Here is a 57,671-nt window from a genome sequence, read left to right on the forward strand (position 1 = left end):
CATCGCAAGGGTCCTGGACGAGGGGGGGGGCGGGCAATCATGCCGCTGAAGACTGTTGTATGTGGGCAACATGTCCCCGGAATTTCGCGGGCATGTCCGCGACCACATCCGAATCCTGTTGCAATTTTCCTAATTCGCCAGCGCCGTCTCGCCCGGGCGGCGATAATGGACGATCGGTACGAACAGATAGCCGCCGTTGCGCACCGTGCGGATCAGCTCGTCGCGGGCATGCAGCGCGAGCTTGCGACGCAGGCGGCTGAGGTTGACGTCGATCGAGCGATCATGCGGATTGCCCCATTCGCGGCCATAGGCGCGCACCAGCTCCTCGCGGCTGTGCACCGTCTGCGGCGCGGTGACGAAGGTGGCGAGCATGCCGAATTCGCCGTTGGTCAGCGGCACCGGCTCGCCGGCGGGCGACACCAGCCGGCGCGACCGCACGTCGAACGCCCAGCCGGCGAAGCAGGCGACCTCGACCGGCGGCAGCGCGGTCGACGCGATCGGGCGGACGCCGTCGCGCGACAGCCGGTTGCGCCGCCGCAGCACCGCGCGCACCCGCGCCAGCATCTCGCGCGGGCTGATCGGCCGCGCGACGCAATCGTCGGCGCCCATTTCGAGCGCGACGATCCGGTCGACCTCGGTGGCGAGCCTGGTCATCACGATGATCGCCGGGCTGCGCTGTCCGTCGGTGAGCGAGCGCATCACCGACAGTCCGCCGTCGCCGCAGGCCGCCATGTCGAGGATGACGACGTCGCAGCGGTGCAGCCGGTGATGATCGAGCAGGGCATGCGTGCTCGCCACCGCCGTCGCGCCGATGCCGTTGTCGAGTAGCATCTCCGCCAGCGCGGCGGTCACGCCGGCGTCCTGGTCGACGATCACCACCGCCGGCGCGTCGGGCGGCACCGCGCCGGGCGGCGGGGTGGCGGCGCGGCCGAGCGGGGGCGTGTCATTCGTCATGGTTCATGTCCTGATCAGCGATGGCCCGGCCGGAGCCGTTACGTTGCGATGATCTGGCAAGCTGGCTTGTCAGCGAAATGTCAGGATGTTGCAGTGCCGCATCATCGCATCGGGGACGTGCCGATTCGTGACGCGCGACGGGTCGTTCCGCCTAGAACGACCCGCCGACGTTGAACGTCACCAGCTTGGTGTCGTCCCCCGGTGACTTGACCAGCGCCTTGGCGAGATCGATGCGCAATGGCCCGAACGGCGAGGTCCAGTTGACGCCGACGCCGAGCGACACACGCGGCCGCGCGGTATTGCCGCTATAGGTCTCACGATAGCTGCCGAGCGTATAGGTATAAGCGGTGCCGGTGTTGGTCGTCGTCGTCGCGCCGCTGCTGTCGAGATAGAGCAACTCGCCGGCGCTGTTGGTATATTGCCGCGTGCCCGCGACGCAGGCGGTCGCGGCGGCATTGGCGACCGCGCAGGTATCGACCAGCGTCGGCTTGGTCCCGCCGAACACAGCGCCGACATCGAGATAGATCGACGGCCGCAGGCCGAGCTCGCGCGCGCCGGCGCCGAGCGGCAGTTCGAGTTCGAACCGCGTCTGGTAATAAGCGGTGCCGCCGAGCGCGGTGCGTGTCGTCGTGCTGCTGTCGGTGACCGTCGCCGGCACCGTCGACGTATCGTAATAGCTGCGCGTCACGCTCGGCCCGACGCCGCGGATGTCGAAGCCACGCATCTGCGGATCGCCGAGGTAGAAACGGTCGGTCAGCCGCACGTCCTGCCCCAGCCCCTTGATATAGCCGCCCTCGGCATGGGCGGTGAAGACGAAGTTCGATCCCAGGTCGACATATTGGGAGGCGTTGGCGGTGGTGCGGATATAGCGCGTGTCGCCGCCCAGGCCGGCGAAATCCTGGCTGAAGGTGACGCGGCGGCCGCGGGTCGGGCGCAGCCGGCTGTTGGTGCTGTCGAAGAGCAAGGAATAACCGACCGACGAGGTCCAGCGGCTGCCGACCGCATCGCACAGATAGGTGCCGGCGATCGCCGTATCGCACACCCCGTTGGTATAATACGTGTCGGCGTCGAGCGTGACCTGATCGTAGGACAGGCCGTAGCGCGCCGACAGCGACCAATATTCGTTGAGCGGCATGCCGGCGCGGATCTGGAAGCCGGTGATCACCTGTTCATAGGCGGAGCTGCTCGAACTGGTCGACGTGCTGTACGAGCTGTAGTCGCGGCGGAAGATGTCGCCGCCGAGCGCGATGTTGGTGTCGAACAGATAGGGTTCGGTGAAGCCGGCATTGACCGACTTGGCATAGGAGGAGACGCTCGCGCTTAGCCGCAATTCCTGGCCCTTGCCGCGGAAATTGCGCTGCGTGACGCTCGCCTGGGCGATGAAGCTTTCCAGGCTGGAATAGCCGACCGACAATTGCAGCTCGCCGCTGCTCTTCTCCTCGACGTTGGTCTGGAGGACGACGCGATCGGCGGCGGAGCCGGGGACCTGTTTGATCTCCATCTTGTCCTGGAAGAAGCCGAGGCTGTTGATGCGATCCTGCGAGCGCTTGACCTGGAAGCTGTTGAACGCGTCGCCTTCCGCCAGGCGGATCTCGCGGCGGACCACCTTGTCCTGGGTCTGCGTGTTGCCGTTGATGTCGATCCGCTCGACATAGGTGCGCTGCGCCTGCGCGATGTGGAAGTTCATCCCCATCGTCAGCGTGTCGGGATCGCGCTGAAAATCGGGCGACACGTCGGTGAAGGCATAGCCGAACAGCCCGGCCGCCTCGCTCAGCTGGTCGACCGAATTTTCGACGAGCTTGGCATTGTACCAGTCGCCCTTCTTGATCGGCAGCGACGCGGCGAGTTTCGTGCTGTCGAAGTCGCGGATCTCGCTGTCGACGGTGACGTCGCCGAACGTGTAGCGCTTCCCTTCCTCGACCACGTAGGTGATGATGAAGTCGCGTTTGTCGGGGGTGAGTTCCGCCACCGCGCTGGTGACGCGGAAATCGGCATAGCCTTCGGTCAGGTAGAATTGGCGCAGCTTCTGCTGGTCGTAGTTGAGCCGGTCCTGATCGTAGCTGGTGTTCGACGACAGCAAGCGGAACCAGCGCGATTCCTTGGTCACCATGGCGCTGCGCAATTTGGCGTCGCTGAACACCGTATTGCCGATGATGTTGATCTGGCGGACCTTGGACTTGGGGCCCTCGGTGATCTCGAACACCACGTCGACGCGATTCTGGTCGAGGCTGACCATCTTCGGGCTGATCACCGCGGCGAAGCGGCCCTGGCGGCGGTAGAGTTCGATGATCCGCGACACATCCTGGCGGACCGCGGTGCGGGTGAAGATCTGCCGCGGGGCGAGCTTGATCTCCTTGGTGATCTTGTCGCTTTTCAGCGCTTTATTGCCCTCGATGATGACCCGGTTGATGATCGGGTTCTCGCGCACGCGCAGCACGATGTCGCCGGTTTCGACGCCGGCGATCGAGAAGTCGACGAACAGGTCGGAGGCCTGCAGGTCCTTGAGCGCCTGGTCGAGCGTCTCGGCGGTGTAGGGGATGCCGACGCGCAGCTTGGTGTAGGAGACCACCGTCTCCGGCTCGATGCGCTGCGCCCCTTCGACGCGCAACGTCTTGATCAGCCGTACCGGCGCGGGCACGACGGTCTGTGCGGCGGCAATCGTCGGGGTCATCAGCGCGCTCGCGCAGATCAGCGCGGCAAGGGTCGAATGTCGGATCGGCGGCATACACGGCTTTCGCAAGGAGCCGGAGCCTTTGACGGCCTGCCATGTCGCCAGAATGTCCCGTGAGGTCCGGGCGTTGCAGGATCGGACCGGGATATGTCCGATGCATCCGCGCTGAAGTGTTGCAGGAGGGAGCGCTGTACTTTGTAACAGCGGCGCTACATGGCCGCATCCTGTGCCGTCTTAATCGGGCAGCAGCGCTGCTCGCGTCGGCAGCATATCGTTTTCGCCGCGGGCTCGCTATGGGAGGGAGATGCCGATCGACGCTGTGCAGATCCTCGATGCCGCCGGATGGCGCCTGCCTCCGGTATGCCGGGTGCAGTCGTGATCCGCAGCCCCTTCGCCCTCGCCGGCGCGGCGCTGCTGGCCGCCTGTTCGCCGCTCGGGCTGTTCGATACTCTGGTGCCGAAGGACGGCGGCACGCGGCGGGTCGCGGCGGGCGTCGCTTATGGGGCGGCGGCGCGGCAGCGGCTCGATGTCTATGCGCCGCGGATCCGCGACGGCGCGCGCCGACCGGTCGTCGTCTTCTTCTACGGCGGCAGCTGGAACAGCGGCACGCGCAGCGGCTATGCCTTCGTCGGCAAGGCGCTGGCGGCGCAGGGGTTCGTCGTCGTCATCCCCGATTACCGGCTGGTGCCGCAGGTCCGCTATCCCGCCTTCGTCGAAGATGGCGCGGCGGCGGTGCGGTGGAGCGTCGCGCATGCCGCGGCCTATGGCGGCGATCCTGCGCGGATCGTCGTCATGGGACATTCGGCGGGCGCCTATATCGCGGCGATGCTCGCGGTCGACGCGCGCTGGCTGGGGGCGGAGCGCGGCGCGATCAAGGGGCTGGTCGGGCTCGCCGGTCCCTATGATTTCGCGCCGTTCGACGTCGAGGCGAGCCGTGCCGCGTTCGGCGACTGGCCGCGCCCGGCCGAGACACAGCCGGTGACATGGGCCGGGGCGGGCGATCCGCCCGCGCTGCTGCTCGTCGGCGACGACGATACGGTCGTGCGGCCGCGCAACAGCGAGGCGCTCGCCGCCAGGCTGCGCGCCGGCGGCGTGCCGGTCATGCTGCAGCGGTATGCCGGCATCGGCCATGTCGGCCTGCTGCTTGCCATCGCGCCGCCGCTGCGCGGACGCGCCGCGGTGCTGCGCGATGCCGCGGCGTTCATCCGGGCACGGTGAGCGACGCGGTCTTAACGCCATATTGGGTTTATCTAGGTTAGCACGTGCTCGCATATGGCGAGCGAGATGAACGACTTACAGCATTCCCACTTCAACGAGGACGGTGTCGAGGTGCTGCGCCGCGCCTTCGATCCGGAGGGCACGCTCGACGCCGAGCTGCGCGAGATCTGGCCGTTGATCCGCGCCGACATCGCCGACGACGTCACGCGCTTCTGGGCGCCGTTCGGCGGCGCGACGACGCCCTATCGGATCGGTGCGGAGCAACTGGCGACGCTGATCGCGCGCGACATCCGCTATACCGAGCGCAAGTTCACCGAGGGGCTCACCCCGGCGCTGATCGCCAAGATGATCCGGCGCGGGCGGGCGAGCAGCCAGGATCGCGCCACCGAGATCGCCTTCACCGCCGGGCTGCTGCGCAGCTATCACGCGCGGCACCATCGGCTGTGCCGGGCGCTGGCCGGTGATCCGATGCGGCTGGCGCGCCTGACCCATGCGCTCTACAGCCTGTACGCGCTGGAAAACTCCGTCCTGCTCAACGGCGCGGCGCTGGCCCGCGCCGATCGCGAGGTGGGTGACGGGATCGAGCATCGCGCCAAGCTCGAGGCGATCGACCGGTCGCAATGCTGGCTGGAGATGACGCCGGACGGGCTGATCACCGCCGCCAACGCCAATCTGCTCACCGTGATGGGCTATCCGCTCGCCGAGATCGTCGGGCGGCATCATTCGCTGTTCTGCTTCGACGAGGATCGCGACTCCGCCGCTTATGCCGCCTTCTGGGAAGCGTTGCGTTCGGGCAATTTCGCCCAGGAGGAATTCCGTCGCCGCACGCGCGACGGCCGCGCGGTCTATCTTCAGGCGACCTATAGTCCGATTCGCGACGCCGACGGGCGGATCGTCAAGATCATCAAGGCGGCGACCGACGTCACCGCGATGCGCGTCGCGGAACGCAGCGAGGCGGAGCGCGCGCAGCGCTTCCGCGTCGAGGCGGAGGCGCGTCGGGCCGCGCATGAAAGCACGCTCGCCGAGCTGTCGACGATCGTCGACGACATCAATGCGGTGACCAAGCAGACCTCGATGCTCGCGCTCAACGCGGCGATCGAGGCGGCGCGGGCCGGTAATCACGGCAATACGTTCGCGGTCGTCGCCAATGAGGTGAAATCGCTGTCCGGCCGGATCAAGGAAGCGACCGTCCATGCCGCGCAGGTGCTCAATTCCGGGCAGCGATCGGTGATCGGCTGACTATCGATTGACAGTCGCGCGGCGATGCGGAACCCATCGGCGACAGGCCGCGACGGGCGCGCCGTGACGAGGGGATGCAGATGCGCGGATGGGGGCTGATCGCAGCCGTGGCGGCGATGCTGACGACGGGCGCGACGCCGCCCCCCGCGCCGGCGCGTGCGCCGCAGATCGCGCTGACCTTCGACGATCTGCCCGCGCACGGACCGCTGCCGGTCGGCGGCGACCGGCTCGTCATCGCGCAGCGGATCATCGCCGCGCTCGCCGCGCAGCACGCCCCGGCGACCGGCTTCGTCAACGGCGGCTTCGGCGCGGGCGATGCGCAAGCGGGCAAGGTGATCGCGGCGTGGCGCCGGGCGGGGCTGCCGATCGGCAATCATACCTTCGGCCACGTCAATCTCGATCAGGTCGGCGCCCCCGCCTTCCTCGCCGACGCCGACCGCAACGAGGCAGGGATCAAGGCGGCGGCGGGGACGGGCGACTGGCATTGGTTCCGCTATCCCTTCCTCGCGGAGGGGCAGGCGGCGGCGACCCGCGATGCGGTGCGCAGCGGACTCAAGGCGCGCGGCTATCGCATCGCCGCGGTGACGATGAGCTTCGGCGATTATGCGTGGAACGATGCTTTCGCGCGCTGCACCGCCAAGCAGGACGCAGGCGCGGTGCAGGCGCTCGAGGCGAGCTATCTCGCTGCGGCGCGGGCACAGGCGCAACGCTCGCGCGATCTCGCCAAGGCGGCGATGGGACATGACATCCCCTACGTCCTGCTGCTCCACCTCGGCGCGTTCGATGCGCGGATGGCACCGCGGCTGCTCGCGCTCTATCGCAGCATGGGGTTCGGCTTCACCACGCTCGCCGCGGCGGAGGCGGACCCCTTCTACGCCGCCGCGGTCGATCCGGCGAAGCCGGGACCGACCGCGACGCTGGAGGCGGCGGCGCGCGCCGCGGGCAAGCCGGTGCCCGCCGACGCACCGCTGCCGCCCGCGACGCTGTGCACCTGATCAGCGGGGCGGGTGCCAGCCGGCGGGGAGGGTGCGCGCGGCGAGCGTCACCTGCACCGTCTGCGCCGGCGCGTCCGACGACCCGCCGAGCATCACCTGATAGCGACCGGCGGCGATCCGCCACTGGCGTGCGCCTTCGTCGAAGGTCGCGAACAGCCGCGGGTCGAGCGGCACGCTGAGCGTCGTCGCGGCGGCGGGGGCGAGCATGGCGATGGCGAAGCCGCCGAGCCGCTTCGGCGCTTCCCATCCCGCGCCGGCGACATAGACCTGCGCCACCGCCTTGCCGGCCCGCGCACCGGTGTTGCGGACCCTGAATCGTGCCGTCACGCCGGCGGCGTCGTTCGCCACGCTGAGCCCGTCATAGGCGAAGCTCGTGTAGGACAGGCCGTGGCCGAAGGCATAGGCGGGCGTCTGACGCTGGCGATCGAACCATTTGTAGCCGATCGCCGCGCCTTCCGAATAGGTGACGTCGCCGGCCTTGGGCTCGCCGGGCCGGGGCAGCTGGTCGAGCCGGTCGGGGAAGGTGATCGGCAGATGGCCCGAGGGATTGGTCCGCCCGAACAGGACGTCGGCGATCGCCGCGCCGCCCGCGGTGCCGGGATACCAGGCGGCGAGCAAGGCGCCGACCTGGTCACGCCACGGGGTGAGCACCGCGCCGCCGCTTTCGAGCACGACGACGGTCTTGGGATTGGCGGCGGCGACGCTGCGGATCAGCGCGTCCTGATTGTCCGGCAGGGTGAGCGACACGTCCATGCCTTCGCCCGCCCATTGCGTCGCGAAGACGATCGCGACATCGGCGCCGCGCGCCTGCTCCGCCGCGGCCTCGGCGTCGGTACCGTCGACGAAGGTGACGCGCGCGCCCGGCGCCTGCCGCCGGATCGCCTCCAGCGGGGACGACGGATAATACATCACCGGCCCCGGCCAGGCGGTCGGCGCGATCCCCGGGACCGCATTGCCGCCCTTGGGATAGACGAGCGACGAGCCGCCGCCGGCGAGCACGCCCTTGTCGGTATGGCCGCCGATGACGGCGATCGATCGCGTCGCCGGCGACAGCGGCAGGAGCGCCTGCTCATTGCGCAGCAGCACCATCGTCTGCGCCGCGGTGTCGGCGGTGACGCGGGCATGCGCGGCGAGCATCGCATCGGGCAGGTCGAGCGGCGCGGCGGTGATCGGATGATCGAACAGGCCGTGGTCGAACATCGCATAGAGGATATGCCCGACCATCCGGTCGAGCTGGCCTTCGTCGACCGAGCCGTCGGCGAGCGCCGCTTGCAGCTTCGCGCCGTAATACGGCGCATCGTCGAACGGATAGCCCGATTCCTGGTCGAGCCCCGCATCGACCGCCGGCTTGGTCGAATGCGTCGCGCCCCAGTCGGACATGACATAGCCCGGCCATTGCCAGTCGCGGCGCAGCACCTCGCCGAGCAGCCACGGATTCTCGCAGGCGAAGGGGCCGTTGACGCGGTTGTAGGCGCACATCACCGATCCCGGATTGGCGCGCTCGATCGCGAACTGGAAGGCGAGCAGGTCGGACATCCGCGCCGCGGCGCGGTCGATCACCGCATTGCCGGCGTTGCGGTCGGTCTCCTGATCGTTGACCGCATAATGTTTGATCGTCGAGACGATATGGTTGGACTGGATGCCGGCGATCTGGCCGGCGACGATCGATCCGGCGAGCAGCGGGTCCTCGCCGCCATATTCGAAGTTGCGGCCGTTGCGCGGCTCGCGGGTCAGGTTGACGCCGCCGGCGAGCAGCACGTTGAAGCCGGAGGCGCGCGCCTCCGCGCCGATCATCGCGCCGCCGGTGCGGGCGAGCGCAATGTCCCAGCTCGCCGCGATCGCGAGGTTGGAGGGCAGAGCGGTGCGTTCGCGCTTGCGCGGCGCGGCGCCCTGGCTGGCGACGCCGATCCCCGCATCGCTCTGCCATTGCGGCGGAATGCCGAGCCGCGGGATGCCGGGGACGTAGCCCGCCGAGCCGAGCCGCGCCTCGGCCGGCGCCTTGAACTGCTTGGGCGGGAAGTCGGTGGCGAAATAGCCGAAGACGAGCCGGAGTTTCTCGGCGCGCGTCATCTGCGGCAGCAGCAGCGCGACGCGTCGCGCCGGCGCGAGCGCGGCATCGCCCCACGGCTGCGCGGCGGGGGCCGCCGGGGCGGCGAGCGCAGGGGCGGTCAGCGTCGCCATCACGGCGAACGCGGTGCGGGTCATGGTCATCGCGGCATCCTCTCCAAGCCCGGTGACCATGCGGATATGACGGCCGGCGTCTACGGAAAAATCACGTCTTTCTGTCGATGTCAGAGGTAGCGCAGCCACCGGGCGGGATGCGCGCGCTTGTAGGCGGCAAAGGCGCGGGCGGCGAACCAGCACGGCAGCGCGACCGACGCGGCGACCAGCCAGATGCCGGCGACCGATCCGACGCTGACCGCCCCGGCGCTCCCCGTCAGCACGGCGGCGAGGCGATTGGCGCCATGCAGCAGATAGAGGTGGAGGATATAGACGAACAGCGGCACCGATCCGAAGCCGACCAGCACGCTGGCGACCCGCCGGGGCAGATGCTCGAACGCGGCGAGCAGTCCCGCGCCGAGGCCGAGCGTGAGCAACAGGAAATCGGCCGAGGGCGGATATTTGGTCACGTTGAGGATGCCGATCATCGTGGTGAGCGCATCCGGCTGGGTCTGCCACGCCGTCGGGTCGCCGTAGCGATTGACGAGCCGCAAGAGCAGAAAGGCGGCCAGTGCCGCGACGCCGATGCCGACGAGCAGGCGGCGACGGTCGCGCGGCGGCGTATCGCGTGCGAAGACGGGGCCGAGGGCATAGCCGAGCGCGATCACGCCGATCCACGGCAGCACCGGATACGAGGTGCGCGCCTGCCCGCCCCAGGGCAGGTCGATCATCCCGCGATCGTGCAGGATCGCCCACAGGCCATGCCCCGGCGCGCCCGGGGGAAAGCTGATCGGGTCGAGCAGATTGTGCCCGAGCGTGAGAGCGAGGCCGATGGCGAGCAGTGCGGCGCGCGGCAGATGGACGAGCGCGGCGAGCGCGAGCATCGCCAGGCCGATCGCCCAGATCACCTGCAGATAGACGAGCGACGGGGTCGGATCGAACGTCCAGGCGAAGTTGATCACCGTCCATTCGAGCGCGATCAGGAACAGGCCGCGCTTGGCGAGGAAGCCGGCGGCCGCGCGCGCGCCGCCGCGCGGCGCGGCGTAGAGCCAGGCAGCGACCCCGGTCAGCGCGACGAAGATCGGCGCGCACAGATGTGCGGCGAGCCGGGTGACGGCGAGCGCCGGCGGTACGGTGCGAAGATCGATCGGATCGCCGACCGGCACCTGCGCGAAGAAGAATTCGCGGCTGTGGTCGACCAGCATCAGCAGGATGACGAGGCCGCGCAGGGCATCGATCGAGGCGATGCGGGGAAGGCGCGCGGCGGTGGCGGCAGGTAGCGTCATCCGCGCGGTATGATATTATGTCACACGCAATGCAAGGCGGTCAGCCGGCGAACGTCTCGCGCATCCACGCCACCGCGGCGTCGTAATCGAGGAAGGTGCGGCAATTGGGGGCGCTGAGATAGCGTTCGGTCTGCAATTTGGCGAGGCTGGAGCCGACCACCGCGGCGATCGGCGCGCTGGTGAGCTTGAGCGCCTTGGGCATCATCGCGGCGAGCGCGTCGATCACCTGCGTCGGCTGGATCGCCGCCTGCCGCAGGTCGGCGAGCGTGCAGAAGCTGCCGTGGCGCAGCCGGAGCGCCGCGCCGCGCGCGAGCAGGTCGGCACTGAACATCGTGGTCACGGGCAGCGACCAGAAGCCGTTGGTGACGATATGCAGCGTGCGCGTCGGCGCATCGAAGGCGATGGTATAATGATCGCTGAGAGACATGACGGTCCTTTGCCGGTCGGCGTCAGGCGAGGGCGCGCAGCGCGGGGAGCAGGACGTGCCGTTCGCGCCGCAGCCGTTCGTCGAGGCGCGCCAGAAACCGTGCCGACGCCTCGCGATAGCCCTGCCAGTCGTCGCGAATCGCGGCGACCGACCAGCGCGCGATATGCGCGCTCATCGCCGATCGCAGGTGCGAGAGATCGCGATCGAGTTCGTCACGCAGCGCGGCGAGCGCGGGCGTTGCGGCGATCAGCCGCGGCAGGACGCTGGTCTGGATATAGCGCGAGCGGGTCAGGCTGGCGGCGATCAGCCCGTGGCGCGCGCGGCAGAGCGCGTCGATGTCCGGCACCGGCGCGGTGCACGCCTGCCGCAGCGTCGCCAGGCGCGCGCCGGTGGTGGTGAAATGGTCTTCGAGGGTATCGATCATCGGTCTGGACGCGCTGTTAGGAAAGGCACGCCCTAGCAAGCGATTGTCTAACAAAGGTTAAGTTCATCGTGGACGCGTCGGCGAAGCGGCGTGCCGGGTCGCTTGCCATTGATCCGGCCGCGCACCGGTGCGAGAGAGGCGGTCTATCCGGAGATGGGACATTCGATGCGTCTTTTTGCCGCCACTGCCACGTTGATGCTGCTGTCGAGCAGCGCGCTCGCGCAAACCGCGCCGGCTGCCGCCACCGCCAGGGCGACGCTGCCCGCGAGCAACCCGTTCGCCCAGCCGAGCAGCCTGCCGCTCCAGGCGCCGCCGTTCGACCGGATCAAGAGCAGCGACTATGCCCCGGCGCTGCTCGCCGGCATGGCGGCGCAGCGGGCCGAGATCACCGCGATCACCCGGGCGCGCAGCGCGCCGACATTCGAGAATACGATCGCCGCGCTGGAACGCTCGGGCCGGCTGCTCGAGCGCGCCAGCATGGCCTTCTACGGCGTCGTCGGCGCGAACACCGACGATACGTTGCAGAAGACGCAGGCCGACCTCGCCCCCGCCTTCGCCGCGCATCAGGATGCGATCAACCTCGACCCCGCCTTGTTCGCGCGGGTCAAGACGTTGTACGACGCGCGCAGCACGCTGGGCCTCGACCCCGAGCAATTGCAGGTGCTGACGCTGACCTATCAGAACATGGTCCGCGCCGGCGCGTTGCTGTCGCCCGCCGACAAGATCACGCTGAGCAAATACAACGCCGACCTGTCGACGCTGGAGACCGCCTTCCAGCAGAAGCTGCTCGCCGCGGCCAAGGCCGGCGCGCTGGTGATCGACGACAAGGCGAAGCTCGCCGGCCTGTCCGATGCCGAGATCGCCGCCGCCGCCGATGCCGCCAAGGCACGCGGTATGGCGGGCAAATACGTGCTGACGCTGCAGAACACGACGCAGCAGCCCGAACTGGCGACGCTCAAGGATCGCGCGACGCGGGAAGCCTTGTTCAACGCGAGCTGGACGCGCGCGGTGAAGGGCGACGCCAACGATACGCGCGACACGATCGCGCAGATCGCGCTGCTGCGCGCGCAGAAGGCGAAGCTGCTCGGCTTCGCGACCTGGGCCGACTACGTGCTCCAGGATCAGATGGCCAAGACGCCCAAGACCGCGCTCGGCTTCATGCAGCAGCTCGGCACGCCGGTGGCGGCGGAGCAGCGCCGCGAGGCGGCCGAACTCCAGGCGCAGATCAAGGCGACCGGCGGCAATTTCCAACTCAAGCCGTGGGACTGGGACTTCTATTCGGAACAGGTGCGCAAGAGCCGCTACGACCTCAACCAGGACGAGCTGAAGCCCTATTTCGAGATCAACAAGGTGCTGACCGACGGCGTCTTCTACGCCGCCAACCAGCTCTATGGCCTGACCTTCAAGCGGCGCACCGACCTGCCGGTCTATCAGCCCGACGTGATGGTCTATGAAGTCGACGAGGCGGACGGCACGCTCGTCGGGCTGATGTACTTCGACTATTGGAAGCGCGACAACAAGAACGGCGGCGCGTGGATGTCGAACTTCGTCAACCAGTCGAAGCTGCTCGGCACCAAGCCGGTGATCTACAACGTCGCCAATTTCACCAAGCCCGCCGCCGGCCAGCCCGCGCTGATCAGCTTCGACGACGTGACGACGATGTTCCACGAATTCGGCCATGCGCTGCACGGCCTGTTCGCCAACCAGACCTATCCGAGCGTGTCGGGCACCAATACGGCGCGCGACTTCGTCGAATTCCCGTCGCAGTTCAACGAACATTGGGCCTTGGACGCCAAGGTGCTGCCGCATTATGCGGTCAATTACCGCACCGGCGCGGTGATTCCGCAGGCCCTGGTCGACAAGATCAAGCGCGCCGGCACGTTCAACTCGGGCTATTCTTTCGGCGAGGCGCTCGCCGCCGCCGAGATGGACATGAGCTGGCATTCGCTCACCGCCGCGCAGGGCAAGCAGAATGCCGATGCGTTCGAGACGCAGGCGCTCGCCGCCACCGGGCTCGACGTCGCCGACGTGCCGCCGCGTTACCGGTCGAGCTATTTCCTGCACATCTGGGGCAACGGCTATTCGGCCGGCTATTATGCCTACAGCTGGACCAAGATGCTGAGCGCGAACGCGTTCAACTGGTTCGAACAGCATGGCGGCATGACCCGCGCCAACGGCCAGCGCTTCCGCGACATGATCCTGTCCAAGGGCCATACCGAGGATTACGCGCCGATGTTCCGCGCCTTCAACGGTGCCGATCCGCAGGTCGCGCCGCTGCTCAGCGACCTCGGCCTCAACGCCGACGGATCGCGCATCGCCCCCGCGGGCGGGGCGATGCCGGTCAGCGACGGCCCGGTGACGACCGCGCCGACGGCGAAGGCCGGCAAGACGGGGAAGTAAGGCTCAGGCCGCGATACCCTCGTCGACGTCGGCGTCCTCGTCGGCGTCGGCGCCGTCTTCGAGCCGCGCCTCGTCTTCGGCGAGCGCGTCGGCATCATCGACGGTGATGCCGAAGCGCGCGGCGACGTCGGGGGCGTAGCGCAGCAGGTCGGGGCGCAGCCGCAGCAGGCTGAGGTCCTTCGACTTGCCCTCCATCATCACGTCGAACACCAATCCTTCGGCCATGCGCATGAAGGTGGCGAATTCGAACGGGTTGGTGAAATCGGCATGGCCGGTCCAGATCGGCGGGCGCAGCACCGTCTTGATCCGCGCGGTCGCCTTGACCGGCGCCTTGAGCAATTCGCCCTTCTTCGCCGTGGCGCGGCCGGTCTTGGCTGCGGCGCGCTGCTTGGGCGTGATCTTCTGCTTGATCTCGCGCAGCTCGGTGCGCGGGCTGGAGAAATGGATCTTCGGCCGCACGCCGGCGGGCCAGGTCGCGAGGAACCGCTCCAGCGTCTCGCGCATGTCGAGCCGTTCGGGGTTGAGGCACCAGAAATGCTGATAGTCGAAGATCAGCCGCACGCCGGTGCGCTCGTGGATCCATAAGACGTCGGCGGCGGAGAAGCGGATGTCGTCATTCTCCAGCACCAGCCGGCGGCGGACATGCTCGGGGCATTGCTCCCAGCCGGCGATCCAGCGTTCGCGGCTGGCGTCATGATCGTCGTAGACGCCGCCGACATGGGTGATCATCACCGCCTCGTCGTCAAGCTCCATCCGGTCGAGCATCTCGGCTTGGCTCGACAGGTCCCAGATGCTCTTGGCGGTGAGATCGGGATTGGGCGCGTTGAGCAGGACATATTGCGACGGGTGGAAGGACAGGCGGATGTCATAGGCGCGCGCCTTGGCCCCGAAGGCGCGCAATTCCGCGTCGCTGTCGGCGACCATGGTGTGGAATTGCGGCATGTCGGGATGCGTCGCATAGGGCGCGATGTCCGACGACAAGCGGTACATGTCGAGCCGTTCCGACTTGAGATAGTCGAGCACGTCGTCGAGCAGTTCGAGCGAGCATTTGAGATGCGGGTTCTTCTGCCAGCGCCGCGTGTCCTGCGACTTGAGGCCGGGCCGCCCCATCACCTTGACCGGGAAGCCGAGGCGGAGCGGGCGTTCGGGGTCGGTCATGCGTCTACCTGTGCCTGGGGCAGGCCGAGGCCCGCGATGAACGTGTTCCACGCCGCGATCGGCAGCGCGCCGCCGGTCGCCTGCGCATGGCCGTTGCCGTAGCGGCCGTCCGCCTCGGGCGGGCGGTGTTCGGCGAGGAAGGCGATGAGATCGCGGCCGGTGGCGGAGCGCGCCGCGAAATGCACCCAGCCGGGCCGGTAGCCGCGGTTGGCGGCGATGACGATCTTGTCCTTGAGCCGCCCGCGCCATTGCTGCGCGATCAGCGGATGGATCTGGCAGGCGGTGTCGAGCCGGAGCAGCGCGACATCGCCGGCGACGAGCGGCGCGCTGCGCTTGGCGACGTCCATCGCCGCGCGCACCTCGGCCTTGGCGGCGTGCAGCGCGCGCGTGTCGTCGTCGTCGCCCTTGGTGATCGTCTTGGGGCCGTCGCCGCGCAGCAGCAGGCGCAGCGCCGGACCGGCATCGGCGGCGGCGGTGCGTCGCGGCGCGTTGATCAGCGCGGTGGCATCGCGCAGCGCGGTCTTGCCCCAGCGTGCCTGCGCCTCGGCCAGTTCGGGAAAGCCGGCGTCGTCCGCCATGTCGCCGATCAGCCCGATCGCGGCGAGCCAGAGCAGATCGCCCTGGTCACCGAGCGCGCCCGCCGCCCACCAGGCGAGCAGCGCGCTGGTCGGTTCGGGATCGAGGCCGTTGCCGCTGATCGTGACCGCATCCTGCGGCGTGCCGGTCGGGCGGTGATGATCGATGACCAGGGTCGGCGTGCCGGCGAGGACGGGGTCGGGACGCGTGCCGAGATCGGCGACGATCAGCAGCGCCGGGGCGAGCGCGGCGAGCCGCGCGGCGACCGCCTCGTCCCACGGGCTTTCGGTCTTGCCGATCACCAGCGGTTCGACGGTCCGGCCCCCCCGGCGCAGCGCGCGGACGAGGATCGCGACCGCGGTCAGGCCGTCCGCATCGAAATGGCCGAGCACGACGACCGGACCGTCGCCCCCGGCGCGATCGAGCGCCGTCGCCATCGCCGCCCGCGCCGCGGCGCGTGGGTCATCTGTTTGGAAAAGCTCGCCGATCATCGCTCGGGTAACGAAGCGGGGCGATGTCGGGTCCGCCGCGCCTCACCTATGTTGCCCGCCCCCGGCGAGGGCCATCTCTTATCGCAAATCACTGTAAGACCGATTGCATCATGATCGGCATGACAGCATGGTCCGGTACGGCATACCAATCGGGCGTCCGCAGGCCGTTTCGGCGTGATGCGACGATCAAGGGAGAGGATCGATGATCGACACCGCAGTCTCGCGGCGGACGTTACTGGCGGGAAGCGCGCTCGGCGCGCTCGCCGCGCTGCCCGTGCCAGCGGTCGCGCGGGTCCTCGCCGGCCAGACGGGGTCGCAGCCGGCCTTTCCGCTGATCGTCGCGGGCGCGCCGGCGACGGTGTTCGTCGATGCCGGCGCGGACAGCGCGGTGCGGCGCGTCGCGGCGAGCTTCGCCGAGGATCTCGGGCGGGTCGGCGGCACGCCCGCGCGGGTGGTCGATACGCCGGCGGCGCTGACCGGCACGGTGGTGATGATCGGCGTGCTCGGCGCCAGCCCGACGATCGACGCGCTGGTCGCGGCGGGCCGGTTCGACGTCGCCGACCTGCGCGGCAGCTGGGAAGCCTATCGCCGCGTCGTCGTCGATCATCCGATGCCCGGCGTCGCGCGCGCGCTGGTCATCGTCGGCGCCGACCGGCGCGGGGCGGTGTTCGGCACCTATGATCTGTCGGAGACGATCGGCGTATCGCCCTGGTATTGGTTCGCCGATGTCGCGGTGACGCGGCAGCGCAACGTGACGGTGCCGGCCGATCCGGTCGCCGACCGCCCCCGCGTCCGCTACCGCGGCTTCTTCATCAACGACGAGGATCCCTGCCTGTCGGGCTGGGCGAAGAAGCATTTCGGCGGGGTCAATGCGGCGATGTACGCGCATGTCTTCGAGTTGCTGCTGCGCATGAAGGGCAATTACCTGTGGCCCGCGATGTGGGGCAAGGCGTTCGCCGACGACGATCCGAACAGCATGGTGCTGGCGGATGCGATGGGCGTGGTGATGGGCAATTCGCATCACGAACCGATGCTGCGCGCGCAGGCGGAATGGCATCGCCACCACGACGAGGACCCGACGCGCGGCGGCGCCTGGGACTATAGCCGCAACCGCGACAATCTGCGCCGCTTCTGGCGCGGCGGAATCGAGCGGATGATGTCCAAGCCGGGCGGGCGCTATGAGTCGGTGGTCACCGTCGGCATGCGCGGCGACGGCGACGAGGCGATGGCGGAGGGCACCGCGACCGACCTGCTCGAGCGGATCGTCACCGATCAGCGCGCGATCATCGCCGACGTCACCCACCGTCCCGCCGCCGAGACGCCGCAGGTCTGGGCGCTCTACAAGGAGGTGCAGGATTATTACGACCACGGCATGAAGGTGCCCGACGACGTCACCTTGCTGTTCGCGGACGACAATTGGGGCGATATCCGGCGCCTGCCCGATCCGGCGGCGGCGCCGCGGCCGGGTGGCTACGGCATCTATTATCACTTCGATTACGTCGGCGTGCCGCGCAACTACAAATGGCTCAACACCAACCAGATCGAGAAGGTCTGGCAGCAGATGGACCTCGCCTATGCGCGCGGTGCGCGGGCGATGTGGATCGTCAACGTCGGCGACATCAAGCCGATGGAATATCCGCTGGGCTTCTTCCTCCAACAGGCGTGGAACCCGGAGGCGATGACGCCGGCGACGCTCGCCGCCTATCCGCGCGACTGGGCGGCGGCGACGTTCGGGCCCGCCCAGGCGGCGGCGATCGGCGAGATCGTCACCCTCTACAGCCGCTATGCCTCGCGCCGGAAGCCCGAGCTGATCGACGAGACCAGCTTCCCGCTCGGCGGCGTGACCGCGGACGGGCTCGACGGCGGCGTGTTCGGCGCGATGATCGTCGCCTGGGACGCGCTCGAGGCGAAGATGACCGCGGTGCGCGCGACGCTGCGGCCCGACCAGCTCGACGGCTGGTTCCAGCTGATCGAGTTTCCGATCCTCGCGGTGGCGAACCTCTACCGCATGTATTACGCCACCGCCTGGAACCGGCTGCTCGCGCGCAGCAACGACGCGCGCGCCAATTACTTCGCCGATGCGGTCGAGGCGGCCTATCGCCGCGACGGCGAGCTCACCCGCCAATATCACACGATCCACCACGGCAAGTGGGACGGGATGATGGCGCAGGTGCACATGAACTACGTCATCTGGAACGACCCGACTCAGCAGACCATGCCCTCGATCGTCCGGGTCGGCGGCGATACGCCGCGCGATCGCCAGCAGCCGCGGCCGCGCTTCGTCGCAAAGCCTGCGCCGGCGCGGGATCTGGTGGTGATCGCCGCGACCGACTTCGCCCGCACCGAGGATCGCGATGGGCTGCGCTGGACCAAGGTGGCGAACCTCGGCCATGGCGCCGGCACCGGCGCGATGGTCGCGCTGCCGCAGGGGCGGCCGTCGAGCGCGGCGGGCGAGGGCGCCTGGCTCGACTATGACGTCACGCTGCCGCGCGCCGGTGCGACGACGCTGACGCTCTACCTCGCGCCGACGCTCGACACGCTCAACCGGGGCGGGGTGCGGATCGGCGTGTCGGTCGACGGCGGCGCGATGCGGCCGGTGCAGGCGGCGTTGCAGGCGACCGGCGGATCGGCGGACAAGCCCGATCAGGCGCGCTGGGCGACGGCGGTCTGCGACAACACTGTCCGCCTCGCGCTCGATCTCGGCGCGCTTGCCGCGGGGCGGCACCGGCTGCGCCTGTCGCGGATCGACGACAATGTCGTGGTCGAGACTTTGGTGCTGAGCCAGGGCGCGGCGGCACCGGCCTATCTGGGCGCGTGAGCGATGCTGCTATAATCTAGCGGTCGTCCTCATGGCGGGAGATGCGGTGTGTCACGGATCGGGTTGCTGGCGTCTGCTCTCGTCGGGCTCGGCCTTGCCGGCGCGGCTGTGGCACAGTCCGGCAGCCTCGCGCCGTCGCCCGCCAGGATCGCCGTCCCCAAGGTCGAGCGGGCCGGCGTGTGGCAGCCGACGCCGGGCGGAACGCAGGTGCCGCTGTGGCCGGCGGGCGTCGCTTTGGCCAAGCCGGACAGCGGCGATCATCCCGAGGCGACCGGCAACGGGTCGCCGCTGGTCGGCGGGCGGATGTGGCATTGGGCGAGCTATGTCACCCGGCCGACGATGACGCTCTACAGGCCGAAGGGGCGGAATACCGGCGCGGCGATGATGGTCCTGCCGGGCGGCGGCTTTTACGCGGTCGCGACCGACCTCGAGGGCACCGAGATCTGCGACTGGGTGGTGCGGCAGGGCATGACCTGCGCGATGGTCAAATACCGGACGCCGCAGGTCTGGGAACGGGCGGCGGGACAGCCGCAGCAGCGGCCCAAGGTGCTGCTCGGGCTGGAGGATGCGCAGCGCGCGATGGGCCTGCTGCGGCAGCGCGCCGCCACCTACGGCATCGATCCGCACCGGATCGGCGTGATCGGCTTTTCCGCGGGCGCCTATCTGGTCGCCGACATGAGCAACACGGTCGAGCGCAGCTATCCGCTGACCGATGCTGCCGACCGCCAGTCGCCGCGGCCGGACTTCGCGATCCTCGCCTACGGGGCGCGGATGCTTGACGCCGGCAAGGGCCGCAACAGCCTCGACCTCAAGCCCTGGGTGAGGATCAGCCCGAAGGCGCCGCCGACGCTGATCCTCCACGCGATGAACGATCCGACCGACAATGTCCGCCAGGGCATGGCCTATGCGCTGGCGCTCACCGACGCCGGCGTGCCGGTCGACATGCGCCTGTATGCCAGGGGCGGCCACGCCTTCGGCCTCCGCCCCACCGCCGACCCGATCACCCGCGAATGGCCGGGGCAGGTGCGGCAGTGGTTGGAGGATCTGGGGGTGCTGCCGCGATGAGGGCGCTGCACGATAGACTTTGTCTTCCGCTTGGACGGGAGGGGGGACTCTGCGATGACGCTGACGCGAGTCCCCGCCCGAATTTTAGAAGTCGAAAGACAATTGTAGGCGTGCGCTCCGTGCATTCTGATATTGGGTCACGATGCGGTAGTAAGGCGACGCCTTGCCTTCGCCGTCGGTGCCAACCTCACTCAAGTTGAGCTTTGGCTGGCGATTGAAGAGGTTGAACACGGTAGCTCGCAGGGTCATCGCCGCCGAGCCGACGTCGAACTTATAGCTCACGTCGAAGTCGTTGACGATGAGCCAGTCACTCTTGAAGACGGAGCCACGGGGAATAAGCTGGACCGGGCGTGACACCGTCGGGTCTGTATTGATCGAGCCATCTGCATTCACCTGACAGAATAGCCCCGCCGCACCATAGGCCGCTGCATACGGATCGATGCTCTCGGGCACCCGGCCGATGCAGCCATAGCGGCGCGGCGAGAAGGCTTGCAGCTTCCCGCCGATATTCAGCCGGTCGAAGAGAAGATAGCTACCGGCCAACTTGATGACGTGGCGTTTGTCGTTAGGCGAATACCCATAGGTCCCTAGCGTCAGTCCCGGCTGATCGAAATCCGTGGTCAGGCCGGTGTCGCTCTGCCCATTGTCGGTCTTTACGCCGCCTTCGTAATTACCGATCGTCTTGGAATAGGTATAGGATGCATCAAGGCTCCATATGCCGTCAAATTCGCGATGCGCCTCAAAGGTCATGCCTTTGTAGGTACGCCGCGCCTTCGGATAACCTAGATCGGCGGCAGAAAAATCGACGGTGCGAAGCGCCGCTTCTCCATTGATCGGATTTGCCAGGGTAACTCGCGCCGTGCTGCCCGGGTTGATGAGCACGTATTGATGAAAGCCGTTCCAGATTGCGTTGCAGCCGCTGATCTTCTGTTTGCCGCAATAGGCGTTGACCGCCTGATCGATCGATGAATCTTCGAGGACGTCATTGAGTTTCGTGTAGGTGAAATATGCGCCGACCTTCCAGCGCGCGCCGAGCCGCTTTTCATAGCCGAGGATGTATTCGTCGGCGGATTGCGGTTTCAGTCCCTGGGCCACCGTGGTTTCCGCAGACTTCGGCGTGCCGTTGCCGGTGACGCTGCACGCCAGCGCGCCGTCATCAAGGCACGCGGCCGCATTGGTATAAAGGATCGGGCTGCCGAGGATCGGGATGTTGGCGTTGGTAAGTCCGTTGAACAGTGCTGTCCGAGTATAATAGGTCTCACCTCCGGTCAGACGGATGTTGGTATTGGAGGCAACGGGCACGAACAGACGACCGAAGCTGCCGTAGATCTTGTCGCGACGATTGCCCACCGGATCGAAGGTAAAGCCGAGGCGTGGGCCCCATTGGTTGCCGGACTTGTAGAAGGTCTGGCTGAGAGCATTGTTGTTTGTGAAGCGATCATTGCGGATGCCGAGGCTCAGGTTGAGCCGGTCGCCGAACATCGCCCAGCTATCCTGCAGATAATAGGCTTCATTGAGCGACGCGAACGTGCCTTCATTAAAGTAGGTCGTGCGGCGGACATAGTCTGTGCCAGCCGCAAGATTATAGGGGTTCCCTGCCTGAGCGGTGTAGATGGTGTAGGAAAGGCCATCGCCGCCACCGCTTGATGCGGTGGTGGACGTCAGTTCCTCACGATCATAGCCGCCCTTGACGTGGTGCGATCCGAGAAGCTTGAAATAGAGGTCGGCATCACCACGATAGAACTTGCGAATGTCATGATCGTCGCTGCGACCACCGCTCGATCGGGTCAGCGGGACGACGGCAAGCGGATTGCGTGCGTCGGTTACGGGCGGCACATTGCCGTTGGTGTCGTTGAAGGATTGCGACACATAGCTGTTCTCATTGCGGCCATAGGCAGCCGACAGGGTCAGCCACTTGCTAAACACGCCCGTGTACCGGCCGACGTAGTTTTCGCCGCCGTACGAGGCAAGCGTTCGGCCGGCGTAGCTTCCGTCTGTGTTGGTGAGATAGTTATAGCGTGTGTAGCCGCGGGCGGCGCTGCCGAAGGTGTTGAAGAACTGGTTGCCCTTGGTGCTCCAATAGGTGGCTTCGAGCCGCTGACCGCTGACAATCACCGCGTCGATCTTGCCGCCATAAAAAGGTGACGACGTGCCGAAATACGTGCGCGATGTGCCGAGATATTTGTTCGGATTGTCGATGTCCGCCGTGCGGGGATCGCCGAGGAACTGACGACCGGCGCTGACCGAGCTGTCATTGCGCGCTTGGTACAGGCCGTAGAAGAACAGGTGATCCTTGATGATCGGGCCGGAGAGCTGGAACGTGGTCGAGCGCGAGTCTGCACGGCTTCCGTCATTGTCTGAAAAGAAAGTATCGCGCGTGCGCGTCCGCAACTCGTGAGGATTCCACGAGAACAAGATGCCGCCATGAAATTCGTTGGATCCGGATTTGGTCGTCGCGCTGGTAAAGCCACCGGTTGAGCGGCCGAACTCTGCCGCATAGCCGCCGGATTTGACCTCGATGGTCTGGTAGAAATCAAACGGAACGCCCGCAGGGCTCAATCCTTTGCGGAAGTCGGTGATGTTAAGGCCGTTCACGAAGAATGCATTCTCCGAGACAGCGCCGCCGTTGACCGATGCGAGCCCGCCGAAGGCGCCCGAGCCGCTTGCCGTACCAGGCGCCAGCAGGAGAACCGAGGTCAGGTCCCGGGCCACGGGCAGGCGGGCCGCCACATCCGCGACGTTGATGACCTGGCCTGTCGTCGTCAGGTCGAAATCCGTAGTGGCAATACGTTTGCTGGTTACGACGATGTCCGTTCCGCCGGTTTCGCTACTGCCCGCTTTGGCAAGGCGAAATTGGTTCGATGCCGACCCCGGCGCAAGCGTCACGTCCGTTTCCACATAGGTGTCATAGCCGTCTGCGTCGACGGTGAATTGGTATCTGCCCTGCCGCAGCTCCGGAATGCTGTAGACGCCGCTTGTGTTGGTCGTGACGGTTCGGGTGAAACCCTGATCGATGGACCGGATAGTGACATGTGCATTGCTGATAGGGTGGCCGGCGGCATCGAGCACTGTTCCGCTCGCGCTGAAACTGGAGAAACCTTGCGCCTTTGCGGTCGGTATCATTGCGCTGCCAGCGATGGTGAGGGCCATGAGGCCCATCGCCACCGAAGCCAATAATTGGGACCGCAGTTTTTGATCTTGCTTTTCCATATGATCCACCTCTTATCCCTGTGCCTTTTTGTCCGGTTATCGTATCCGGTATACGAAGACTGACCATTGCGGACATGAACACAATGGCGTTTTCGGAGAGACGGGCAAAATCTCCCGACCTGTCGTAAATTTGTCACGATCGCGACCGGGCCTTGAGGGAGCTCCTCGGTCGAAGCCGCTACGGACGCAGCTCATCGATTCACCCCTTGATACAATATAACATGGCGCTATGGGGCGACGCCTTGGTTCAGGGGAAAGCGATCATGACCTCCTATCTCGTCGGCGTCAGCCTGTTGTCGATCCTCGCCGCGCCGGCGCTGGCGCAGACCGGGGCCGATCCTGCCGCGCCGCCCGCGGCCTCCACGCGCGCGGCCGCGTCGAACGACATCATCATCACCGCGCCGGTGCAGCAGAGCGAGCGCGACGTGCTCCAGGGAACGTCGGTGCTCGCCGGCGAGGCGCTGACGCGCAACCTGCGGCCGACGATCGGTGAGACGCTGGCGCGGTTGCCGGGCGTGTCGGCGACGTCGTTCGGGCCGTCGGCGTCACGGCCGATCCTGCGCGGCTTCCAGGGCGAGCGCATCCGCGTGCTCACCGACGGGATCGGCTCGATCGACGTGTCCAACACCAGCGTCGATCATGCGGTGATCATCGATCCGCTGCTCGCCGAGCGGATCGAGGTGCTGCGCGGCCCGTCGGCGCTGCTGTTCGGATCGTCGGCGGTCGGCGGCGTCGTCAACGTCATCGACACGCGCATCCCGCGCTCCGTGCCCGACAAGGGCTATCGCCTCGCCGGCATCGCCAATTACGGCAGCGCCGCCAGCGAGCGATCAATCGAGGGCGCGGGCGATGTCGCGGTCGGCCAGCATCTCGTGCTGCATGCCGACGGATCGTACCTCAAGTCCGACGATCTGCGCATCGGCGGCTATGCCTTGTCGCGCGCGGCGCGGGCGGCGGCGGCGAGCCAGATCGGCCTGCCGCAGGACAGCGAGGAGCCGATCGACTTCGCCGCCTCGACCCGCATCCGCGGCCGCCTGCCCAATTCGGCCGCGGAGACGTGGACCGCGGGCGTCGGTGCGGCGATCATCACCGACACCGGCAACCTCGGCGTGTCGTACAGCCATTACGACAGCCTCTACGGCGTGCCGATCCGCTATGCGACCGCGGTCGGGCAGGAGCAGGAGGCGCCGCGCCTCTCCGTGGTGCAGAACCGCTACGATCTGCGTGGCGAGGTGCAGACCGGCGGCGGCGTGCTCGATCGCATCCGCATCCGCCTCGGCCATGCCGATTACCGCCATTTCGAGCTGGAGGAGGACGGCAGCGTCGGCACCGCCTTCTACAACAACGGCACCGAAGGGCGGCTCGAACTGGTCCAGGCGAACCATGGCGGCTGGAGCGGCGCGTCGGGCGTGCAATATTTCAACCGGCTGTTCAACGTCGTCGGCGACGAGGCCTTTCTGCCGCGCAACGCCACCGACCAGACCGGGCTGTTCACGCTGCAACAATTCGCCAGCGGGCCGTTCCGCGCCGAAGGCGGGCTGCGCTACGAATGGAGCACGCTCGCCGCCCGCGCCGATCAGGACAATCGCTTCTTCAGCGGGCAGCGCAGCTTCCAGGCGCTGTCGGGGTCGCTCGGCGCCTCTTATGCGCTGAGCGATGCGGTGCGGATCGGCATCAACGGTTCGCGCACCGAACGCGCGCCCTCGGCGGAGGAGTTGTTCGCCAATGGCGGCCATGCGGGGACGCAGGCCTATGAGCTCGGCAGCCCCGACTTCCGGCTGGAAAAGTCATGGGGCCTCGAAGCGACGCTGCACGCGCATACCGCCGGGGTGAATTTCGACGCCTCGGCCTATTATAACTGGTTCAGCAACTATATCTCGGAGAACCAGGTCGATCCGTCGGTCTGCGTCGCCGCCGCCTCGCCGTCCGGCCGCGTCGTCGACCTGCCCTGCTTCCAGTATCAGCAGGCGGATGCGCGCTATTACGGGTTCGAGGCGGACGTGTCGGCGACGCTGTTCCGGCTGGGGCAGGTGCGCGTCAACGGCGACCTGCTCGGCGATTACGTCCATGCCTCGATCGTCGATCTGGGGCCGGTGCCGCGCATCCCGCCGGCGCGCGTGCTCGGCGGACTCGAGGCGCAGGGCGACCGCTTCACGCTGCGCGGCGAGGTCGAGCATCTGTTCGAGCAGAACCGCATCACCGCGTTCGAGACGCCGACGCAAAGCTATACGATCGCCAATGCGAGCCTCAGCCTGTCGCCGTTCGGGCGCGACAGCAAGACGACGCTGCTGCTCTCGGCGAACAATCTGTTCGACGTCAACGTCCGCCGCCACGCGAGCTTCCTCAAGGATTTCGCGCCGCTCGCCGGACGCGACCTGCGCGCCACATTGCGCTTCGCGCTATAGGCGCCGCCGCCGCGGCGTGCCGCTCAGCCCTTCGCGGGCGGCACGCTGCGCGTCGCATCGAGGAAGGCGGTGACCCAGACGAGCGGGGCGTTCCAGTTGATCGCCACCTCGTTCACCGTGAACGCCTGCCAGTCGTCGCGCCAGCAGGTCTGGCCGATACAGCCCTTGAGCTGCGCGTCGGCGGTGCCCGCGCCGTCATTGGGGCCGCCCGACAGCACGCCCGGCGGCGGCGCGGGGAAACGCGGATCGGCTGCCTGCGCCCAGAAGCGGTGGTGCGGATGGCGCATCGGCCGGCTGCCGAAGCCGGTGACGTAGGAGCGATCGAGCGCGTTGCGGCCGAAGACGTAGTCGGCGACGTCGATCATCGCGGCGCGATAGGCGGGGCGATGGCTGATCTGCCATGCGACGCCGAGCAGCATCGCGCGGTTGAGCAAGGTCGCGTTGGAGCCCCAGACGTATTTCCGGCCTGCCAGCGGCAATTGGTAGCCGCTGCGCGCGCGCTCGGCGAGCAGCCGGTCGGCGAGGCGCAGCAGCTGCGCGCGGATCGCGGCTTCGGTCGCCGCGGGCAGGCGGTTGGGCGTCGTCGCCAGCGTCATCATCCCGGCGAGCGCGGTGCTGCCCCAGCTGAGATCGACGCCGTCGTCGACCAGATAGGGCGAGGTGGTGATGACCTGGGCATAGGCCGGATCGCCGGTGGTGACGAACAATTGCGCCGCCGCCCAGAAGCGTTCGTCGCTCACCGTCCTGTCGCCATAGCCGCCGCTGCCGGTGAAGTCGGAGCTGGCATAGAGATCGGGCACGCGCGTGGCCGCCGCCCAGCCGCGTGTCGCGGCGGCGAGGGCGGCGGCGGCGAAGGCGGGGTCGCGCTCGCGCCAGATCCGCGCCGCCTGCGCCGCGACCGCGACCATGTTGAGCGTCGCCGCGGTGGTCGGCGGATAGAGGAAGCGCGGCATCGGATCGGCGGCGGGCGCGGTCGGCAGCGGCGTCCAGGCGACGTCGGCGACCTTGCTGTGGACGAGGCCGCCCGCATCGATGGTGCGGAAATCGCGCGCCGGCGCCCCGCGATCGGTGGTGAAGGCGACGGTGAGCGAGCGACCGGCGGGGATTTGCATCGCGAGCAGGAAGCGCACCTCGACCTTCGCCTCGTCGAGCAGATCGTCGGTGCCGTTGCCGTTCTCGGGCAAGGCGAGCCGTCCGTCGGCGAAGGCGTTCGCATCGCCGAGCGCGGCGAGCCGTTCGTGCAGATCGAGCAAGGTCCAGGCGGATAGGCCGCCGTTGACGACATATTTGCCCTGGTCGCCGGCATCATACCAGCCGCCGGTGGTGTCGAGCGTATAGTCGCAGCCCGGCCAGGTGACGCCGCGCTGGTCGCGGCCGTGGAAACAGGTGACGCGCTCGTGCGGATGACCGGCGGCGCGGGCGAGGTCGGGACGCGGCACATAGCGCGCGAGGATCGGTACGCCGCTGCGCTGCTGGTAGAAGAAGCTCATCGCCGCGGTGGCGGCATCGGCATAGGGGCGATCGAGGATCGCGAACGGCTGGCTGCGCGCGCTGCCGACGGCGAGCCGATAGCGGCCGGGGCGCGTCACGCTATCGAAGCGGATGCGCGCGACGCGCTCGCCCGAGCCGGGATCGACGCCGAACGGCTCGGTCGTGCCGTGCGCCACCGTGCGCCCGGCGGTGTCGAGCAATTGCCAGTCCTGCGGCGCCTCCGTCGGCGTGGCGAGGATCGCGGTCTTGGGGCCGTGCGTCTCGTAACCGATCTGGTCGACGCGGATCGGACTGGCCGCGGGTTCCGGCGCGGGCGCCGCGGCGGCGAGGATCAGCGCGAGCGGAATCGTCCACAGGCCTCGGTTGCGTCGCATCGCTCGTCTCCCCCCAATCAGCTGCGCCTTCATAGCGACTGAAAATGCAATTGAAGCAGCTATTTAGTCTATAACTCAGGGCAGGGCCGATCGTCTCGGCCGGTGCCGCTGCCGGGGAAGGTGACGGCGCCGGTGGTGGCGCCGTCACGATCGGTCAGAACGAATATTTCAGGCTGGCGAGCGCGGTCGTCCCCGAATTGACGATGTCGGAGATCGCCAGCGAGCGGCGGCCGATATGCGCCCAATAGGTATAGCTGTTGAACAGATTGGCGATCGAGACGTCGCCCTTCACGCCATGGCCGAAATCGGCACCGACGTGCAGGTCGACGCGCCGGATCGGCCGCACCCAGCGCTGATCCCAGCCGGTCGGCTGACCCAGATAGCTGTACGATTCGAGATAGGCGCCGGTGTAGCTGTAGAGGGCGTCGATCGAGAGTCCGTGCAGCGCATAGAAGACGCGGCCCTGTGCGATCACGTCGGGGGCGTTCTGGATCGGCGCTTCGTTGCCGCCACCGATATCGACCTTGGTCCACTGGCGGGTCAGGTTGGCGCCGATCCCGAAGCCGCGCAGCGCGCCGGGCAGCTCGACGAAGGTCTTCTGCGTCTGGAATTCGAGCCCGTAGATATTGCCGCCGCCGCCGTTGCGCGGCTGGTTGACGAAGGTCTGGTTGGTGCCGTCGCTGGTCGCGGTGTTGAGCAGCATCGTGCCGCTGTCGTACATGTAGTTGCGCAGCCGCTTGTAATAGCCGCCGAGCATCGCATAGCCCGAGGGCGCGAAATTCCATTCGACCGACGTGTCGACGTTGGTCGCACGGATCGCCTTGAGATCGGGATTGCCCTGCACGATCGTGGTCTTGCCGTCGTCGCCGGTCCGGCTCGTCGCGCTGCCACCCAATTGGAAGAAGGGCGGGCGCGTGTAGGATTGCCAGATGTCGCCGCGGGCGACGATGCCGGACGTCGGCCGCCAGTTGACGAACAGGCTGGGCAGCAGCGCGTCGTAATGCGAGCGATTGCCGGCGAAGGCGCCGGGCTGCTCGACCTTGCCGACGTAACGGATCTGCCAATAGGTGTTGCGGATGTCGGTATGTTCGAAGCGGATGCCGGGGATGATCTCCACGTCGCCCGTCTTCAGCGTCGTGGTCGCATAGCCGGCGCTGACCGTCTCGCTGCCCTTGAGCGTGCCGCAATTGCGGTTGTTGACGTACAGATCGCCGCAGGTGTCGAAGCTGTTGTACGGCGTCCCGTCGAAATTGGCGGCGAATTGATATTTGTTGAAGAGGTCGAACAGCGCCTGCTTGTCGAAGCGCGGCAGCGACCATTCGTACAGGCCGGGATAGGTGTGCGCATAACGGCCGCCGGTCAGGCCCAAGGCGGCCCAGGTCGCGGTCTTGCCAAGGTAATTGGCGACATAGTCGGTCGTCCAGTCGCGGCTGGTGACGGTGCGGCGGCTGGTCTGCACCTTGGCGCCGAACGCGACCGACTGCACGATCCCGGCCTGATCCGACAGATCGCGGCTGAAGTCGATCCGGCTGCCCCATTTGCGCTGGCCGCTGAACTGTTCGGTGAGCTGGCCGGCGCGGCGGGCGGGCAGCACATCGGCCGCATGGTCGAAGGCGTCGAAGATCGCCGGATTGAGCAGGGCGACCGGATATTCGTCGCGATAGCCGATCGACTGGCCGCCGAGCGGATATTTCGCGCCGTTAGTATATTTGTCCGACTGGTTGCTGCGCGCCGAGGCCTCGATATGATTGGGCCGGTTGTTGTGGCCTTCGCTGAAGAACAGTTCCGGGGCGATCTTCCAGCCGCCGAGCTGCGCCGCGCCGCCGAACGCCGCGGTGGCGAGGATCGACGTTTCGGGATTGGTCTCGAAATAATTGCGCACCGAAACCGCCGGCACGACGAGCTGGTAGCGATCCGTACCTGCCGTCTGCACCCATGACTTGGTGCCGCCGTTGAACTGCGCGAGGGTCGAATCCTGCGTCGTCATCGCCTTGGCATAGCTGCCGCGCAGATAGAGCTGCGTGCCGTCCGCGCCGCGCCAGTCGAGCGAGCCGTTGCCGCCGAAGCGGTTGGTCGCGCCGCTCGACACGCCCGCGTCGAAGCCGGTCAGCGCCGCGTTGCGTTCGGGATCGAGGCCGGGATAGGCGTGGCCCTTGGCATCGGCGGCATTGGCATAGCCCCAGCTGCCGTCGTCATGCGCCGATTGCGCGCCGCGGATCTCGCTGTTGGTATAGGTGCGCCGCTCGAAATAGCCGCTGACGTAGACGCCCATCTGATGATCGGGGCCGAAACGCGTCGACAGCGCCGCCGCGGCGCCGCCGCCCAGCCCGTCGTCGTGATATTTGCGCGCGCGCGTCTCGATCCGGCCGAGCGCGGTCAGGCTGCCGTGCGGCGCGTCGCCATAGTCGAAGGCGGTCGGCGTGCGGAAATCGACGGTGCCGCCGATCGCATCGCCGTCCATGTCGGCGCGCGACGCCTTGTTGAGCACGATCGTGTTGAGGCCGGTCGGCGGCAGCAGGCTGAGCTGCACGCCGCGGCTGTACGGCTGGCCCTGCGCGACGTTGACGCCGTTGATTAGGTTGACGTTATATTCGGAATTGAGACCGCGGATCGCGACATACATACCCTCGCCGCGCGACGCGCCGTCGACTCCGCCGATGAACGACGAGCCGGTGTTGACGACGTTGACGCCGGGCAGCAGGCCGAGCGCCTCGGCGACGTTGTGCACGGCGGTGTGGCGCAGATCCTCCTCGGAGAGCACGGCGATCGGCTGCGCCGCGGCGAACTGGATGGCGGCGGCCTGTTTGCGCGTGCCGATGACGACGATGTCGCCGGCGCGATCGTCCCGGCCCGAGGCGCCGGCAGCCGTGGCGTCCGCGGCGGCGGCCTGCGCCGGCTCCTGCTGCGCGAGCGCCGGTGCGGCGCAGATGGTCATCGTGCCGGCCAGCAGCACGCTCTTGAATGGCAATCGCAACATGTCAGTCCCCCAAAATGAGTCCACCCGCCCTTCGCGGACGAAGGACGGGTGCAGCCGGAAGGACGCAGCGCCGGTGGAGATTCCCCATCGGCAAAAAGGATCGTTTTGGTCATATCCCTGTCACCGATCGGCCCTAACGTGTCGCGAGGCGATGATTGCAAGGACGGGTGGAGTGACGCTGGCGCCAATCGACGCTGCCGAAATCAACGCGCTGCGCCAGTATCTTCGCCGCCGGCTGCGCGATCCCGCCGATGTCGACGACCTGATGCAGGACGTCTATCTGCGGCTGCTCACCACTCAGGCGTCAGCGGTCGACCATGCCGCGGGCTATCTCCGGCGGATCGCCGCCAATCTGATGATCGACCGGCATCGCCGGCAGGTGACGCGGTTGTTTGACCGGCATCTGCCGCTTGACGACAGCATCGCCGCCGCCGGCGCGCTCGGTCCGGATCGCGCCGTCGCGGCGCGCCAGCAGCTGCGCCGCCTCGACGCCGCGCTCGATGCGCTGCAACCGATCGCGCGTGACACGTTCCTGCTCGTGCGCGTCGAGGGGCTGAGCCACAAGGAGGCGGCGCGGCGGATCGGCGTCACCCCCAAAGCGGTGTCGCATCACGTCGAGCGGACGCTGGCGCGGCTCGCCGACCGGTTGGAGATGGTCGAGTGAGCGGCCGGCGCTCCCGCGCGCTGCGGCTGTTCGCCGCCGCGACGATCGGGCTCGGCCTCGTCGGCGCGGCACCGGCGGCGCGTCCCGACCTGCGCGTGATGACCTTCAACGTCCGCTATCCCAATCCGGACGACGGCGCCAATCGCTGGGCCGACCGGCGCGCGCTGTTCGTCGCCACCGTCCGCGCGGCGGATCCGGACGTGATCGGCACGCAGGAGCTGTTCCAGGCGCAGGGCGACGACATCGTGCGGGCGCTGCCGCGCTTCCGCTGGTTCGGGTGCGACCGGTTCGGCGGCCATGCCGACGAGCATATGGGGATCGTCTATCGGCGCGACCGGCTGCGGCTGCTGCGTCACGGTCGCTTCTGGCTGTCGCCGACGCCGTCGCGGCCGGGCAGCCTCGGCTGGGGCGCGACGCTGCCGCGGATGGCGAATTGGGGCGTGTTCGAGACGCGCGCGACGCCGCGCTGGCGGTTCCTGCTGCTCGATACGCATCTCGCCAATCGCGACAGCGAGGATGCGGTGGCGCGGCAGCGTTCGGCGGCGCTGATCGCGCGCCGCCTGCCGGCGCTGGCGCACGGGCTGCCGATCGTGCTGACCGCCGATCTCAACGCGGTGCCGGACAGCGCGGCGCATCGACGGCTGACGGCGCTGCTCACCGACGTCTGGGAGCAAGCGGAGCTGCGCGCAGGGCCGGCGGGGACCTTTCACGACTTCACCGGCGTGCCGGGCGACCGGATCGACTATATCCTGGTGCGCGGCTTCCGGCCGGTGTCGGCGCGGGTGCTGACCGATCATGACGGCAAGCGCTATCCGTCGGACCATTTCCCGGTCGTCGCCGATCTCGATCGGACCGCGCGCTGATCGCTCAGCCGCGGTGCGGGCTGAGTGCGATCACCGCCGCGCCGATCAGGCACAGGCCGGTGCCGGCGCAATCGTAGCGATCGGGCCGGACGCCTTCGACACGCCACAGCCAGAGCAAGGCGGCGGTGATGTAGATGCCGCCATAGGTCGCATAGGCCCGCCCGGCCGCCGCCGCCTCGACCCGGGTGAGCAGCCATGCGAAGGCGACCAGCGCGAGGCATCCCGGGATCAGCCACAGCGGCGAACGCGCCATCCGCAGCCACGCCCAGAAGGCGAAGCAGCCGGCGATCTCGGCAAGCGCGGCGGCGGCGTAGAGGACGAGCGTCATCGCCAGCCCATAACAGGTCGCGGCCGGATTGGGGACGCGCGGGCGTCCGTCGACGGCACCGCGACGGCGAGGCGTGATGGTGCGCGCGCCGCTGTCGCCTCGCGTCGCGCCCGTGTCGCGGAAGTGCAAGCAACGCGCGCTAGGCTCGCCGCGCCATGGCCAGCGCCCCACTCCTATCGCCCGGGCGGCCCGCCGTTTCGATGCAGCTCGGCTATAGCCTCGGCAATCTCGGCAAGAGCGTCGTGCTCACCGTGTTCGATACCTTCCTGCTCTATTATCTGGTGCGGATCGCCGGGGTGGCGCCGCTCGCGGCGGGCGGGCTGCTGGGCGCGGTGATGCTGTGGGACGGCGCGGCGGATGTCGGTGTCGCCTTCCTGACCGATCGCTCCGGCCATGTCGGCGCGTTGCGCCGGCTGGTGCTGATCGGCAGTCCGCTGTGCGCGATCAGCTTCTGGCTGATCTTCACGCTGCCGCCGGCCGACGGGTCGTGGCCGATCGCGCTTGCGGTGATGCTGTGCCGCGCCGGCTTCGCGCTCTGCGACATCGGGCACAATACGCTGATCGTCCGCTTTGCCGCCGATCCGCGCATCGCGGCGGGCGTGTCGGGGATGCGGCTGATCTGCAGTGCCGGCGGGGTCGGGCTGGTCGGGCTGGCGACCGCCGCGATCCTGACCGCGCCGCCGGCCGCGCGCGCGGCGACGATCGCCGCGGCGGCGATGATCGGCGGCGCGCTCTATGCCGGTACGCTGCTGGTCGCCGTGGTCGCGACGCGACGGCTGCCGGTGCCGCCGACGCCCGGCGGCGAGCGGCGCAGCGCTGCGGCGGTGATCGGCGACCTGTGGCGCAACCCGCCGTTCCGGCGGCTGCTCTGCCTGCTGCCGCTGCAATCGGGGCTGGTGCCGCTGTTCGTGCGGGCGCTCGCCTTCACCGGCGAGGCGACGCGCGGCGGCGCGCAATGGGCGGGACCGGCGCTGGCGACGATCGCGCTCGCGCAGGCGCTGTCGCTGCCGGTGTGGATGGTCGCCGCACGCTGGCGGCGTCCGCAGGCGCTGCTGGTGCTGGCGCATGGTGCGATGCTCGTCGCGCTCGCGATGCTCGCCGCCACGCTGGGTGCGGGCGTCGACGTCATCGGGCTGACGCTGATCGGCATCGCGCAGGCGGGGATGAACATGGCGATCTGGGCGATGCTGGCGATCGCGGTGCATCGCGGCGCGGGCGAGGGGGTGATGGACGAGGCGCTGCCGGTCGGCGTCTTCCTCGCCGTCATCAAGGCAAGCGGCGGTCTGGGCCATGCGCTGCTCGCGCTCGTCGTCGCCGCGGCGGCCTGCCCGCGGTGCGGCGCGACGCCGGGAATGGTCGCGACGATCGCCTGGCTGCTGCCGGCGCTGGGCTGCGGCGGCGTGCTCTGGCTGGTCCGGGGCAGCCGGCGATCGCCCGCCCCGCTTAGGGTTCCGGAGACCGTCGCATCCGCCCCGTCATGAAAGTTCATTTTATATTTGACGACAGCTGATGAATAGGTCAGACCAATCATGCCGTTAGGCATCCTCCCCAACAGGATTCTCGGGGCCGCTTCGGCGGCCCTCTTTTTTTGCCCGCCGCCTAGAGGTCGTGCAGCACCCCCTTCAGGGCATCGTCCTCGAGCGCCCGGCCGGCACCCAGCGCGACGCAGAGCAGCGGCGATTCGGCGACCGTCACCGGCAGGCCGGTGGCGCGACTCAGCGTCTCGTCGAGCCGCCGCAGCAGCGCGCCGCCGCCGGTCAGCACGATCCCCTGTTCCACGATATCGGCGGCGAGCTCGGGCTCGATCTGTTCGAGCGTCTTCATCACCACCTCGACGATCTGCGCGACGAGGTCGGCGATCGCATCGGCGATCTCGCTCTGGCCGATGCCGATCTCCTTGGGGATGCCGTTGGTGAGATCGCGGCCGCGGACGCGCATCTGCAGGTCGTTGCCGTCCGCCGGGCGGCAGGCGGCGCCGATCTGCTGCTTGATCCGCTCGGCGGTCGCCTCGCCGATCATCAGATTGTGCTTGCGGCGGATGTGCGAGGCGATCGCCTCGTCGAGCTTGTCGCCGCCGACGCGCACCGAATTGCTGTAGGCGAGCCCGCCAAGCGACAGCACCGCCGCCTCGGTGGTGCCGCCGCCGATGTCTACGACGAGGAAGCCGACCGGGGCGGTAATCGGCAGCCCGGCGCCGATCGCCGCGGCGAGCGATTCCTCGATCAGCGACACCTTGGCGGCGCCGGCGCTGGTCGCCGCCTGACGGATCGCGCGCCGCTCGACCTGCGTCGAATTGGCGGGGACGCAGATCACCAGCCGCGGGCTGCGCATCCGCCGGCCGCTGTCGCCGTGCACCTTGCGGATGAAATGCTTGATCATCTGCTCGGCGACGTCGATGTCGGCGATGACGCCGTCGCGCAAGGGGCGGATCGTCTCGACGCCCTGCGGCGTCTTGCCCATCATCAATTTGGCGTCGGCGCCGACCGCGAGCACCTTGGGCACGCCGTTTCGCGTCTCGATCGCCACCACCGAGGGTTCGTCGAGCACCATGCCGCGGCCGGCGACGAACACCAACGTGTTCACGGTGCCAAGGTCGATCGCCATGTCGTGGGAGGCGAAGCCGAAGGGCAGGGACAGGCGCAGGGGAATACCTCGTCAGCAGGAGAGACCCGCCGCATTGGGCCTGCACCGGGCAGCGTCAACCAGTGTTGCGCCCATCGGCCTGCCGCGACGGACGGATGGTTTCAGAAGGACATAGCCGCAGCTTGCCGCGCTCGTGCCGGGGGCGTAGATCGCCGGGGATCGTGGCTGCCCCTCTCCCTCCCGCCGGCAACGACGCGGCCGCATGCGACTTCGTCGTCATCGACGTCGAGACCGCCTGCGCGCGGGTGAGCAGCATCTGCCAGATCGGCATCGTCGGCTTCGGCGACGGCGGCGAGCTGTTCAGCTACGAGACGTTGCTCGACCCGTGCGACGACTTCCACCCGATCAACACGCGCATCCACGGCATCGCCGCGCATCACGTCATCGGCCGGCCGACCTTCGCGCATGTCCATGCCGCGATCGGCCGCCATCTGGCCGGGCGCGTCACCGTCGCGCATTCGTCGTTCGACAAGGGCGCGCTCGCCGCGGCGTGCCGGGTGCATGCGCTGCCGGAGATCGCGACGACCTGGCTCGACAGCGTGCGGGTGGCGCGACGCGCCTGGCCCGATCTGCCCAATCACAAGCTTGGCGGGCTGGCGCGGTTCCTCGGCATCCCGCACCGCCACCATGATGCGCTGAGCGATGCGCGCGCCGCCGGCTGGGTTATGCTGCACGCGATCGAGCAGACCGGCCTGTCGCTCGCCGACTGGCTCGCGCCGCCGGTCAGGCGGGCGCGTGCCGCCCGCGCCGCGCCCCCCGCCGCCACTGGCGATAGCCGAGAACCGCCAGCAGCGTGATCGCCGCATAGAGGCCGGCGGTCAGCCACAGGGCCTTGACGATGAACATGCCGACATAGGTGACGTCGACGATGATCCACAGCAGCCAGCTTTCTGCATGGCGGCGCGCGGTCCAATATTGCGCGACGAGACTGAAGCTGCTCAGCGTCGCGTCCATCCACGGCAGCGCGGCATCGGTGTAGCGACTGGTCAGCCAGCCGAACGACGCGGCGGCGATCGCGCCGATGGCGAGGCCGGCGACCGCCTGCCGCGCGGGCAGCGGCGCCACCGCCACCACGCCGCTGTCGCGCACGCCGCGCAGCCAGGCGAGCCAGCCGTAGAGGATCGCGATGCCGAACGCGCCCTGCAACACCATGTCGGCATAGAGCCGCACGTCGAGGAACAGCTTGGCGTAGAGCGCGCAGGCGAGCAGGTTGACCGGCCAGCACAGCATCCGCCGCCGCGCGGTCAGCCAGATGCCCGCGAAGCTGACGACGACTGCGACGATCTCGAGCGGGCTCATCCGCCCGTCCCGTGGATCGTCGCGAGCAGGGCGCGTCCCGGCGGCGTCGCGAACCAGCCGACATGGCCGATCGCATATCCGTCCCACGCCAGCGCGGCGGCGGCGGGATCGTCGACCACCGCGGTGAAATAATCGGCTTCCGACAGCGCGAATTCGAGGTGACTGAGCGGCAGCAGCCGCGCGATCGTCGCGCGATCCGCCGCGCCGAGCGGCCGCACCGCGGCATAGCCGGCGAGCAGCGCGGTGACCGCGGCGGGATCGGCGATGGCATCGGTCTGCGGCAGGTCGAGCCAGTTCAGCATCCGCTCGATCGCGGTGGCGATATCCTGCACCGCGCAGCTGCGGTCGGCGAGGCCGAAGTCGATCACCGTCCGCACCGTGCCCTGCGGCGTCCACAGCAGGTTGGACGGATGCCAGTCGTTGTGCGTCCACAGCGACGGCTGGTCCGCTAGCCCGGCCAGCCCCCCGGCATGCTGCGCGAGAACGGCGGCGAGCTGCTCCTGCCACGGCCGCGTCGCCAGAAAGGCGGCGAGCCGCGGTCGTGCCGCGACATAGGCCCGCGCCGCGGCGAGCGGATCGGGTGCCGGGAGGATGGTATAGCTGGCGATCAGCGGCGCGGCCGCGCGCGGCGGTGCCGCATAGTCGCGCGCCGCCTCGTGCAGCCGGGCGAGCATCACGCCCGCGGCATAAGCATGGTCGTGCGACAGATAGGGCGTCCACGACTGGCGCTCGCGATACAGATCGATGCCCGGTGCGGCGACGTGCAGCTCGTAGCAAGAGGAGCCGATCGCGACCGCGCGCGCGCCGTCGTCGCTCGCCAGACCCTGCGGCACCGGCAGGCCGGCGTCGGCGAGATGCGCGATGAAGCGATGCTCTTCGGCAAGTGCGGCGACGCTGCGGATGCTGCGGTGATGCCGCTTGAGCAGCAGTGCGCCGCGATCCGTATTGATCAGCGCTGCCGCCGAGAAGGGCCGCGGCGAATGCCAGCGCAGCGCCGCGAACCGCCCCGCGGCGGGAAAGCGCGCGATCACCGCCGCCGCCTCCGCCGCAGTGATCGGCGGCCAGACCGGCGCTTCGAGCGCCTCGCCCATGCCGTGAACGCGATGCGCGTCGGGATCGGCGGCGCGCGCCACGGTCAGAAGGCGCGCGCGATCGTCGCGATCACCGCCGCGCCGCTGCCGATGTAATAGGCCGGCGCCGCGCCGGCGATGACGCTGCCGTTGCGGCCGATCGTGTCGCGCGCATTGGTCGTCACCGCCTGCACCCCCGACAGGACGTGCGGATCGGTGACGTTGATCGCATTGACGCGCAGATCGGTGCGCTTGCCGTCGAGCCAGTCGGCGAGATGCACGCCGATCGACAGGTCGAGCGTCGCATAGCCCGGAATGCTCTCGTCGTTCAGGAAGGTGGCATATTGGCGGGCGAGATATTTGCCGGCGATGCTGCCGAACAGACGGCCGTCGTCATAGATGCCGCCCGCGCCGACCTGTACCGTCGGGCTCGACACCGCATGCTTGCCGCGCGTCGGCAGCAGGTCGCCGTCGACCGGCAGGTCGTCGTCGATCCGGGCGTGGAGATATTCGCCCGAGACGTACAGGCTGACCCCGGCGGCGGGGCGGTAATCGACCTCGGCATCGACGCCATAAGAGGTCTGGCCGCCGGCGTTGAGCGTCGTATTGACCTGCGCACCGCCCGATTGGACGATCGTCGCGAGCTGGCGGTTGCGGAACGAGTAGTGGAAGCCGGTGACCGACGCCGACAGGTTCGCGCCGATGAAGCGATAGCCGAGCTCCTCGGACACGGCATATTCGTTCTTGAGCGCGTCCGTCCCCTGCGCCGCCAGCACGCCGCCCGCATAGCTGTCGTAGAGCGTGAATTCATTCGGCGTCCGGAAATTGGTGGTGACGTTGGCGAACAGCTGCTGCCGGTCGTCGAGATCGAAGTGGAGCGCGGCGCGCGGCAGCGCGGCGAAGCTGTCGAGCCGCACGCTCGATTGCGGGCCGGGCAGATAGTTGCGGCCGTTGCGCAGCACGTCGACACCCTTGATGCCGAGCTCGAGCGTCAGCCGCGGCGTCAGCGCGATCCGGTCGGCGACGAAGGCGCTCTTGGTGACGGTGACGGTGCGCTGGTTCTCGTAGGCGAGCAGCCGGCCGTCGGCGGTGCGGACCGCCTTGGCGCGATAGCCCCAGCGGTCGGTCGGCGTACCGTCGGGGTTGAGGCTGGTATAGGATTGCGTGACGCGATCGGTGCCATAGTCGAACCACAAACCGGCGGTGAGGCGATGCCGCCCCGCCTCCAGCACCAATTTGGCGACGCTGCCGCCGCGGAACTGGTCACCGGTGTAATTGCCGAGCACGGTGGCGACGCCGTCGACCGCGCCGGGCAGCGTGATCGCGCCGAGCGCCTCGTCGCCGAGGAAATTGCCCTCGCTGGTCAGCTGCGTCCCATAAGGCGAGTTGCCATAGCCCCATTGCGCGTAGCTGGTGCTGTCGAAGCTCAGCGCCTCGCCGAGCCTGAGGTGGATCGGCGCGGAGGCGTAGAGGTTGCGGAACGGCGCGCGATAGAGCTTCCAATAATCGGTCGCGCCCGGCGTGTAGCGGCTCGCATAATTGAAGCCGCGTCCCTGCGCCTGCCAGTCGGCGAGCGTCGGGCTCGGATAGGTCGAGCTGTTGGCGTCATTGTACGACAGTGCGAGGCTGGCGCGATTGTCGCCCCATTCGTTGAGCAGCTTGGCGTCGACATGCTGGCGGACGTCATAGCCGGCGCCGCGCCAATTGTCGGCGCGGGTGTAGGAATAGGACAGGAAGGCCTTGAGCCCGGTGCCGGCGATCGCGCCGCTGTCGACGCGGGCGAAGGCGCGCCGTGCCGCATAGCTGCCGAGCGACAGGTCGACGAGCGCCTGCGGCCGCGCCTTGGGATCGTCGAGCGCCAGCGACAGCAGCCCACCCGCGCCGCCGAGCGTCGGCGAGTCGATATCGACCGATCCTTGCGCGAGTCCGATCCGCCGCAGGTTGCCGGGATCGGCGAATTGCGCCGGATAGGCGTAATAATAACCGATGTCGTTCTGCGGCGCGCCTTCCATCAGCACGCCGATCTCGTCCTGGCCAAGTCCGCGCAGCGTCAGGCTCGAACTGGTCGACAGGCCATAGGGATCGCTCGACGCGAGGGTCGCGCCGGGGAGCAGCGCGACGAGCTGGAAGGCGTTGAGCGTCGGGGCCTGTTTGACGATGTAATCGGCGGAGATCGCGCTTTCGGCGCGCGGCGTCTCCTGATCCGGCAGCAGCCCGGCGGGATCGGCGCGGCCGATCACGCGGATGTCGGTGGTCTCGCCCGTCTGCGCGGCGGCGGGGGCGGCAACCGCGGCGAGCGCCAGCGTCAGCGGCGGCAGCGCACGCCGCAGCGCGAAGGGAGCATAAGGCAGATCAGCCGACATCGTTCGCATCCACGTCATCCGGAGGAACGACGGCGGACCGCGCACCCTCCCTACGCCGGTATCACCCGGATCAGGTTCAGCGGGTCGTGGGCTGCTGCCCACCTCTCAGCCACACGTCAGCGGCCCCCCGGGGAGGGCGTGGCTTAGCGGCTTTGGCGGGAGGGCGATAGGGGGTTGAGCGGTGGGTTTGGTGCGTGGTTGGGTAAAGTTCTGTATTACAGAATAATAAGTCGGACTTGTAACAATATCGAAGCAAAGAAAATAACGATCGATCATATTCCGGTGCGGCGCGGCAAATCAAAAAAGTCGGATATTGTAAGCAGTAAGCATATAGCAGATTCTATATCGCCTACCTTGGGTAATTCGGACAGCCGCGCTTCTATAAATGAGTTAGGGTGAGCGATGGGCGCGCCCGATCTGATGGAGTGCGTAATGAAGCGGCGTTTGATGACGGCGATGGTGCTGGTCCTGGCGACGAGCGGATGCGGCTCGGATGGCAAGGGCGGTTCGGCGCCGGTACCGGTGACAACAGGCAGCACGCCCGCGCCGACCCCGGCGCCCACTCCCGCCCCGACGCCGGCGCCTACTCCGGCCCCGACGCCCACTCCGGCGCCGACGCCTACTCCTGCGCCGACAGCTCGCGTATACACCTACGAAAAGGCGGCCGATTTTACGAAGGATCGAAGCTTCACCGGCTATGACCGAATGGATATCAATCTTTCTGCTGGGAAATTTGTCGCGATTGCTTTGTCTTCGTCGGAAACGGGGGTGACGACCTATACCACGCAGGGCGGGACGGTCACCTTGGCTGACAGCACCGACCTGCCGGGGAAAGGTACCTACTCGGCGGGTAACGGCACGTTTTCCGTACGGCGCAAGTTGGAGTTTAACGCTTCGGGCGGTTACGTGCTGCTCGGTTTGCCGGACGGTCTCTCCAAGTACGAAAGTTTCGCCGAAGCGCAGTTCAACGATGACAAGGTCGCGCGCCTGCTCATCATTGGTTCGCCGACCAATCCAATCGAAATTCCAACCACCGGAACGTTGACGTATTCCGCGCTGATAGCGGAACAAAACAACGCAAAGGATCAGGTGGCTGCCCAAGCGCTGACAGTTGATTGCGCTACAGGGGCTGTATCGGGAACTATTCCTCTCGTCGTGAAAGACGGTTCGGGTTCGGTGCCATTTACGATAACCGGAACGAAGGATGGCAGCGCCCGTATATCGGGGACGCTTAAAAGCCAGGATGGCAAAATTACGGGCACCTTTATCGGTCGCCTCTACGGCCAGGGTGCCAAGGAGATCGCGCTCTTGGTCAGCTTCAAGCTGGCCGACGGTGGCTTCGACGCAGCTCTGCTCACCGGCCGCCTGCAATAACATACAACGTGCCGGGGCCAGCGCCCCGGCACGCCACCCCTTACAGTCCGTAGGACAGGCGCAGATAGCCGAAGCGGCCGGGGATGTCGTAGGTGGTCGGGTCGTAATTGTTGAGGCTGCAGCTGAAGCAGGCCGGCGGGTCCTTGTCGAAGACGTTGTTGACGCCGAAGGTGAAGGCGAAGCGCGAGTCCAGCCAGCGCGGGCGGAACTGGAGCTGCGCGTCGCCGTAGAGGCGGCTCTTCAGCTCGTTGTCGGCTGAAATCTCCTGGACATTGTCGATATAGCGGGCGGTGATGCTCGCGGTGACCGGGCCCATCGACCAGTCGATCGTGCCGAGGCCCTTGAAGTGCGGATAGGTCTGGTCGGGGGAGCCGCGTTCGGTGCCGACATAGTCGGTGGTGGTGAAGCCGCCGGTCGCCGGCGTGCTCTCGGCATATTTGAGCAGGTAATTGCCCGAGACATAGAGGCCGAAGCGACCCGCGCCGGTCTCGCCCGAACGGATCGTCAGCGTCGCGTCGATGCCGCGGGTGCGGACGCCGCCGGTATTGAGCAGCAGGCCGTTGATCGCGGTGACGATGCCGCTCGGCGCGCGCCGGATCGCCGCGCAGCTCAGCGCATCGCCGGTCTCGGCGCAGCGGCTGAGCAGCACCTGCGCCGGGATCGAGGCGATCGCGCCCTCCACCTTGATGTCGTAATAATTGACCTCGAGGCTGAGCGCCGAAAGCGTGCCGCCGCGCGCCCAGCGCGGGCTGTAGACGCCGCCGAACAGCAGGGTCCGCGCGGTCTCCGGACGCAGGTCGGGATTGCCGCCGGTCAGCACCGGCAACTGGCCGCCCTGCGGCTCGGCATAGCTGCCGCCGGCGGGGACGCCGTTGGCGATGCAATTGGTCCGCACCGTCGCGTTCGAGGCGAACTGGCCGCCGCTCGCGCTGGTGCACGGATCGTCGATCGACGCATCGAACCGCGACTGCGCGCCGTACAACTCGCCGATCGACGGAGCGCGCAAGGATTCGGCATATTGGCCGCGCAGCAGCAGGTCACTGACCGGCTTCCACAAGGCGCCGCCGCTGAACGTCGTGTTGCTGCCGAAGGTCGAGTAATTGGAGTGGCGTACCGCGCCGTTGAGTTCGAGCGAGGCGATCGCGGGCAGGTCGCGGAGCAGCGGCAGGCGGATCTCGCCATAGACTTCGTCGACGTTGAACTTGCCGCTCGCCGCCTGTGCCGGGATGTCGGCGCCGAGCCCGGCCTGGATCACCGGATCGGGGGTGAAGCTGCCGAACTGGTAGCGATGCTCATAACCGATCGCGATGCCGACCGGGCCGCCGGGCAGGTCGAACAGCTCGCCCGACAGATTGGCGGTATAATCGTTGAGCGTCTGGCTGCTGCGGTCACGCTCGTCGAAGCCGATATAGCCGAGCATCGCCGGGGTGATCGAGCCGACGCCGCCGAAGAAGTTGAACGGCACGCAATCGTCGGTGCACTGGCTGACCGGGCCGATCGCCCGGGCGAGCTTGGCGGCGTTGATGTTGCCGGTGAACAGCTGCTTGGCGTCGTTGTAACCGATCACCGCATTGGCATCCCAATACCAATTATGGCCGAACATGCGGAACTTGCCGTCGAGCGTGCCGGTCAGCGACATGGTGTCGACCCGCTGACTGTAGGTACGCTGGCCGGCCTCGACCAGGCGGCGGAAGATCGCGGTGTAATTCTGCCCCGGCGTCAGCGTCACGCCGAACGGATTATAGGGGTTGGTCGCGTCGACCGACAGCGTGTCGAGCAGATTGCCGTTGCCGACGTCCGGGCCGATGCCGAGCGGCAGATAGGCGGCCTGATTCTGCGAGTTGCGGCGATTGTACACCGCCTTGACGCGCAGGTTGAGCGCATCGGAGAAACTGGCGCGCGCGTTGACGAAACCGCCGTAGCGTTCGACCGGGGTGAGGAAATAGTTGAACGGCGCGAAATTATAGCGGTCCGCCGCGGTGAAGGCCTTGAAGTCGCCGGTCGCCAGTGTCGGGTCGTATACCGGGCGGCCGCTCGCCACCGGTCCGCGCAGCGTCAGGTTCTGGCCGTTGACGAGGAAGCGGCCGAGCGGGGTGAAGCTGGAACAGCCGCCGATCGGGTCCGAACAGCTCGTCTGGCCGGGATTGGGATATTGCGAGATGCTGCGGTCGGCGGCGCTGACCGCTTCCTGCTTGGTGTAATAGCCGCCCGCGACGACATGGACATGATCGTCGCCGAGCCCGTAGCTGAGCTGGTAATCCTGCGTCTTGCCGTCATTGTCGCCGAGGAACTGGCCGTATTGCGCCGACGCCTTGAGCCCCTTCTGATTCTGTTTGGTGATGATGTTGACGACGCCGGCGATCGCGTCCGAGCCATATTGCGGCGAGGCGCCCGATTGCAGCACCTCGATCCGCTCGATCATCGACGAGGGGATCGAGTTGAGATCGACGGTGGCGGGGATGCCGCTCGCCGAGGCGCCGTTGACGTAGCGCAGGCCGTCGACCAGCACGAGCGTGCGCTTGGGGCCGAGATAGCGCAGGTCGAGCACCGCCGAGCCCGCGCCGACGCCGCCGCCGTCGGGCGGATTGCCGAAATTGCCCGAGCTGTTGAACTTCGAGTTGAGACCGCCCGACGAGGCGGGCAGCCGCTGCAGCACGTCGGCGACCGACGACAGGCCGGTGCGCGCGATCGCCGCATCGTCGACGGTGACCACCGGCGAGGGCTGGTCGAGCGGATCGCGGCGGATGCGCGAGCCGGTGACGACGATGTCCTCCGCCGGCGCCTCGGTGGCGGCGGGCGCGGTCGGCGTCTGCGGATCGGTGGCGAGCTGCGCCGACGCGACCTGCGCGGACAGCGCCAGCCCGGCGACCATCGCCAGACGGGAAGATCGGATCATCCAGGTCGTTGCACGCATTGCTGTTCCCCTTGTCTGCGCCCTTTGCGGTGTCGCACGATCATTATGCAGCAAAGGCGCCCGACGACCATATGATGCGACGCGATCGGGCATTTCGGTACGGATATTTTGCATAATGTTGCAATGCGGTAACAGTCGTTGCCGTCCCGACATTCGCGGGAGGCCCGAACCATCACCGGATCAGGGACTTGGCCTTGCCGCGCAGCCTCATCGCGTCGATAGCCGCGCGATGACCGACACCCCATCGTCCGCCGGCATGGCGCCGCGCGAATTCGTCGCCTTCATCGCCGCGGTGATGGCGGTCAATGCCTTGGGCGTCGACCTGATGCTGCCTGCCCTCGCCGACATCGGCCGCGATCTGATGGTGACGGAGGCCAATCACCGGCAATGGGTGGTGACGGTCTATATGGTCGGCTTTGGCATCGGCCAGTTGGTCTACGGGCCGCTCGCCGATCGCTACGGCCGGCGGCCGGTGCTGGTGGCGACGCTGGCGGGGTTCATCGCGGCGAGCGTGTTCGCCGCCGGCTCGGCGAGCTTCGCGGCGCTGCTCGGCGCGCGGCTGTTGCAGGGGCTGATGTCGGCGTCGACGCGTGTGCTGGCGGTGGCGATCGTCCGCGACCGGGAATCCGGGCGGCAGATGGCGCGGACGATGTCGGTGGCGCAGATGATCTTCTTCATCGTGCCGATCATGGCGCCGACTTTGGGGCAGGGGCTGCTCGCCTTCGGGCCGTGGCGGGTGATCTTCTACGGCCTCGCGGTGTTCGCCGCGGTGGTGCTCGCCTGGTCGTCGCTGCGGCTCGGCGAGACGCTGCCGGTGGCGCGGCGCCGGCCGCTGTCGCTCGCCAATCTCGCCGGCAGCTACCGGCTGACGCTGACCAACCGCTATTCGGTCGGCTATGCGCTCGCCGCGTCGCTGACCTTCGGCGGGATCATCGCCTTCGTCTCGTCGGCGCAGCAGATCTTCGTCGAGGAATTCGGCGCAGGACGGCGTTTCACCCTGCTGTTCGCGGCCTGCGCCTTTTCGATGGGGCTCGCCTCCTTCGCCAACAGCCGGCTGGTCGAGCGGCTCGGCACGCGGCTGATCTCGCAATCGGCGGTGCTCGCGCTGATCGCGCTGTCGGTGATCCACGTCGCGATCATCCTCAGCGGGCACGAGACGCTGGTCAGCTTCATGATCCTGCAGGCGTCGAGCATGACCTGCATCGGCCTGTGCGGTTCGAATTTCGGCGCGATGGCGATGGAGCCGGTCGGCCATATCGCCGGCAGCGCCTCGTCGGTGCAGGGCTTCATCACCAGCATCGGCGCGGTGCTGGTCGGCAGCGCGATCGGCCAGTCCTATGCGGGAACGACGCTGCCGCTGGCGATCGGCTATCTCGGCATCGGCGTCGCGGTGCTGGCGCTGGTCTGGGTGGTAGAGAAGGGCGAGCTGTTCCGGCCGCGGATGGCGGAGGGCGCCTGACCGGGCGCCCTCCGCGGCGCGGCGCTAGAGCAATTTGTCGAGCGTGATCGGCAGGTCGCGGATGCGCTTGCCGGTGGCGTTGAACACCGCATTGGCGACCGCCGCGCCGACGCCGGTGATGCCGATCTCGCCGACGCCGCGCGCACCCATCGGCGTGTGGGGATCGGGCACGTCGGTCCACATCACCTCGATCGCCGGCACGTCCATGTGCACGGGGACGTGATATTCGGCGAGGCTGGGGTTCATGATCCGGCCGCTGCGCTCGTCATATTGCGTCTCCTCCATCAGTGCGAGGCCGAGCCCCATGATGATGCCGCCGCGGAACTGGCTCGCCGCGGTCTTGGGGTTGAGGATGCGGCCGCAGTCGAACGATCCGAGGAAGCGGCTGACCCGCACCTCGCCGGTGACCGCATTGACGCGCACCTCGCAGAACATCGCGCCGTGCGAGTGCATCGACCAATGCATCGTCTCGAGCGGCATCGGCGCGCTCGCCTCGACCACCACCGTGTCGCGCTGCGCACGTGCGAGGATCGAGGCATAGCTTTCGTGCCGCGCCGGATCGTCGAGCCGGGCGAGGCCGCCGTCCCGCCCGCCGACCGCATCGCCATCGAGCCCGGCGAGCGGGGAATCGTTGCCGGCGAGCTTGAGCAATTCGGTGACGAGCGCGCGATGCGCCGCGACCACCGCCGCACCGATCGCCGCGGTCTGCTGCGATCCGCCCGCCATCACCGTGCCGGGCAGGCTGCTGTCGCCGTAGCGGAAGGTGACCTGCTCCATCGAAACGCCGAGCCGGTCGGCGATCACCTGCGACTGGGCGGTGGCGGTGCCCATGCCCATGTCATGCGCGGCGATGTCGACGGTGACGTGGCCGTGGCGGGTCAGCGTGATCCGCGCCGCGCCGCCGGGCATGCGATAATAAGGATAGGTGGCGGTGGCGACGCCGGTGCCGATCAGCCATTCGCCCTCGCGGCGGCTGCCCGGCGTGCCGCGCTGCGCCCAGCCGAAGCGCGCCGCGCCGTCACGATAGGCCTTCTCGACCTCGCGCGACGAGAAGGGCGCACCGGTGGTCGGGTCCGTATCGGGCTCGTTGCGCATCCGCAGCTCGATCGGGTCCATGTCCATCGCCACGGCGAGTTCGTCGATCGCGCTTTCGAGCGCGAAGGTGCCGACCGCCTCGCCGGGCGCGCGCATGAAGGTGTTGGCGACCATGTCGAGATACGCGACCTCGACATCGAGCTTCATCGTCTTGCTCGCATAGGCGCTGCGCGTCGGCAGGATGAACGGTTCGGGGAGCACGTTGTGGTGGCTCATCGCCACCGTGCCGGTGTGGACGAGCGCGTCGAAGCCGCCATCCGCCTGCGCGCCGATCGCGACGCGCTGTTCGGTGACGGTGCGCCCGCCGACGATCCGGTAGACGCCCTCGCGCGACAGCATCAGCCGCACCGGCCGCCCGGCGAGCTTGGCGGCGGCGGCGGCGAGCACCTGATGCTGCCACAGCCCCTTGCCGCCGAAGCCGCCGCCGACGAACGGCGAGGTGACGTGGACCTGATCCTCGGCGAGGCCGAAGACATGGCCGAGCGACCAGGCCATGTGCGCGACCATCTGCGACGCGTCATGGACGCGCAGCGTCTCGCCCTGCCAGGCGACGGTGACCGCGTGCAGCTCGATCGCATTGTGGCTGTGGCGCGGCGTCGTATAGCGCGCATCGACCCGATGCGGCGCGGCGGCGAGCGCCGCCTCGGCATCGCCGCTGTCGTATCGGAGCGGCTGGCCCATGAACTGGCCGGGTTCGGTGCCGTGCGCCTTGGCCTCGCCGAAATCGGTGACCGACGCTTCGGCGACATAGGCGACGCGGATCAGCGAGGCGGCGTGATCGGCCTGCGCCTGCGTCTCGGCGAGGACGAGCGCGACCGGCTCGCCGTTCCAATAGATACGGTCGTCCTGCATGATCGGCAGGTCGTTGCCGCCGCACGCCTTTTCCGAGGTCATGAACAGGGGCATCGGCTGCATGCGCGGCGCGTTGCGATGCGTCATCACCAGTACGACGCCGGGCGCGGCCTCCGCCGCCGCGGTGTCGAGCGTCGCGATCCGACCCTTGGCGACGGTGCTGAACACCAAAGCGGCATAGGTCATCCGGTCGAGCGGGAATTCCGCCGCATAGGGCGCGACGCCGCGCACCTTGACGGCGCCGTCGACGCGCGACACCGGCCGGCCGGTATAGCCGTGGCGTTCGCGGATCAGCGGATCGGGACGGCCACCGGGCATCCAGCTGTCCGGCGCCATCTGCACCGCGCTCTGCAGCGCCGCCTGCGCGGCGCCCTTGACCGCCTGTTTGGCGTCTTCGAGGATGCTCATGCGTCCACTCCTGAAAGCTCGGCGAGCACGGCGGTGATCGTCCGCCGCGCGAGTTCGATCTTGAAGCCATTGTCGCGCAGCGGCACCGCGGCGGCCAGTTCGGCGGCGGCGGCGGCCTCGAAGCTGGCGCGCGTCGCGGGCAGGCCGCGCAGCGCCGCCTCCGCCTGCGTCGCCCGCCACGGCCGGTGCGCGACGCCGCCGAGCGCGAGGCGCACGTCGGCGATGCGGCCGTCCTCGACGCGCAGCGCCGCACCGACCGAAACGAGCGCAAAGGCATAGCTCGCACGGTCGCGCACCTTGCGATAGGTCGATCGCGTCCCGTCCGGCAGCGCCGGCAGCGTGACGTGGGTGATGAGCTCGCCCGGTTCGAGCACCGTTTCGATCTCGGGATGGTCGCCGGGCAGGCGATGCAGGTCGACCAGCGGCAGCGTGCGCGTGCCCTGCGCCGTCGTGCAATGGACGGTGGCGTCGAGCGCGGCGAGCGCCACCGCCATGTCGGACGGATGCGTCGCGACACAGGCCTGCGACGCGCCGAGGATCGCGTGGATGCGGTTGAAGCCGTCGCGTGCGTCGCAGCCGGCGCCCGGCACGCGCTTGTTGCAGCGCGAGCCTTCGACATCGTAGAAATAGGTGCAGCGGGTACGCTGGAGCAGATTGCCGCCGACCGTCGCCATGTTGCGGATCTGCGCGCTCGCGCCGGCGAGGAGCGCGCGCGCCAGGACCGGATAGTCGCGGCGGACCGCGGGATGCGCGGCGAGCGCCGCATTGCGCACGCCCGCTCCGATGCGCAGGCCACCGTCCTCCGGCTCGATCGCCGTCGACAGGGCGGTGACGTCGACCAAGGTCGCGGGCCGTTCGACCGTCTCGCGCATCAGGTCGACGAGGTTCGTGCCGCCGCCGAGATAACGCGCGGCCGGCGCGGCGGCGAGGCGCAGCGCCTCGTCGGTGGCGGCGGCGCGGGTGAAGGCAAAGGGGGTCATGCCGCAACCTCCTGATCGACCTTGGCGGGGCCATAGACGTCGAGGATCGCGGCGACGATGCCGTTATGCGCGCCGCAGCGACACAGATTGCCGCTCATCCGCTCGCGCAGTTCGTCGGCGTCGAGGACGACCGTCGCGGCGAGGTCGCCGGTGACGTGGCTGGGCATGCCGCGTCCGAGCTCGGCGGCCATGCCGATCGCCGAGCAGATCTGGCCCGGCGTGCAATAGCCGCACTGGAAACCGTCATGCTCGATGAACGCCGCCTGCAACGGGTGCAGCGTCTCGCCGTCGGCGATACCCTCGATCGTCGTCACCGCGCGGCCGTCATATTGCACCGCCAGCGCGAGGCAGGAGACGATGCGCTCGCCGTCGACCAGCACGGTGCAGGCGCCGCACGCGCCCTGGTTGCAGCCGATCTTGGTGCCCGACAGATGCAGCGTATCGCGCAGCAGATCGAGCAGGGAGACGCGCGGATCGTCGGGCAGCGGCACCGTGGCTCCGTTGACGGTCAGGGGCATCGCGCGTTCTCCCAATATTTCATTTAACTTAGCTCAGGCAATCGGCCTGTGCCACGGGGAAAGCGACGGGCCGTGAGGCGTTGGAGGCGGCGAACAGCAAGGATGACGTGATGCAAGCGATGACAGTTTCCGCGCCCGGCGGCCTCGACCGACTGACGCCCGCCGACCGGCCCGATCCGGGTGCGCCCGGGGCCGGTGCGATCCGCGTCGCGCTGCACGGCAGTTCGCTCAATTATCACGATCTCGGCATCGTCCTCGGCCGCATGCCGAGCGACGACGGGCGCATCCCGCTCGCCGATGGCGCCGGCACGGTCGAGGCAGTCGGCGAGGGCGTCGACGAATTCGCGGTCGGCGACAGCGTGGTGTCGTGCTTCTTCCCGGACTGGCAGGACGGCACGCCGACGATCGGCGACTTCAGCCGCACGCCCGGCGACGGCATCGACGGCTTCGCGCAATCGCATGTCGTGCTGCCCGCCACCGCCTTCACGCATGCGCCCAAGGGCTATGACGCGGTCGAGGCGGCGACGATCACCACCGCCGGGCTGACCGCGTGGCGTGCGCTGGTGGTCGATGCGCAGATCAAGGCGGGCGACCGGCTGCTGCTGCTCGGCACCGGCGGCGTATCGATCTGGGCGTTGCAGATCGCCAAGGCGATGGGCGCGTGCGTCGCGATCACCTCGTCATCGGACGACAAGCTCGAACGCGCCAAGGCGCTGGGGGCGGACTTCACGGTCAACTACCGTACCGACGAGGATTGGGGGCAGACGGTGTTCGACTGGGCGGAGGGCGGCGTCGACCATGTCGTCGAGGTCGGCGGGCCGGGCACGCTCGCCCAGTCGATCACGGCGGTGCGGGTCGGCGGGCATATCTCGCTGATCGGGGTGCTCACCGGCGTGTCGGGCGAGGTGCCGACCGCGGCGCTGATGGGCAAGCAGGCGCGGCTGCAGGGGCTGATCGTCGGCAGCCGCCGCGAGCAGCAGGAATTCGTCCGCGCGCTCGACGCGACCGGCATCCGCCCGGTGATCGATCGCCGCTTCCCGCTCGACCGGCTCGCCGACGCCTTCCAATATGAGATGGACGGCAGCCACTTCGGCAAGATCGGGGTGGAATGGTAACGGTCAGAAGCTGGCGATCGCCTTGAGTACCTGATCGGCGCGCTCGATCAGCCCCGGCATCGCCGTGGGCAGGTCGATCGCGGCGACGCTGTGGGTGTGAAGCGCGGCGGTGTCGATCGCACCGCTGCGGATCGCGGCGATGACGCGGGCGAAGTCGGCGGCGAGCGCGTTGCGGCTGGCGAGCAGGGTCGTCTCGCGCTTGTGGAATTCCGGGTCGGCGAAGACGAGGTCGCCCTTGGCGACGCCGACCAGCACGTAACTGCCGCCATGCGCCACGCAGGCGAGCCCGGCGTTCATCGCGGCGATGCTGCCGGTCGCGTCGAACACGCAGTCGAAGCCGTTGCCGCCGCTCGCCGCGTCGAGCCGCGCGTCGGCCTGTGCGTCGGCGAGGATGGCATCGAAGCCGAAGCGGCTGCGCGCCTGGTCGAGCCGTGCCGCGCGCGTATCGAACAGCAGGACGCGCGCGCCGTCGAGCCGCGCGAACAGCGCGGTGGCAAGGCCGATCGGCCCGGCGCCGCGGACCAGCACGGTCTCGTTGCCGCGCAGCCGCGCGCGCGCCACCGCATGCGCGCCGATCGCGAGGAATTCGACCATCGCCGCCTGATCGAGCGTCAGGCCGGTGGCGTCGATCGCGGCGCGTTCGGGAAGGGCGATCACCTCCGCCATGCCGCCGTCGACATGGACGCCGAGCACCGCGACCCGGGTGCAGCAATTGGGCTTGCCGGCGCGGCAGGCGATGCAGGTGCCGCAGGCGAGATAGGGGTTGATCGTGATCACCTGCCCCACGGCGAAGGCGGAGCCGGGCGGCGCGGCGATCACCTCACCGGCGAGCTCGTGGCCCATGACGCGCGGATAGGAGAGGAACGGCTGGCGACCGGCGTAGATATGATAATCGGTGCCGCACAGGCCGACGCGGCGGATGCGGACGAGCAGCGAGTCAGGGCCGGCGACCGGCGCGTCGCGCTCGACCGCCTCCAGCGCAAAAGGTTGCTGGCACACGATCGTCAGCACGGTAGGTCCATTCTGCAAGAGAGGTTGCATATATGAAAGATGCAGCGCCGTCGTGCAAGAGCGAAACCGCGTCAGCCGGCGTGGAAGCCGAGCGTCGTCGATATGTCGGCCGCGGCGCTGCGGAGCAGCGTGCGCGCGGTCGTGATATCGACGGTCTGCGAGCCGTCGATCAGCTCGAGGAACGGAATGGTCAGCGCCGCGGCGATCTGACCGTCGAACCCGAACACCGGCACGCTGAGATCGGTGACGCCGCGGGTGATCGGGCTCTGGCGCTGGTCATGACCACGCATCCGCACCTGATCGAGCTTGCGGTCGAGCGCCTCCCGATCGACCGGCTTGGCGCTGGCGGCGATCGCCTGCGCCATCTCCGCCGCCTGCGTCTCGTCGGAGGCGAAGGCCAGCAGGACGTTGCCCGAACAGCTCGACAGCAGGTCGATCCCCGCGCCGAGCCGCAGCGAGAAACCGCGCGTCCCCGGGCTCTGCTCGCGCGTGATGACGAGGCCGCTGCCGCCGTTGAGCACGACGAGATGGCACGATTGCCCGGTCTCGATCGCCAGCCGGCGCATCGCCGGGCGCGCCGCGGCGACGAGATCCTGCGCCGGCGTGGCGCGATAGGCGAGGTCGAGCAATTTGTAGGCGACCGAATAGCGGTCGTCGCGCGGCGATTTCTGGAGATAGCCGAGCTGCTCCATCACCACGACGATGCGGAACAGCTCGCCGACCGACCGGCCGAGTCGGACCGCCATCTCGCTGATCAGGATCCCGCTCGGCTGCGTTTCGAGCAGTTCGAGGATCTCGAACGCCTTTTCCACCGCCGGCGCCGCGTAGGTGGTCTTCGAACCCGACGCCATCGCGCCCTCCCTCTTGCTCCGCTGCCATGCGAAAGCCGGCGGGGCGTGTCAAATCGCTGGCCGTGGCGCGGGGGTTGCGCGATGACGCGCGACCCGACCCATGCCGAGGCCCGTGCCATGACCCGTCACCTGCTGCTGCTCGACATCGATCCGTCGTCCGACTCGATCGCCGCCTATCGCGACTGGCATCGCGCCGGCGGACCGCCCGCCGCGATCAACCGGTCGATCCGCGCGAGCGGGATCGAATCGCTGGAGATCTGGCATGTCGGCGACCGGCTGGCGATGGTCATGGAGACCGGACCGGCCTTCTCCGCGACGGCCAAGGCGGCGGCCGATGCCGCCGACCCCGACGTGCAGGCGTGGGAGACGCTGATGGAGCAATTCCAGCGCCGCCTGCCCTTCGCCGCGCCGGGCGAGAAATGGGTCGCGGCGGAGCGGATCTATTCGCTCGACGAACAGCCGTGAGCGCGCCGCGCCCGCCGGTCAGCGGCGTGATCGATGCGCATCAGCATGTCTGGCGGCTCGACACGCCGGGGCATCAATGGCCCGACGCCGACCTGCCGGTGATCCACCGTGATTTCGCCATCGCCGATCTGCGCGCGGCGAGCGCGGGGATCGATCTCGCCGCGACGGTGCTCGTCCAGTCGCAGCCGACCGATGCGGACACCGACTGGCTGTGCTCGCTCGCCGCCGACGAGCCGCTGGTCGGGGCGGTGGTCGGCTGGGCCGACCTGCTCGCCGAGGATGCGGCGGCGCGGATCGCGACGCTCGCCGGGCGGCGCAAGCTGCGGGGGCTGCGGCCGATGCTCCAGGCGATTCCGCAGGACGACTGGCTGCTGCAACCCGCGCTCGACCCGGCGATCCACGCGATGATCGCGCACGGCCTGCGCTTCGATGCGCTCGTCCAGCCGCGGCATCTGATGCCGCTCCATGCGTTCGCGACGCGCTGGCCCGACCTGCCGATCGTCATCGATCATGCCGCCAAGCCGGGCGCGGCGGCGGGCGGACTCGATCCGTGGCGCGAGCGGATCGCGGCGCTGGCCGGGCTGGACAATGTCTGGTGCAAGATGTCCGGGCTGCGCACCGAACAGGCCGCAGGCGAGCCGGCGGCGGCGCTGGCGCCTTATGTCACCCATCTCGTCGCCTGTTTCGGCGAGCGGCTGATGTGGGGGAGCGACTGGCCGGTGCTGCTGGTCAGCGGCGACGATTATGCCGACTGGTTCGCGACCGCGCGCGCGCTCGCCGGATTGGATGCGGCGGGAGAGCGCCGCCTGTTCGCCGCCAGCGCGCGGCGATTTTACGGGATAAGCGACTGACGCGACGGGACTGGCGGACACCAAGCGCAGACAGCGCGGCGGGCCGGCCAACGCTCAACCAGTCGCGACCACGCCGGGGATGACCGGCGGTTCGGCCGGGCCGCCGGTCAATGGTTCGCGACGCCGCTGCCGGGCCGGCGGACTGACGACGCTCGCCGGCTCTGACGCCGCGCCGGTCGGGTGAAGGCTAGAGCCGCAGGCCGCGGCGCGTCATCTCCGAGGCCGCGATCAGGGCAAGCGGTGTTTCTGCGCGCGCGCGGAAGATGTCGGCGAGGTCGAGCAGATCCTCGTCATCGAGCGCGACGATCGACGCCTCGATCGCGGTCAACCGCTCCGCCGTCGAGTCGCGCTGATGGGAAAGCCGCCTGATCCGTGTCTTGAGCATGGCGCCGTCGTAGCAGAGATGGTCGCGGTGCGAAGCGTCTCTCTACCGGCCTGCCGTCACGGAACGGTACGGTGGGATCAGTGCGGCGGCCCGGCGCGCAGCCGCGTCTCGATATCGTCGAGGATGCTCGCCGGCAGCGGATGGCTGAACTCGACGCCGACCTCATGGCCGCGGTTCCAGGCGATCCAGCCCTCCAGTTTGGTCAGCTGCGGCATCGCGATCGTCACATAGGTCCCGACCGTGACGCGGCGATCGAGCAGGACGCGGCAGCCGAGATGGGTGACGTCGCAGATCGTGCACGGCTCCTCGTCGAACTTGAGCGACGAGATCGTCGACGGCCAGCTGACCGGCAGGCGATCGGCCTGGCGTTCTTCCTGGGCGAGCCAGGCGGGATAGGGGGTGGGATCGACGGATGGCATGATCATCGTCTATCATCGGATAGGTTAAGATGTGCTTCCCGTCGCGCGCGCAAAGTTTTGCCGCGCCTCGGGGGCTGTGAACCGAAGATAAACGACCGGTTCAGCATAATGGCATCGCGTCGGGCGCAAGAGCGCGGTTTTTTCCAGGAGCAAATCATGCCCGCTTTCCGCTGCCGGCTGGGACTGCACCGTTGGTCGATCAAGCCCGCGACGCTGCGTCCGGGGACGATGATTCATCGCTGCCCGTTGTGCGGGCTGATCCGCGTCCGCCACGGCAAGCGCGATCCGCAGGCGTGACCGTCACGGCACCGCCACCGCCGCGACGCTGTCGGGCATGTCGCGCAGCCGGATGAACAGCTGCGCCGGCTTCTGTCCGCCGGGTGCGGGCAGGTCGACCGCCGTCGCGGTGAAGCCGTCGGGGATCGGCTGCGCCGTGGTGAACGTCGCATCGGTGGCGATCGCCTGGGCGAGGAACAGCCGGTCGCCGCTCACCGTGCAGCGCGTGCCGCTACAGGCGATGCCGCGCACCTCGGGCAGGCGGACGACGCTGCCGAGCGGCGCCCAGCGCGTCGCGCTGCCGTCGCGCAGGATGCGGACGCGCAGCGGCCCGTGCGCGACGCCGCCGAGCGCCTCGCCCGGCACGAAGGAGACGATCCCGGTCGCGGCGTCCTGCAGGTCATAGCCCTTGCCGATGGTGAGCCGCGCGGTGGCACCATTTTCGCCCGCCGCGATCTCGATCGTCTCCTGACCGGTCAGCGGCGTCGCCGGGTCGAGGCGGAAGGCGAAGGTGAAGCGCGCGTCCTGCGCGATGCGATCATCGGGGCTGAGCGTGACCGGCAGCACCCCGGCATGGACCGCCGGTGCGACGCTCTTGTGCAGGATCACCGGCAGCGGCCGCGCCGGCGCCACCGTGACCGCGATCGTCTTGCGGCGGTCCCCGACGAAGCGCACCTCGGCGGTGAGGCGCTCGCCGGCGGGGAGCGCGCGCAGCGCCGCGGGATCGGCCGGCGCCAGCACGAGCTGATCGGCGCGGTCGGAGCGGGTCAGCGCGCCGGGACGGAGGAGCACGCTGCCGAGCCGGACTTCGCGCACCTGATCGAGCCGCGAGCCGCTGAGCAGCGCATTGTCGTCGCCGGCCGACAGCGTCAGCGCGTCGAGCCGGCCGATCTCCTGCAACGCCGGCAGCGACAGCGTCGCGGGCGCGGCACCGGCGGCGCCCTGGACCGTCAGCGTCACCGTCCCCGGCGCGGCCTTGTCGAGCGGCACGTCGACGAGGAGGCCGCGCTCGCCGTCCTGCTTCCACGTCAGCGGTTGCGGCGCGCCGTCGCCGCGCCGCATCGTCACGCCGGTGACGCAGCCGCCGCCCTCGCCGGCGAGCGCGAGCGTGTTGGTGCGGCCGACGACGAGCGAGGCGTCGGACGGCGCGCTCCACTGGTTCGCCATGGGACGCGACAGGCGGAAGCGCGGCCCGTCGAAGGCGGTGAACCCCCAATTGCCGCGCAACTGCCCGGCGACGGCGCCGGTGAAGCCGGCGGCCGGCAGCGACTGGTCGAGGACATAGCCGCCGCGACGCGGATCGGCATGCGCGGGCAGATCGAACGTCGTGCCGCCGCTGCCGGTGGCGCGAATCCGCACGTCGCGCGCGTAACGCGTCGCATAGACGAGCGGCGCGCCCTCGACCGGCAGCACCGAGCCCGCGCTCGCGCAGACCAGCCCGACGTCTTCGCCCTTGCGCAACGGCGGCGGCTTGGCCGCCTCGATCGCCGGCAGGCCGACGACCATCACCGACGCCGGCTTGGCGAAGGACAAAGGCGTGTTGAGCAGCAAGGTCAGCCGGCTGTCGTCCATCCGCGCCAGCGCCGGCACGAATTGCAGCTGCGTCGACTGGAAGGCGCCGAACAGCCGGAAGATATCGCGGACGACGCCGATATACGAGCTGTAGGAGCCATAGCCCGCCTGCGGCGTCGCGCTGAGCTGGAAGGCGAGATCGGTCGGCGCGCCGGCGAGCGTATCGGCGAGCGCCGAACTGTGCGTGTCGGCGAACAGCAACGTCTCGCGATCGCCGGTCAGGCAGGCGGCCTGCAATTCGACCGGCTGTTGCAGGCATTCCGCCTTGAGCTTGATCGACAGGCTGCGGGTGAGAATCTGGGAGGTGGCGCTGACGCTCGACGGGTCCTGCCGCTCGGCCTCGAGCAGCACGTTGAGGAAGGTGTCGAGCCGGGCGCGGTCGAGCGTCGCCTGGTTCAGGTCCTGCACCGCGCGGACGAAGGCGCCGGGCTGTTTGCGCACCGCGCTCGCCACCGCGTCGCTGCTGCCGCCCTTGGCGGGGAGGATGAACAAGGCGAGCTGCTGCGCACCCTTGGGGACGATCAGCGACAGCGTGCCGCCGTCCTGCTTGTCGTGGCGCTTGCCGGCGAGCGTGTCGAAGAACCAGTCGTGCGGCGGCCGCTCGACCGCGCCGCGCAGGAAGCTGGCGACGATGCGGAACTTCTCGGTGCCGGCGGGCGGCGAATCGAGCTTGATCGAAATGCGGTCGCCCTCGCTGAGATTGGGCACCCAGGCGAGCGGCAGCGTCGCGCCGTTATGCGTCACCGCGACGTCGAGCCGCGGCCCGACCAGATCAAATTGCGCCGGCGCCGCCTCCACCCGCCATGCGGCGGCGGCGAGGAGGGCGACGAGAGACAGGGAAGGAAGATAGCGCGGCATGGGTTAGGCGGCGATCCGGGTCCGATACGACAGGGCCGCGCTTGTGCCGCGCGCTTGTGTTCCAATTGAGGCTGTTGGCGTGATTTCGTCCGGCTTGATGTCTGTGCGGGTGCGGCGTGACCGGGTTCGCGCAGAGGCGCGGAGGACGCAGAGGGGCAGTCCCCCGGTCAGCGCGGCCCTGTCATCGTCAGGCCTGAGCGGATCGGCGACACCAGCCGCAAACGCTACACCTCCGCGTCCTCTGCGCCTCTGCGCGAAATCCGATTCCCAGCGCAACGGCCATCGCGCCAACCGAATCTAGAACGCCGGCAGCACCGCCCCCTTGTAGCGCCGTTCGATGAAGGTCTTGATCGCCGGGCTGCGCAAGGCCGCGATCAGCTTGACGACGCGCGGGTCGTTCTGTTCGCCGGCGCGGCCGACGACGAAATTGACATAGGGCGATTTGGCATCCTCGATCACCAAGGCGTCACGGATCGGGTTGAGCTTGGCGTCGAGCGCGTAATTGGTGTTGATCATCGCCAGATCGACCTCGCCGAGCACGCGCGGCAGCGTCGCCGCCTCGAGCTCGCGGAATTGGAGGTGCTTGGGATTGGCGGCGATGTCGCGCAGCGTCGACAGGGCGTTGGTCGGATCCTTGAGGCGGATCAGCCCGGCGCGCTGGAGCAGGAGCAGCGCGCGGCCGCCGTTGCTCGGCTCGTT

43 protein-coding genes and 1 riboswitch (1 of these 44 running past the window's edge) are annotated in these 57,671 nt (G+C 68.5%); of the genes, 17 read left to right on the forward strand and 26 right to left on the reverse strand.

What is annotated here, in order from left to right:
• Positions 1-129: 129 nt before the first annotated feature.
• Positions 130-954, reverse strand: coding sequence for a response regulator (locus BW41_RS09770; RefSeq protein WP_081793023.1), 825 nt, complete (start codon positions 952-954; stop codon positions 130-132).
• A 151-nt stretch (positions 955-1,105) separates the two neighbouring features.
• Positions 1,106-3,679 (reverse strand): outer membrane protein assembly factor BamA, encoded by a 2,574-nt coding sequence (gene bamA / locus BW41_RS09775; protein ID WP_081793024.1) that lies wholly within the window; start codon positions 3,677-3,679, stop codon positions 1,106-1,108.
• 321 nt (positions 3,680-4,000) lie between these two features.
• Between bamA and BW41_RS09780 the strand changes: the two genes are divergently transcribed.
• The 3 genes from BW41_RS09780 (at position 4,001) to BW41_RS09790 (ending at position 7,077) form a co-directional block, all read left to right on the forward strand.
• On the forward strand, positions 4,001-4,843 hold the full coding sequence (locus tag BW41_RS09780; RefSeq protein ID WP_037534070.1) for an alpha/beta hydrolase: 843 nt from the start codon (positions 4,001-4,003) through the stop codon (positions 4,841-4,843).
• Positions 4,844-4,909: 66 nt separating this feature from the next.
• Complete coding sequence (locus tag BW41_RS22010) at positions 4,910-6,082, forward strand: methyl-accepting chemotaxis protein (RefSeq protein ID WP_161773127.1); 1,173 nt, start codon at positions 4,910-4,912, stop codon at positions 6,080-6,082.
• An 80-nt stretch (positions 6,083-6,162) separates the two neighbouring features.
• Positions 6,163-7,077 (forward strand): polysaccharide deacetylase family protein, encoded by a 915-nt coding sequence (locus tag BW41_RS09790; protein ID WP_037534028.1) that lies wholly within the window; start codon positions 6,163-6,165, stop codon positions 7,075-7,077.
• On the opposite strand, the gene BW41_RS09795 is transcribed toward BW41_RS09790, so the two are convergent.
• From BW41_RS09795 to BW41_RS09810, 4 genes are all read right to left on the reverse strand, one after another.
• Positions 7,078-9,288: a beta-glucosidase gene (locus BW41_RS09795; RefSeq protein ID WP_152542246.1), complete on the reverse strand. Its 2,211-nt coding sequence runs from the start codon at positions 9,286-9,288 to the stop codon at positions 7,078-7,080.
• Between the two features lie 80 nt (positions 9,289-9,368).
• Positions 9,369-10,523, reverse strand: coding sequence for a DUF1624 domain-containing protein (locus BW41_RS09800; RefSeq protein ID WP_037534033.1), 1,155 nt, complete (start codon positions 10,521-10,523; stop codon positions 9,369-9,371).
• A gap of 40 nt (positions 10,524-10,563) precedes the next feature.
• A complete protein-coding gene (locus BW41_RS09805; RefSeq protein ID WP_037534035.1) occupies positions 10,564-10,950 on the reverse strand; it encodes a hypothetical protein in 387 nt (128 codons plus the stop codon).
• Positions 10,951-10,972: 22 nt separating this feature from the next.
• Positions 10,973-11,374 carry a hypothetical protein gene (locus BW41_RS09810; protein WP_037534037.1) on the reverse strand — a complete coding sequence of 134 codons (402 nt, stop codon included), beginning with the start codon at positions 11,372-11,374 and terminating at the stop codon, positions 10,973-10,975.
• A gap of 165 nt (positions 11,375-11,539) precedes the next feature.
• On the opposite strand from BW41_RS09810, the gene BW41_RS09815 reads away from it, so the two are divergent.
• Positions 11,540-13,774, forward strand: coding sequence for a M3 family metallopeptidase (locus BW41_RS09815; RefSeq protein WP_037534074.1), 2,235 nt, complete (start codon positions 11,540-11,542; stop codon positions 13,772-13,774).
• A 3-nt stretch (positions 13,775-13,777) separates the two neighbouring features.
• Here BW41_RS09815 and uvsE read toward each other — a convergent pair whose 3' ends face one another.
• Positions 13,778-14,932, reverse strand: a complete 1,155-nt coding sequence (gene uvsE / locus BW41_RS09820) for a UV DNA damage repair endonuclease UvsE (protein ID WP_037534039.1) — start codon at positions 14,930-14,932, stop codon at positions 13,778-13,780.
• The gene (locus tag BW41_RS09825) at positions 14,929-15,945 is read right to left on the reverse strand and encodes a DHH family phosphoesterase (protein WP_051583424.1); all 1,017 of its coding nucleotides are present in this window, start codon (positions 15,943-15,945) and stop codon (positions 14,929-14,931) included. Before BW41_RS09825 ends, uvsE begins: the two co-directional genes overlap by 4 nt.
• A gap of 256 nt (positions 15,946-16,201) precedes the next feature.
• On the opposite strand from BW41_RS09825, the gene BW41_RS09830 reads away from it, so the two are divergent.
• Together BW41_RS09830 and BW41_RS09835 are read left to right on the forward strand one after the other, a co-directional pair.
• Positions 16,202-18,817 carry a glycosyl hydrolase 115 family protein gene (locus BW41_RS09830; RefSeq protein ID WP_037534043.1) on the forward strand — a complete coding sequence of 872 codons (2,616 nt, stop codon included), beginning with the start codon at positions 16,202-16,204 and terminating at the stop codon, positions 18,815-18,817.
• 48 nt (positions 18,818-18,865) lie between these two features.
• The gene (locus tag BW41_RS09835) at positions 18,866-19,882 is read left to right on the forward strand and encodes an alpha/beta hydrolase (protein ID WP_037534045.1); all 1,017 of its coding nucleotides are present in this window, start codon (positions 18,866-18,868) and stop codon (positions 19,880-19,882) included.
• Between the two features lie 84 nt (positions 19,883-19,966).
• Here BW41_RS09835 and BW41_RS09840 read toward each other — a convergent pair whose 3' ends face one another.
• The gene (locus BW41_RS09840) at positions 19,967-23,092 is read right to left on the reverse strand and encodes a TonB-dependent receptor (RefSeq protein WP_081793026.1); all 3,126 of its coding nucleotides are present in this window, start codon (positions 23,090-23,092) and stop codon (positions 19,967-19,969) included.
• Positions 23,093-23,355: 263 nt separating this feature from the next.
• On the opposite strand from BW41_RS09840, the gene BW41_RS09845 reads away from it, so the two are divergent.
• Positions 23,356-25,497, forward strand: coding sequence for a TonB-dependent receptor (locus tag BW41_RS09845; RefSeq protein WP_037534047.1), 2,142 nt, complete (start codon positions 23,356-23,358; stop codon positions 25,495-25,497).
• A gap of 23 nt (positions 25,498-25,520) precedes the next feature.
• Here the strand turns inward: BW41_RS09845 and BW41_RS09850 are convergent, their stop codons facing one another.
• A complete protein-coding gene (locus BW41_RS09850; protein ID WP_037534048.1) occupies positions 25,521-27,362 on the reverse strand; it encodes a glycoside hydrolase family 9 protein in 1,842 nt (613 codons plus the stop codon).
• Positions 27,363-27,516: 154 nt separating this feature from the next.
• Positions 27,517-30,339: a TonB-dependent receptor gene (locus BW41_RS09855; RefSeq protein WP_051583415.1), complete on the reverse strand. Its 2,823-nt coding sequence runs from the start codon at positions 30,337-30,339 to the stop codon at positions 27,517-27,519.
• 172 nt (positions 30,340-30,511) lie between these two features.
• Between BW41_RS09855 and BW41_RS20525 the strand changes: the two genes are divergently transcribed.
• Together BW41_RS20525 and BW41_RS09865 are read left to right on the forward strand one after the other, a co-directional pair.
• Positions 30,512-31,003 carry an RNA polymerase sigma factor gene (locus BW41_RS20525; RefSeq protein ID WP_051583416.1) on the forward strand — a complete coding sequence of 164 codons (492 nt, stop codon included), beginning with the start codon at positions 30,512-30,514 and terminating at the stop codon, positions 31,001-31,003.
• Complete coding sequence (locus BW41_RS09865) at positions 31,000-31,866, forward strand: endonuclease/exonuclease/phosphatase family protein (protein WP_037534049.1); 867 nt, start codon at positions 31,000-31,002, stop codon at positions 31,864-31,866. Before BW41_RS20525 ends, BW41_RS09865 begins: the two co-directional genes overlap by 4 nt.
• A 4-nt stretch (positions 31,867-31,870) precedes the next feature.
• On the opposite strand, the gene BW41_RS09870 is transcribed toward BW41_RS09865, so the two are convergent.
• A complete protein-coding gene (locus tag BW41_RS09870) occupies positions 31,871-32,194 on the reverse strand; it encodes a YnfA family protein (protein ID WP_037534082.1) in 324 nt (107 codons plus the stop codon).
• A gap of 155 nt (positions 32,195-32,349) precedes the next feature.
• Here BW41_RS09870 and BW41_RS09875 point away from each other — a divergent pair, with 155 nt between their 5' ends.
• A complete protein-coding gene (locus BW41_RS09875) occupies positions 32,350-33,675 on the forward strand; it encodes an MFS transporter (protein ID WP_081793028.1) in 1,326 nt (441 codons plus the stop codon).
• Between the two features lie 118 nt (positions 33,676-33,793).
• Here the strand turns inward: BW41_RS09875 and BW41_RS09880 are convergent, their stop codons facing one another.
• The gene (locus BW41_RS09880; protein WP_037534050.1) at positions 33,794-34,837 is read right to left on the reverse strand and encodes a rod shape-determining protein; all 1,044 of its coding nucleotides are present in this window, start codon (positions 34,835-34,837) and stop codon (positions 33,794-33,796) included.
• Positions 34,838-34,998: 161 nt separating this feature from the next.
• On the opposite strand from BW41_RS09880, the gene BW41_RS09885 reads away from it, so the two are divergent.
• Positions 34,999-35,634, forward strand: coding sequence for an exonuclease domain-containing protein (locus BW41_RS09885; protein WP_235199720.1), 636 nt, complete (start codon positions 34,999-35,001; stop codon positions 35,632-35,634).
• Here BW41_RS09885 and pnuC read toward each other — a convergent pair.
• From pnuC to BW41_RS09900, 3 genes are read right to left on the reverse strand one after another with little or no spacing between them, the layout of a single operon-like run.
• Positions 35,561-36,136 (reverse strand): nicotinamide riboside transporter PnuC, encoded by a 576-nt coding sequence (gene pnuC / locus BW41_RS09890; protein ID WP_037534051.1) that lies wholly within the window; start codon positions 36,134-36,136, stop codon positions 35,561-35,563. The genes BW41_RS09885 and pnuC overlap by 74 nt on opposite strands.
• Entirely contained in the window at positions 36,133-37,227 is a 1,095-nt protein-coding gene (locus BW41_RS09895) for a phosphotransferase enzyme family protein (RefSeq protein WP_037534086.1), read from the reverse strand. Before BW41_RS09895 ends, pnuC begins: the two co-directional genes overlap by 4 nt.
• A gap of 44 nt (positions 37,228-37,271) precedes the next feature.
• A complete protein-coding gene (locus BW41_RS09900; protein WP_152542250.1) occupies positions 37,272-39,569 on the reverse strand; it encodes a TonB-dependent receptor in 2,298 nt (765 codons plus the stop codon).
• A gap of 30 nt (positions 39,570-39,599) precedes the next feature.
• Positions 39,600-39,709: riboswitch (TPP riboswitch) on the reverse strand.
• A 262-nt stretch (positions 39,710-39,971) separates the two neighbouring features.
• On the opposite strand from BW41_RS09900, the gene BW41_RS21555 reads away from it, so the two are divergent.
• Complete coding sequence (locus BW41_RS21555; protein WP_200870395.1) at positions 39,972-40,943, forward strand: hypothetical protein; 972 nt, start codon at positions 39,972-39,974, stop codon at positions 40,941-40,943.
• Between the two features lie 40 nt (positions 40,944-40,983).
• Here BW41_RS21555 and BW41_RS09910 read toward each other — a convergent pair whose 3' ends face one another.
• A complete protein-coding gene (locus tag BW41_RS09910; protein WP_235199721.1) occupies positions 40,984-43,839 on the reverse strand; it encodes a TonB-dependent receptor domain-containing protein in 2,856 nt (951 codons plus the stop codon).
• Positions 43,840-43,972: 133 nt separating this feature from the next.
• Between BW41_RS09910 and BW41_RS09915 the strand changes: the two genes are divergently transcribed.
• Positions 43,973-45,316 (forward strand): multidrug effflux MFS transporter, encoded by a 1,344-nt coding sequence (locus tag BW41_RS09915; RefSeq protein ID WP_152542252.1) that lies wholly within the window; start codon positions 43,973-43,975, stop codon positions 45,314-45,316.
• Positions 45,317-45,340: 24 nt separating this feature from the next.
• Here BW41_RS09915 and BW41_RS09920 read toward each other — a convergent pair whose 3' ends face one another.
• From BW41_RS09920 to BW41_RS09930, 3 genes are read right to left on the reverse strand one after another with little or no spacing between them, the layout of a single operon-like run.
• A complete protein-coding gene (locus tag BW41_RS09920; RefSeq protein WP_037534055.1) occupies positions 45,341-47,671 on the reverse strand; it encodes a xanthine dehydrogenase family protein molybdopterin-binding subunit in 2,331 nt (776 codons plus the stop codon).
• The gene (locus tag BW41_RS09925; protein WP_037534057.1) at positions 47,668-48,651 is read right to left on the reverse strand and encodes an FAD binding domain-containing protein; all 984 of its coding nucleotides are present in this window, start codon (positions 48,649-48,651) and stop codon (positions 47,668-47,670) included. The genes BW41_RS09920 and BW41_RS09925 overlap by 4 nt, the downstream gene beginning before the upstream one ends.
• Positions 48,648-49,169 carry a 2Fe-2S iron-sulfur cluster-binding protein gene (locus BW41_RS09930; protein WP_051583419.1) on the reverse strand — a complete coding sequence of 174 codons (522 nt, stop codon included), beginning with the start codon at positions 49,167-49,169 and terminating at the stop codon, positions 48,648-48,650. The genes BW41_RS09925 and BW41_RS09930 overlap by 4 nt, the downstream gene beginning before the upstream one ends.
• Before the next feature lie 110 nt (positions 49,170-49,279).
• On the opposite strand from BW41_RS09930, the gene BW41_RS09935 reads away from it, so the two are divergent.
• Positions 49,280-50,284, forward strand: coding sequence for a zinc-dependent alcohol dehydrogenase family protein (locus BW41_RS09935; protein WP_037534089.1), 1,005 nt, complete (start codon positions 49,280-49,282; stop codon positions 50,282-50,284).
• A gap of 3 nt (positions 50,285-50,287) precedes the next feature.
• Here BW41_RS09935 and BW41_RS09940 read toward each other — a convergent pair whose 3' ends face one another.
• A complete protein-coding gene (locus BW41_RS09940; protein ID WP_200870396.1) occupies positions 50,288-51,295 on the reverse strand; it encodes a zinc-binding alcohol dehydrogenase family protein in 1,008 nt (335 codons plus the stop codon).
• Between the two features lie 71 nt (positions 51,296-51,366).
• On the reverse strand, positions 51,367-52,146 hold the full coding sequence (locus tag BW41_RS09945; RefSeq protein ID WP_037534059.1) for an IclR family transcriptional regulator: 780 nt from the start codon (positions 52,144-52,146) through the stop codon (positions 51,367-51,369).
• Positions 52,147-52,227: 81 nt separating this feature from the next.
• On the opposite strand from BW41_RS09945, the gene BW41_RS09950 reads away from it, so the two are divergent.
• On the forward strand, positions 52,228-52,611 hold the full coding sequence (locus tag BW41_RS09950) for an L-rhamnose mutarotase (RefSeq protein ID WP_235199723.1): 384 nt from the start codon (positions 52,228-52,230) through the stop codon (positions 52,609-52,611).
• Positions 52,608-53,462, forward strand: coding sequence for an amidohydrolase family protein (locus BW41_RS09955; RefSeq protein ID WP_235199724.1), 855 nt, complete (start codon positions 52,608-52,610; stop codon positions 53,460-53,462). Before BW41_RS09950 ends, BW41_RS09955 begins: the two co-directional genes overlap by 4 nt.
• A 187-nt stretch (positions 53,463-53,649) precedes the next feature.
• Here BW41_RS09955 and BW41_RS21225 read toward each other — a convergent pair whose 3' ends face one another.
• Both BW41_RS21225 and BW41_RS09965 read right to left on the reverse strand, forming a co-directional pair.
• Positions 53,650-53,790, reverse strand: a complete 141-nt coding sequence (locus tag BW41_RS21225; protein WP_153810797.1) for a hypothetical protein — start codon at positions 53,788-53,790, stop codon at positions 53,650-53,652.
• Between the two features lie 134 nt (positions 53,791-53,924).
• Positions 53,925-54,272: a PilZ domain-containing protein gene (locus tag BW41_RS09965; RefSeq protein ID WP_037534061.1), complete on the reverse strand. Its 348-nt coding sequence runs from the start codon at positions 54,270-54,272 to the stop codon at positions 53,925-53,927.
• Positions 54,273-54,422: 150 nt separating this feature from the next.
• Between BW41_RS09965 and BW41_RS21230 the strand changes: the two genes are divergently transcribed.
• Positions 54,423-54,563, forward strand: coding sequence for a hypothetical protein (locus BW41_RS21230; RefSeq protein WP_153810798.1), 141 nt, complete (start codon positions 54,423-54,425; stop codon positions 54,561-54,563).
• Between the two features lie 3 nt (positions 54,564-54,566).
• Here the strand turns inward: BW41_RS21230 and BW41_RS09970 are convergent, their stop codons facing one another.
• Together BW41_RS09970 and BW41_RS09975 are read right to left on the reverse strand one after the other, a co-directional pair.
• Positions 54,567-56,972: a hypothetical protein gene (locus tag BW41_RS09970; protein ID WP_037534063.1), complete on the reverse strand. Its 2,406-nt coding sequence runs from the start codon at positions 56,970-56,972 to the stop codon at positions 54,567-54,569.
• 297 nt (positions 56,973-57,269) lie between these two features.
• On the reverse strand, positions 57,270-57,671 hold the 3' portion of the coding sequence (locus tag BW41_RS09975) for a MetQ/NlpA family ABC transporter substrate-binding protein (protein ID WP_037534064.1). It continues 393 nt past the right edge of the window; only the last 402 of its 795 coding nucleotides appear in the window; its start codon lies off the right edge, out of view; it ends in the stop codon at positions 57,270-57,272.

Origin of the sequence: Sphingomonas sp. RIT328 (genome assembly GCF_000632225.1) — a bacterium.
Classification (GTDB): Bacteria; Pseudomonadota; Alphaproteobacteria; order Sphingomonadales; family Sphingomonadaceae; genus Sphingomonas; species Sphingomonas kyungheensis.

What these genes read in the sequence shown, in the direction of transcription:
- BW41_RS09770 (WP_081793023.1), bottom strand. Translation starts at nt 954, where the DNA reads ATGACGAATGACACGCCCCCGCTCGGCCGCGCCGCCACCCCGCCGCCC.
- bamA (WP_081793024.1), bottom strand. Translation starts at nt 3,679, where the DNA reads ATGCCGCCGATCCGACATTCGACCCTTGCCGCGCTGATCTGCGCGAGC.
- BW41_RS22010 (WP_161773127.1), top strand. Translation starts at nt 4,910, where the DNA reads ATGAACGACTTACAGCATTCCCACTTCAACGAGGACGGTGTCGAGGTG.
- BW41_RS09790 (WP_037534028.1), top strand. Translation starts at nt 6,163, where the DNA reads ATGCGCGGATGGGGGCTGATCGCAGCCGTGGCGGCGATGCTGACGACG.
- BW41_RS09795 (WP_152542246.1), bottom strand. Translation starts at nt 9,288, where the DNA reads ATGACCATGACCCGCACCGCGTTCGCCGTGATGGCGACGCTGACCGCC.
- BW41_RS09800 (WP_037534033.1), bottom strand. Translation starts at nt 10,523, where the DNA reads ATGACGCTACCTGCCGCCACCGCCGCGCGCCTTCCCCGCATCGCCTCG.
- BW41_RS09805 (WP_037534035.1), bottom strand. Translation starts at nt 10,950, where the DNA reads ATGTCTCTCAGCGATCATTATACCATCGCCTTCGATGCGCCGACGCGC.
- BW41_RS09810 (WP_037534037.1), bottom strand. Translation starts at nt 11,374, where the DNA reads ATGATCGATACCCTCGAAGACCATTTCACCACCACCGGCGCGCGCCTG.
- BW41_RS09815 (WP_037534074.1), top strand. Translation starts at nt 11,540, where the DNA reads ATGCGTCTTTTTGCCGCCACTGCCACGTTGATGCTGCTGTCGAGCAGC.
- uvsE (WP_037534039.1), bottom strand. Translation starts at nt 14,932, where the DNA reads ATGACCGACCCCGAACGCCCGCTCCGCCTCGGCTTCCCGGTCAAGGTG.
- BW41_RS09825 (WP_051583424.1), bottom strand. Translation starts at nt 15,945, where the DNA reads ATGGCGACGGCGCTCGATCGCGCCGGGGGCGACGGTCCGGTCGTCGTG.
- BW41_RS09830 (WP_037534043.1), top strand. Translation starts at nt 16,202, where the DNA reads ATGATCGACACCGCAGTCTCGCGGCGGACGTTACTGGCGGGAAGCGCG.
- BW41_RS09840 (WP_081793026.1), bottom strand. Translation starts at nt 23,092, where the DNA reads ATGGAAAAGCAAGATCAAAAACTGCGGTCCCAATTATTGGCTTCGGTG.
- BW41_RS09845 (WP_037534047.1), top strand. Translation starts at nt 23,356, where the DNA reads ATGACCTCCTATCTCGTCGGCGTCAGCCTGTTGTCGATCCTCGCCGCG.
- BW41_RS09850 (WP_037534048.1), bottom strand. Translation starts at nt 27,362, where the DNA reads ATGCGACGCAACCGAGGCCTGTGGACGATTCCGCTCGCGCTGATCCTC.
- BW41_RS09855 (WP_051583415.1), bottom strand. Translation starts at nt 30,339, where the DNA reads ATGTTGCGATTGCCATTCAAGAGCGTGCTGCTGGCCGGCACGATGACC.
- BW41_RS09870 (WP_037534082.1), bottom strand. Translation starts at nt 32,194, where the DNA reads ATGACGCTCGTCCTCTACGCCGCCGCCGCGCTTGCCGAGATCGCCGGC.
- BW41_RS09875 (WP_081793028.1), top strand. Translation starts at nt 32,350, where the DNA reads ATGGCCAGCGCCCCACTCCTATCGCCCGGGCGGCCCGCCGTTTCGATG.
- pnuC (WP_037534051.1), bottom strand. Translation starts at nt 36,136, where the DNA reads ATGAGCCCGCTCGAGATCGTCGCAGTCGTCGTCAGCTTCGCGGGCATC.
- BW41_RS09895 (WP_037534086.1), bottom strand. Translation starts at nt 37,227, where the DNA reads ATGGGCGAGGCGCTCGAAGCGCCGGTCTGGCCGCCGATCACTGCGGCG.
- BW41_RS09900 (WP_152542250.1), bottom strand. Translation starts at nt 39,569, where the DNA reads ATGTCGGCTGATCTGCCTTATGCTCCCTTCGCGCTGCGGCGTGCGCTG.
- BW41_RS21555 (WP_200870395.1), top strand. Translation starts at nt 39,972, where the DNA reads ATGGGCGCGCCCGATCTGATGGAGTGCGTAATGAAGCGGCGTTTGATG.
- BW41_RS09910 (WP_235199721.1), bottom strand. Translation starts at nt 43,839, where the DNA reads ATGATCCGATCTTCCCGTCTGGCGATGGTCGCCGGGCTGGCGCTGTCC.
- BW41_RS09915 (WP_152542252.1), top strand. Translation starts at nt 43,973, where the DNA reads ATGTTGCAATGCGGTAACAGTCGTTGCCGTCCCGACATTCGCGGGAGG.
- BW41_RS09920 (WP_037534055.1), bottom strand. Translation starts at nt 47,671, where the DNA reads ATGAGCATCCTCGAAGACGCCAAACAGGCGGTCAAGGGCGCCGCGCAG.
- BW41_RS09925 (WP_037534057.1), bottom strand. Translation starts at nt 48,651, where the DNA reads ATGACCCCCTTTGCCTTCACCCGCGCCGCCGCCACCGACGAGGCGCTG.
- BW41_RS09930 (WP_051583419.1), bottom strand. Translation starts at nt 49,169, where the DNA reads ATGCCCCTGACCGTCAACGGAGCCACGGTGCCGCTGCCCGACGATCCG.
- BW41_RS09935 (WP_037534089.1), top strand. Translation starts at nt 49,280, where the DNA reads ATGCAAGCGATGACAGTTTCCGCGCCCGGCGGCCTCGACCGACTGACG.
- BW41_RS09945 (WP_037534059.1), bottom strand. Translation starts at nt 52,146, where the DNA reads ATGGCGTCGGGTTCGAAGACCACCTACGCGGCGCCGGCGGTGGAAAAG.
- BW41_RS09950 (WP_235199723.1), top strand. Translation starts at nt 52,228, where the DNA reads ATGACGCGCGACCCGACCCATGCCGAGGCCCGTGCCATGACCCGTCAC.
- BW41_RS09965 (WP_037534061.1), bottom strand. Translation starts at nt 54,272, where the DNA reads ATGATCATGCCATCCGTCGATCCCACCCCCTATCCCGCCTGGCTCGCC.
- BW41_RS21230 (WP_153810798.1), top strand. Translation starts at nt 54,423, where the DNA reads ATGCCCGCTTTCCGCTGCCGGCTGGGACTGCACCGTTGGTCGATCAAG.
- BW41_RS09970 (WP_037534063.1), bottom strand. Translation starts at nt 56,972, where the DNA reads ATGCCGCGCTATCTTCCTTCCCTGTCTCTCGTCGCCCTCCTCGCCGCC.